We start from the raw sequence: 57,671 nt of genomic DNA, 5'->3' as shown, positions 1-57,671 counted from the left end.
AGCTGTTCATTACGAAGCTTTTTCGCCAACTTTTCTGCCATCCCTCTTCCCCCATCCCACTTTATTTTGTTTAACTAAATTACTCGGTTTAATCCTTATGGTATAGTCATCCAATTATTAGAAATCCAACCAAATAAACCGTCCGTATATAATTTTAAACTATTTAGAATTTTTAATCTATAACTAACGAAATATTTTATATTACGAGAAATTTTATGCATTCGCAAATTATTCAAAAATAATTTTCAACACCTTTTAATAAATTTTACCTTGGTGTAATTGTAGCTGTCGCTTTGCTTTCACTACAAAAATATTTCCTGAAGAAAGATAAATTCGATTTTGAAGAAGAAGCGTGATATGCTCTTGTTATATAAAGGGGAAAAGGAGATTTTAAATGGTTAAAGAATTATTACAGAACCACTCCTCGGTTCGTATTTATGATGGAAATCCGATTTCAAAAGAAATTATAGAAGAATTAATTTCTACTGCACAAATGGCTGCTACTTCCCATTTCGTACAAGCTTATAGTGTAATTTGGGTAACAGATGCAGAGAAAAAAGAAAAATTAGGGTTGCTCTCTGGTAATCCTCGTCAATACGAAACTTCTGGCGGTGCCTTTGTCTTCTGTGTAGATTTCAAGCGTCTGCAATCAGCAGGTAAATTAGAAGGTGTAGATATTGTGGCTGATTCGGCAGAAAACGTACTTGTTGGAGTAGCTGATGTATCATTATTCGCTCAAAACTTTGTCGTTGCTGCGGAATCAATGGGATATGGGATTTGTTACATTGGAGGCGTACGTAATAAACCTGAAGAAATAAGCGAATTATTCAATCTACCTGACTATGTTTTCCCACTTTTCGGCTTAACAATTGGGGTTCCTGCTCGTCGTAATGAAGTAAAACCTCGTTTACCGGTTGCAGCAGTATTACATGAAAATGAATATAATGCAGACAAATACGAAGAGCTTTTACCAGCTTACAACGACACAATGGAAACATACTATAATAATCGCTCATCCAATCGAAAAATTGATAACTGGACAAAGCAAATGACTGATTTTTTAATTGAACAGCGCCGTCCTCACATTAATGAATTTTTAGCAAAAAAAGGTTTCAGTTGGAAATAATTTCATCAGCAAACTGTGTGGAGTTACTATCGTATGATAGTAACTCCACTTTTCATTATCAGCTCTCTACACCTAGTATTTTTGTCCAAATCCATATGTTAAATTTAGGTATAAATTAAACAAAAAGACTCTTTCCTTTTCAAACAATTCCATTAATACTAATAGATGACCGCTATGTGAAAAGGAGTTATGTATAAATGTCCTATGTCAATAAACATCTTGCTCGTACATTAGAACAACAACATAAGCGAAGTGTAAGAGGTTTATTTTTAAAAATTCAAGACTTAAATAATGAGTGTACTTTATTAAGAAAACGCCTTGAACCACATATCGACTTAGTTGTTTATAAAGATGCTATTAATTATGTGAATCAATTCGTTTCCCACACTACCATCCTCAACTTAAAATTTATTACAAATACACAAAATTTAGAGGTCGTGGTGTTACATGCACTTTTATTAGCACATATATTAGAAAACGAAGATTCTTATCCTTTTGAATATGAACATCATTTACTGCAAGGGTACTTTCATGAAATATTTGCGTTAAACGATCATGCGAAAGCACTTTTTACTAATCACCAGGAAAAGATGCTTCACTATATGGAATCTCAGCCAACATAAAAAGAGACGATCTTCGTAGCATAGTACTACTAGATCGTCTTTTTTCTTCATTCAAATTGATTTACTTCTATTGTAATCCTTTAATAATCAATGATCGAACTGGTAAGAACTGCTCTCCTGTATCACCGTATGTGAGAATGACATCATCACCTTCTTGCAAATAAATGGCAAGCGGTTCTGTTTCCGAGCTTACTAAATAGTTTTCACCGTTATTTAGTAAAAACGATACAACTGTATAGTCGCCGAGACGTTCCTTGTAAACGCGAAGCACCTTTCCACTTGCATTTTTCTCTTCCGCATGTGAGCTTCCTTCGACTGTAGTTCCACCACGACTTAAAGCTGTTTTATATAATTTTAATGCCTCTTTAGGAGTCGTTGCATATACGGAAATTTCAGGATTTGCCGCAGATACGATGAAATAATTTTGTAAGAAACCATTTGAATCAAGTACCGCTGTTAGCCAGCTTGCTTCACCGTAAAAGTTATACAACACAGGCATTTCTCCAGACCATTTTTTCTCTATAAATTTCTTCTCGATAATTTGCAAGTTACCTTGTGAATCCATATAAGAAGCGTCTTGATTTCCAGTATAATAGGTTGCTTGACCTGTTCTTGCATTTGTTAAGGAATAGCCAAGCATTGAATCGACACCCTCTTTAGGGCTCGTAAAGTCTGTGAAATAATACATTTCGCCTTTCTCGTTAAAAATTGGGCTAACATTTTCCTCTGTTCCCTCATCAGAAGGCAGTTTTACATCTTTCTTACCAAACTTACTGTTCCAAAATCCATGTACATAATTACCGAAATAACTATTTTGTAAGCTTACCGTCTCTGGAGAAACCGCTCCATCAATAAATTCTGGGACATCCTCCAGCTTAATAACTTCTGATTTTCCTGTTAGCGCATCTACAAGCACAATCCCTTTTACATCGAAGCCATTACGTGCAGAAATAAATTCACCATATGAACGAATGTAGTATGGTTTACCATCATCATCTATTTCAAGTTGTACATCTCCACAAAAAACAAGGAATGGATGTTGTAAACGTATATGACGTTCTAAATTCGAATTTAAATAAGCAGACGGAACATACTTCATTTCCTGCTTAACAAATTTTGGATTATCTGCTGAATCCGTAGCACTCATCATAAAGTAACCAGGAGTCGAACCGCCGTTCATCCATTTAAAGAACCCAGAGAACTCAACTGGTGCAATATAAACATACTCACCATTCACTTTTTGAATCTGTAAGCGTCCTAGCTCATAATAACTCGTATTCGGTACTTGTCCGAACGCTTTTTTCATCTTATTGCGCGCAAATTTAGGAGGAACACTAGCTGGTGTTTGTGTTTCATCGAATGGTTTTATTTCAACCTCTTCCTTCATTTCAGCTGATTTGAATTTTTCATTAGCATTCCATAAAGGAGCTGATAATACATACACTGCAACACCTAAACTAGCTAAAAATAAAACACCCTTTATTTTTCTTTCTATACCACCTGCAAGAAGCGCGCCGCCTAATGTTAATAAAATAATAGCGGGCCAAAAAGCAAGCCAGTTTACATCCATTTTTGTCACATATACTGTTATACCAGTAGCTAAAAACCCTAGTACAAATACACCGATAAAGAAGTATCCAATGACCTTTTTAGATCCGCCATCTTCTCGTTTTTTTGTTATAAGCGGTGTTAATAAAACACTCGCGATTAGCCCAATGACTGCCGAAGCTATTAATAGCTTAGTCATTTTGTTCACCCTCTCTAACCTTACTGTCCACTTATTTACGACTACATACCAAAAAAGTTTCATACATAAGATGAATGGGTACCCTCTTTCATAAAAGAATAAAGGAAATTGTTACATAGATAAAGAATTTCAAAGAAAAGGAGATGAGAAATTTGTCTAAAAAAATTTTAATAACATTTATTATTTTGTTCGGTCTTTATTATGTTTTCTTCCTGTCCCATATTGCAGAAAGCTTGATACTTATCTTTAAAATTATTCCAATGCTTTTAATCATTATCTTAGCCGCTACATCAAAAAATTTAGGCATTAAAAAGTATCAACTACTAATTGTTACCGGACTTGTGTTTTGTATGGTCGGCGATTATACGCTACAGTGGTTTCTAATTGGGCTAACAAGCTTCTTAATCGGGCATATTTTTTATATCCTGGCCTTTTCTTCTACTAATGAACGACAAGTACCGGCTTGGGCGAAGATTGTCTTACTCGTTTACGGAGCAAGTATGGCTGTGTGGATTGCAGGTACAGTATTTTCATCAGGAGAAGTCGTGCTTGGTATCGCTGTAATTGCCTATATTTCCGTCATATTAACGATGGGTTGGACTGCCATTCGAACTGGTTCTACATTTGCAACGATTGGCGCTCTGCTCTTTATTTCATCAGATTCCTATTTAGCTATTAATAAATTTGTTATGCCTTTACCATGTTCACATGAGATTATTATGTTGACATATTACAGTGCCCAAATTCTAATTGCCTTAAGCATTTCTCAATATTCCGAAATCCGAAGTAAAGTGTTACAATAATATCAATTATGACTCGGCATAATTATGTCCGGAGGCTTTAGGCCAACACGATGTTGGTCACTCAGTCGTGTGTTGGTGGTGTTGCTGTCGCTTCGCTTTCGCACAGTTAAATTGCCACAGGTCGTGGCGGTCTTAGACTGAGTTCCTCTATTTCAGTGGATGTTTGCGCGCCCGCTGAAAGAAGTTAAACATACACATTAGGAGGCCATACTTATGAAAGAACAAGTAATTGAGCGTTTAATTCGTTATGCAAAAATTGATACACAATCTGATTTCACAAGCGAAACAACTCCTTCAACACAAAAACAATTTGACTTATTGCATGTACTAAAAGATGAACTTGCTGCAATAGGCTTAACTGACATTACACTAGATGCAAATGGTTATTTATTTGCAACACTCGAAGCAAATACAGATAAAAAAGTGCCTACTATTGGCTTTTTAGCACATGTGGACACTACAACAGATTTTACTGGCACAAACGTTAAACCACAGCGCATTGACAACTATGATGGTGGAGCGATCCAGCTCAATGAAAATCTAGCGATGTCGCCAACTGATTTCCCTGAGCTTAAAAATTATGTAGGTCAAACGTTAATTACAACGGATGGTACTACATTATTAGGTGCTGACGATAAAGCTGGTATCGCAGAAATTATGACGGCTATGGAATACCTAGTAAATAATCCTTCCATTAAACATGGTAAATTGCGTGTAGCGTTTACACCTGACGAAGAAATTGGCCGCGGTCCTCATAAATTTGATGTGGCTGCATTTGGAGCCGACTATGCTTATACAATGGATGGCGGACCACTTGGCGAGCTACAATACGAAAGCTTTAATGCTGCAGGCGTAAAGGTTGTGACAAAAGGTACGAGTGTACACCCTGGTTCTGCGAAAAATAAAATGGTCAATGCGATCACAATGGCGATCGCTTTCCAAAATGAAATGCCTACTGATGAAGTACCGGAAAAAACGGATGGTTATGAAGGCTTTATTCACTTAATGGGCTTTAACGGTGCGATCGAGCATACTGAGCTCTCATATATCGTCCGTGACCATGACCGTCAAAAGTTCGAAGCAAAAAAACAATTAATGCTTGATGCTGCGGCGAAAATTAAAGCCCAATATGGCGAGGATGCTTTAAGCATTACAATGGAAGATCAATACTATAATATGGGCGAAAAAATTGAGCCTGTAAAAGAAATCGTTGACATTGCACGCGTAGCGATGGAAAAGTTAGATATTACGCCAATTACATTACCAATCCGTGGCGGTACTGATGGTTCACAGCTTTCTTACATGGGCTTACCAACACCAAACATTTTTGCGGGTGGCGAAAATATGCACGGTAAATTCGAATATGTATCTGGAGAAACGATGGAGAAAGCTACACAAGTGATTATCGAAATCGTACAGCTCTTTGAACAACAAGGAAAATAATTATGAAGAAGGGTCTACCCCTTCTTCATAATTTTTAAAAAATCAATAACTGAATTTTCAAATTACAAAAAGGGTTTTGAGGTGATTTTAATGAAAGAAATTGCATTAGGCATTTTAGCCTCACTTTTTTTTGCTGTTACATTTATATTAAATCATGCAATGGAAATGCAAGGTGGTAGCTGGCTTTGGAGTGCATCTTTGCGTTATTTCTTCATGCTTCCGTTTTTACTTGTGATCGTCTTCTATCGAAAAGGTTTTTCCAAACTATCAGGTGAAATGAAAGCACAGCCTGTCGCTTGGCTACTTTGGAGCTTTATTGGATTCGTATTGTTCTATGCACCATTGACATTTGCAGCAGCATTCGGTCCAGGTTGGCTCGTTTCTGGAACATGGCAATTGACAATTGTCGCTGGCGTATTACTAGCTCCCCTATTTGTTTCAATAGTAGCTGAGAAAACAGTACGTCAAAAAATACCGCTTATTTCATTACTTATTTCATGTGTCATTTTAGTTGGCATTTTACTTATCCAACTACCACAAGCACAATCTGTTCCGTTTAAAAGTTTAATGCTTGGTATTTTACCTGTTGTCATCGCTGCATTTGCCTACCCTCTTGGTAATCGCAAAATGATGGAAATCTGTGACGGACGCATCGATACATATCAACGAGTTCTCGGCATGACTATCGCCTCGATGCCTGCATGGATAATTCTAGCTATCTATGCATTAGCAACGGTCGGGCTACCTTCCATCAACCAAGTGATGCAATCGTTGCTTGTTGGTATAAGCTCTGGTGTCATCGCCACAACATTATTTTTCATTGCTACGGACCGTGTTCGCGATCATCAAGGCAAGCTTGCAGCAGTCGAAGCAACACAATCCACAGAAATACTCTTTGTCATAATTGGTGAAGTATTATTGCTCGGCATTGCATTCCCAAATCCAATTGCACTCGCAGGCTTAGGTGTCATCATTGTTGGCATGCTGCTACATAGCTACTATACGATGATACTAGGGAAAAAAAGCGCTGTTCATAGCAGCAGCCCTACTCAGTAATATGAAAAATGTACATTACTTAATTTACTTTTAGTAATGTGCATTTTTAAGAGAGCACTATAATTTGCAAATCATTGTTTTAGATGTCCCCACTACTTCATAATCTTTAAAACCTAGTTTTTGATACATATTAATGGCCGTGTCATTTTCGAGGTCTACACTAAGTGAAATGGTATTGTATCCTTCATCCTTTGCTTGTTGAATTATTTTATGCATCAGTAAAGTCCCCACCCTTCTTCCTCTTACTTCTTTTGAAACAGCCATTCCTATTTCAGGCGTGTTGCCATCAATATAACCATAGCCTTTATTATTATCGGCAAACAATCTGTACCAGACTGCTCCAACAGTTTGATTTTCTGTGTCAAAGGCAATCAACACTTTATCTCCCTTTCTCCCCCAACCTTCATGATATTTTCTTATGCCAGGCGAGTTTAGTAAAACTTCTTTTGATGGTTTATTCTCAGGAATATGAATAGATTCATATAACATATCTAGAAAAAACTCAAACTCTTTTTCATTACCTTCGAAGTTTCTAATAGAAAACATAAAATAAACACCCCTTCTCGTTAAGGTATATTATATATTAAATTGTAATTTTTGGTATAATCATTTTGTAGGATCAGCGTCACAGATGAGACCTTGGAGCGAGCAATGCGAGTGAAGCGGCGCCTAGCCGAAACAGAAATCAACCACACGTTATGATAAGGATTTCATTTTTATCGGAACGCTTTGAAGATTTATCGGAACATATTATCATTTTATCGGAATATTATGCCGTTTTATCGGAACAATTGCCGTTTCAAGCAAAAAAAAGACGACTCAATCTCAATGGAGTGAGTCGTCTAGAGATTTTACGTTCCCAAAAAATGAGGGGGGTTTTAGGAGCGTTATCATGAACTAGCAAACTTCTGGAGAAAAGTAGCTAAAGTTCATCCTCTCTACACTGTATTGTAGAGGAGGAATAATCTTTATACGATAATGATAATCATTATCAATTACAAAGTCAACATTAATCTGAAAATTTTTTAAGTTTTTTTTATGCCTTCTTCAGCGAGCGACGATATTGCCATTGCTTTAGCTGAAAATGAAAGAAACAACCTATACAAAAGCCTGCAATTGCTATCGATGAAGCTATAGCGACCATTCCCGTAAAGAGATAGCCAACCACCTGCCATTTAAGCAAGTAACCTAAAATTCCTCCTGCTAAACAAAAGCTAGCAATACTAGAATTAAATTTTTGCTGCTGCGCATCCTCTGGTATATATGTAGATAGCGCATTTTTTAGAAACAGCTTCCCTACCCGAATAATAGGATTGTAATTGCATAAAACACCAAGTAAATTTGCTACTAATGGAATTGCTAAAATCCAAGCGACCCACGTTAGAATGACACTTAACAAAATCGTCCATTGATTAGGTCGAACGAGAGGCGAATTGCATGAGGCTGTGACATTTTAAAACCAACCTTTCAGATACGTTTAATACATTTTACTATATTGCATACCATTTGTGAAGCAAAAATGATTAATTTATAATTGAAGTAGCAGAAGAATGAAAGAAAAGGTGATGACAATGCCAGCATTAACGATGGATCAAGTTCGACAATTGAATTCCTATAGCATTTATACAACAGAACCAAAGCGGACATTATTTACATTAGCTGATATACATAAGGACTTTTACCATCCTGACTTTTTAAACCTTATGATGGGAATTACGGAGGCAGCAACGGAAACAGCCGCTATTTCGCACTTTGCACGCCGCTACGGTATGTTTTTCGCTATGCAACTTTACATGCTTGCTGCCTATGACGAGGTATGGAATGGAAAACCTATCGAGCTCCGCTTTGATGCAGCAAAAGAAGTCGACAGTTTTACAGTCGCAATGTTTGTTAACCCTAACGATTGGCGCTATGTCGAGGAGGAAGAACGTCAAACCGTTATTGAGAAGATTCTATATGATGGGCATGTTATCGTTCAACAGCTCCGTAAAGTAACATCTATTTCCCCTCTTACTATTTGGGAGAATTTCTTTGGATATCTACTTTGGCACTATCATGTATTGCTTTCTAATCCTGGTCTAGCTGATCAAGCGATGGAAGATATTGAAGCTTTAGAGGACCCTAAAACATGGGCTCGCTTCTCCAACAAATCTTGGTGGGCACAATATACAGGAGGTCAAAGCCCCACTAATTTAGTGAACGTTCCCGTACGGAAATCATGCTGTTTTTCTAAAGACATACCTGGTTTAATGGCTTGTGGCTTTTGCCCGATGAAATAAAAATCTCCTAAACAAAAAAGCCTTACCTCTTACAATAAGTAAAAGGTAAGGCTTTTTGCTGGTATTTATTTTTCATAAACGACGAACCAATTATTTTGATCCTCATACATAGAAGTACCTATATAACCCTGTTCCAAAAGCTGTTGCTGACCAACTGTATCATCCATTGAAATCGTCTTCTTTTCTGTAAAGGTTGATAGCTCTTGACGCAAGTCTTTATAGAAAATATATCGTAGCTTATCTACATACTTAATCTTTAATCCCTTTACGACTAGCCCTTGAAAAAATTTATCTTTCAAGCTAGGGATATTATATGGCTTTACTGTGGAGCATACATAATCATATTTCTCTAAATCGATATGGCCCATGACAACTTGGGCTAATGTTTTTTGTAATCCATAGCCACGATATGTTGGTGAGACATTCGATATTTCTTGATATAAAACTTTATGAAATTCAACCTCGGCAATCCCACAATCATAGCCAAGGTGTTCGCCATCAACAGGTGGATTCAATAATGCACGAAAGGCAATTAACTCATCTCCTACGTAAGCACCTATCATCATGCCATTGCCGCTTAAAATATAGTCAAATTCCTCAGTGCTTAATGGTTGTAAAACACTTTGGTCCGCTAATGATTGATAAACCACAAGCTGTAAGTTTTCAATCTCTTGCAAATGCCGAAGATTTAATGTTGTCACAAAAAACGGCGTTTCTCCAAGCATGCCTTCGTAAATTTTTTCCATTCCGCCGCCTCCTTAGGCTGTTACAATTGTTGAGAACTTACATAATTCTTTAAGGATTTCTTCATCTACGTCTACACCTAATCCTGGGTTTTCATTTAAACAAATAAATGGCACATCATAGTGTAAGTTTCCAACATCCTTAGAAAATTTTAATGGACCTGTTAATTCTACACTTGTCATTATTTTTTTAGAGAATGCTACATGGAAACCGGCTGCTGAACCAACCGATGATTCTACCATTGAACCGATTTGACATTCAATGCCTGCCATTTCAGCCATCACTGCTAGTTTCATAGCAGGATAAATTCCACCGCACTTCATTAATTTAATATTGACTTTATCTGCTGCACGCTTTGCAATAATTTCACGCATTTCACGTACACCGTGAAGCCCTTCATCAATCATTAATGGTACATCTGTTTTCGACTTCACTTCTACCATACCATCAATATCTTCACTATCTACTGGCTGCTCTAACCAATCGATATTTAGATCCTTTAATGCACGTAAACCTTGTAAAGTAGTTGACGCATTGCCCCATCCTTGGTTTACATCTACTCGAATGGCGATGTCTTCACCAATACGTTCACGCACCGCTTTAATACGAGCAACATCACGGGCTACCTCTGTTCCTACCTTCATTTTAAATGATCGATAGCCCATCTCTACACGGTTAACCGCCTCTTCTGCCATCGCTTCAGGTGTTCCAATGCTCAGTACATGTGTAATCGGGAATTTCTCATGATAACGCCCACCTAGTAGTTGATACACCGGAACTTGTAACGCTTTCCCTGCAATATCGAAACAAGCAATGTCAATCGCTGCTTTCGCTGCTGGTACATCCTTCACAACTTTATTCAATTTATCGTGAAGCTTTTCAAAGGCCATTGGATTTTCTCCAATGATTGCAGGAGCAAGCTGGTTCTTTAATACAGCATATGTGCTCTCCCACGTCTCCCCTGTTACGTGCTCATCTGGTACAGCTTCACCGTAGCCCACAATTCCTGTGTCTGTCGTCACCTTCAAAATAATAGAAGGCATTGTATCATATGTAGCATAGCTGATGATAAATGGATCAATAAGTGGTAAATGAATTGCAAAAATTTCTACTTGTTGGATTTTCATTTTTATCAATCTCCTGTATAATTTAATTGTCGCTAATACGTCGCTAATTGTTGAAAAAATATAGAATAGAAAAGGAGCGTTGCTTATGTCTACTAAAATAGCGGTTATCTGCTCTAAAGCATTTATGAAGCGTATAAACAGTATCGCACAAAACATAGAAAATATTCAAATAGATTTTTATCTTTACAATCAACCTACAGAGGTACCCGTTTTGTTAAAGGAAATGAAGCCCTGTGATGCACTCTTATTTGGAGGAACGCTACCCTATTTACATGCCCAATCTGCTTTGTCAGAACTTCCTATACCTTGGAATTATATAAAACAAGATGAGGCGGCAATTTCTACAACTTTACTGTCCCTGATAGCAAATCATGCAGTACCTTTGAATAGAATTTCCATTGATGTTATGAATCCAGCTATTGTAGAAAATGTTCTAACAGAAATAGAGTATTATGGTTCAAAACCATATATCCAACCTATTTCTATCACGAAATCCACCCACTCTATATTACAGCATCATATAGCTTTATGGGAGGCTAACAGCATTGATTTTGTCATAACAAGTATCCATAGTGTGTTCGATGAATTACAAGCTCTTCAAATACCTGCAATGCGCATGTTAGATGCAACTAACTCCATTGTACAATGCTTAGAGGAAACGAAATCCCAATCACTTCTTATAAAATCCGAATCTGTAAAAGCCGTTGTCGGGCTATTAGAAGCTCCTAAAGATAAACTTATAGACTATAACATGTTAAGACAAATCACAGCAGCTACACATTCAACTTATAAAGAAATTTCACCGTACTCTTTTGAGCTATATACGACAGCTGGGCATTTGCAAAGGGCACTCGAAAAAAAGAATTTACAGAGCTTATTACAACAAACCGATCAGCCATTTAAGCTAGCATTTGGTTATGGTCATTCAATATTTGAAGCAACTCAAAATGCTAAGAATGCATTAACATTTGCTAAACCTTATGAAATTTATATGCTAGATGAACATAAAAATTTGCTAGGACCATTCCCTAAATCAGAAGTAAGACTAGCTTTAAAAACTGATGATCCCTACGTTTTACAAATGGCAAAGCAAACAAGCTTAAGTCCATTAAATATTTCCAAGATCATTCATTTTAGCCGAGAGCGACAATCAGCTCAATTTACATCTCATAATCTTGCAGAATACTTACAAGTTACACGCCGCACAACAGAGCGTATTATTAAAAAATTAGTGGATAACGGCTATGCTAAAGTAGTTGGTGAAGAAATGACTCACCAACAAGGCCGCCCACGTACAATTTATGAATTGAACTTTGCTATTTATTAAAAAAGTCTCGCAGATACTTTTGGCATCTGCGAGACTACAGTTAGCTAGTAGATGGGATCATATAGATTTAGTCCACTACCGCCAAATTTTTTATATTATTTCAAATTATTATTTTCAAATTCAAAATCAACATCCTTAAGATTAACTATTTTTGTTTTTTTAATGATTTTATAGCCCAACCATAAAGAAAGGAAGAATGGGATTCCTAAATATGCTGCAATAACACTACCCCAATCTATTTCTTCAGCCATAAACGCTTGGAAATTTTGTGCAATGATTACAATTAGTCCACATGCTATTGCAAAAATCGGTCCAATCGGGAACCATTTTGCTCTATAAGGCAAATCGTCCAACGAATACCCTTGTGCAATATAAGCTTTACGGAATCGATAGTGACTGACAGAGATTCCTAACCAGAAGATAAACCCTGTTATACCTATTGCATTCATTAACCAAATATAAACTACCCCATCCCCAAAAAAGGAAGCTAAAAAGGCAAGCATACCGACTGCACATGTTAATATCATACCCGCAACAGGAACACCACGTTTGTTCAACTTTCCAAAAATTTTTGGAGCCTGGCCTTCTTTAGCCATAGAGTATAGCATACGTGTTGAAGCATACAAACTTGAATTCCCTGCTGATAAAACTGCTGATAAAATAACAGCATTCATTAATGAAGCAGCAAATGCAAATCCAGCTTTTTCAAATACCATGGTAAATGGACTGACCATTACATTTTCACTTTGTAAATTTGGATGTGTATACGGTATGATAAGCCCAATAACTAAAATTGCAAATACGTAGAAAAGAAGAATTCTCCAAAACACACTTTTAATAGCTGTAGGTACATTTTTCGCTGGATTCTCGCTTTCTCCAGCAGCTACCCCAACAATTTCTGTACCTTGGAATGAAAACCCTGCTGCAATAAAGACAATAAAAACACCTAAAATTCCACCTGAAAAAGGTGCATCATCTACAGTAAAATTTTTGAATCCTACTGCTTCCCCACCCATTATACCGAAAATCATTAGTAAGCCGACTATAATAAAAATTACAATTGCACTTACTTTAATTAATGACAGCCAATATTCTCCTTCACCGTATCCTTTAACGGATAGAAAATTTAATAGGAAAATAAGAGCTAAAAATGAACCGCTCCATACTATAGATGAGCTGTTTGGAAACCAAAATTTCATAATCATTGTAGAAGCAGATAACTCAGCTGCAATCGTCATTGCCCAATTAAACCAGTAGGTCCAACCAATTGCAAATCCAAAAGCTGGATCAACAAATTTTGTACCATAAGTACTAAATGCACCACTTGTAGGCATAAATGCTGCTAGTTCTCCTAAACTTGTCATCACAAAGAAAATCATAGCTCCAACTAAAGTATATGCTAGTAATGCACCGCCTGGACCTGCGGTACTGATTGCTGCACCGCTACTAAGGAACAATCCTGTACCAATTGCTCCACCAATCGAGATCATTGTTAAATGTCGAGATTTCAAACCCTTTTTTAAACCGTGTTCTTCTTGATGAATAATAATGGGTGAATCTTCATGAGATATACTATTTTCTTTTTTTAAGACCATTTTTTTATCCTTTCTAAAAACACTTAATGTTGCCAATTAAAAGAAAACTAAATCTAGTTTTTCTTTACCTAGCTGTTGTTATATATCAAAATTAAATGTCTTCGTTAAAATAATAATGATAAAATCTCTTTTTAATAAACCCTTGCGATAACAGCATAATTGTTACTTAGAACCATGCTGGAGAAATTAATTTTAGCCTTAATAAATCATTGTTACGCCGACTCTATTACCGATCCATGCTCCGATAGTTAATCCTACTAAAATAATAATGACAATGGCAGGTAAAGCTAGCGTATACCCTTTTTACATCATTTCCTCAAATTCCATCCATTTAAGTCCATGCATTTTAGCAACAATTGCTGCTACAGTTGTTCAACCAATAAATGAAACGTGAGGACTTTGCCCTAATACTACTACCGTAATAAGCATAGTTATAATCATAATTCCATAAATTAGAAAGTGCCCAACTAGCACTCTCCTTTTTTATCATTCCATCCCCTTTTTTGCACCTATCCCCTTTTCAACTTTTCTAAGACGCAAATATTTTTTTATGTTTTTTAGCATAATATTCGAAAAATTAAAAGTCAACGCAAAAATTTTATGCTTCTCGAGCTATTTCGACTATTTTTGCGCAATAAAACGCTTTCAAATAGCGATTATAGACGATACGAAATATTCATATATTTCGATAAAAAACAAAATAAAAAGGAAATATATCAAAAAAATTTTGCACTTTTGATATAGCTCCCTCTCGCTATCGTTATTCATATTCAGGTTTTTTTTCTAGCACACAAGCAAGTACCTTTGCAGCATCAATTAGTGCATTTCGTTCAAAAGTCATTTTTGGATGATGTAATCCTGGAGTTAAGTCGGCACCAATCCCAATCATTGTTGCTTTTAATTCAGGTTTTTTAACTGTGTAAAAATGAAAATCGTCACTTCCAGGCGTTGTTATTTCCCCTGCTAGATGCGTTTCTCCAAGCGTTTCAATAATTGCGTCTTTAGCCATACTTGCGGCAACTGAAGAAACCTCTGCGCCAGGTGTGAAATCTAACCATTCCCATTCCATATCAATCTCAAACTGTTGCTTGATCGATATTAAGCCAAACTCAATACGACTACGAAGCACTTCTAGTTGGTTATTCCGTTGCGCGCGAATATCCATAGAGAAGCTCGCAGTACCTGGAATAATATTCGTACTACCACCATCTGCAACAATCTTCGTTAACTTTGCCGAATGAGGCTCGAAAGGTGATAAATGTATGCTATTGAGCATTTGTTGTACGGCCATAATAACATCGATTGCATTTTTACCTTGATGAGGTCTAGCACCATGGGCATCAGTACCTCGTATTGTTCCTTCTAAAAAATATGCCGCACCATGATGGATAGCAGGTGACACCTTGCCAAGTGGTAGCTCTTCAATTGGTCTTAAATGAACACCAAACAAATGCGATACGCCTTCAACTGCTCCGCGTTCAAAGGCTGCACAAGCTCCATTCCCAAGTTCTTCAGCAGGCTGGAAAATAAAACGAACGCGATGTTGCAATGGTCGATCTTTCAGCAGTAATAAAGCACCAAGCACCATTGTGATATTTGCATCATGCCCACACGAATGGTTCGCTTGCCATTTCCCATCCACTTCTTGCCACAAAGCATCTATATCTGCACGTACAGCAACAATTCCATCACCTGTACCAATTTCCGCAATTAGCCCTGGAACATCCCCTAACAATCGATAGGATACGTTTAACTCATCTAAAATCGACGCTATTTTTTTAGTAGTTTCATATTCCTTCCAACTCACTTCGGGGTATTTATGAAAATGATCAAACCATTGATAAATTTTCTCTTCTAACATTACAGCATTTGACATAACTACACCTCTATACGCATTGTTGTTTCCCATTATACAGCAAACTATTTCGTAAAAAAAAGAGGCTAATGACCATAACGTGTGGGTTGATTTCCGTTCCAACTGGGCGCTTTCCTGAGAGCGTTCGGTGAGCCACTTCGCTTCGCTGCGTCTCGGGCCAACACGGTGTTGGTCGAAGGCATTATCACAGGACGTGATGGTTTTAGCCTTCTTCCTCTATTGCTGATCTCCAAGAAATCGCCCAGTCGGAACGAAGGTCAACTTTTATATGGGTACAAATATCACTTTCAATTTTTCTGAAAAAAAAAAAAAACGAAGGACTGTGTTAAAAGTTATTTCTACCTTTAGCACAGTCCTTCAAATATTTATTATAAACTTGTAAAAAAACCTTCTGGATATTCATCATAATGCACCATCGATAGTTGCTCCTCATTTTTTTCCTCTTCCATATTAAGCTCCAGTTCCTGATCCATTAAATATGTTTCAAATTTTGAGTTAAACAAATTTTTCATTTAATCATCCCTCCTTTTTATTTAATTGAATTTTCTGATAAAAGAATTATACAATGACCTTTGTAAAAAAACAATAAACGATGCTCCTTATGCATAAAAAGTATAAAAACCATCTACTTTTTAGATTGAATTCGGAGTTAATCAGAAAAAGAGATGTATCATTTCGATACATCTCCCTTCTTGGTAAGACTTATAAAAAAGTGTTCTTTATACATTGCACGCTTCCATCGCCTCGTAAACATGCAAAGTACTTACTAACCTAGAACATGAGTAAGCCCTTTTTACCTATTACTTAAGCTATAGCGCTCGTTTTACTTTTTTGATCGCCATCACCGTTACCTTTATGTTGCGTTACATATTGAATAACAAACATAACAATAAAGATTGCCAAACCAGCCCAATCCGAGAATTTTTCTGGATAGATAAGTAGTAAACCAGCTGCAATGGCAATAATGCGCTCAAACCAAAGCAATTTGCGATACCAGAAACCGATTACTCCCGCACCTATCGCTACCATTCCTGTAATGGCCGTGATTACTACCCATATAATTTCAGGTATAGTTGTATCAATCATTAGTAATGCCGGTGAAAATACAATCATATACGGAATAATAAATGCTGCAATCGCAAGCTTCGCTGAGTTTACACCTGTTTTAATTGGGTCTCCACCAGAGATTCCCGAAGCCGCAAAAGCTGCAAGTGCAACAGGCGGGGTTATATCGGCAATAATACCAAAGTAGAATACAAAGAAGTGTGCCGATAATAACACAACTACTGGTACTAACTCCTGTGGTGTATTCGGTGATAATAATGCTACGATCGCAGGAGCAGCAATTGTTGATGTAATTACATAGTTCGCTGTTGTCGGAGCTCCCATCCCAAGAATTAGGGAAGCAATCATCACAAAAATTAGCGTTAAAATAATACTACCACCAGCTAATTCCACTAAACTATTAGCTAAACTTAAGCCTAGACCCGTTTTCACAACAACACCTACGATAATACCCGCACAAGCTGTTGCCGCTACAACACCAAGTGCTGTACGAGCCCCTTCAACTAATGCATCAATAATATCCATTGGTTTTAAACGTGTTTCCTTATTAAACATAGCAACGCCAATAGAAATAAGAATACCGTAAAGCGCTGCATGCATGACTGGTGTACCTGTTAACATTAAAACGATGATAGAGATTATCGGTAATAGAAGGTAAATTTTCTTAAATACCTCTCGACGATTTGGCATTTGATCATCACGTAAGCCTTTTAAACCTACACGTTTCGCTTCGAAGTGAGTCATAATCCAAATACCTGTAAAATAAAGCAATGCAGGTATCGCCGCCGCCTTCGCAATATCCCAATACGTTATTCCACGACCGATAAATTCAACCATTAAAAACGCTGCCGCACCCATAATCGGAGGCATTAACTGCCCACCCGTAGATGCCGCTGCCTCAACCGCACCTGCAAACTCTTTACGGTACCCAAGCTTTTTCATCATTGGAATCGTATATGATCCAGATGTTACAACATTCGCTACAGAGCTTCCTGAAATCGTACCTTGAAGTGCACTAGAAAAAACTGCCACTTTTGCAGGACCACCAATTAATTTACCCGCAAGAGATACCGCTAAATCATTAAAGTATTGGCCAACACCTGTTTTGACAAGGAATGCTCCAAAAAGCAAAAATACAAAAATAAATGTGGCTGAAACACTAATTGGTGTTCCAAAAATCCCATCTGTCGTAAAATACATGAGATTAACAATACTCTCAATATCTTGCCCTCTGTGCGCCATAAAATCCGGGAAATATGGTCCGAAATAGGCATATATTAAGAAACATATAGCAATGATGGTAATCGGTATACCTACTGCACGACGGGCTGCTTCAAGCACCAACACGACAGCTATAAGACCTACAATAAAATCTGTTTGCGTAATAGTACCGTTACTATTAACAAGCTCTGTATAATTCATTGTCCAATACGAACCTACAACAATGGATAATACCGCTAAAATATAATCGAACCACGCTATTTTATTCTTTGCTGCTTTTTTTCGAGCAGGGAATAGCAAGAAAATTAGGGTCAAACCAAAACCTAAATGTATCGTACGCTGAATTTGCGCTGGGAATTGGCCTTTAATTGCCGTGTAAAGCTGGAACAATGAAAACGCTAGTAATCCAAAGAAAATGACATGCTTCATAATGCCCGATACCGTTCGGACATTGGATTCAATATCATATTTCTCAAGTATCGCTTGTTGCTCTTCAGCTGATATTTGTTCGAATTCTTCTTTTTTTACTTCGTCGTTCGATGTATGCTGTGTCGTCATTTCATCCTTACTCCTTTCCATTGTTCATAAAGCGATAAACGCTTCACCTCAAATAAATAGGATTTTCCCCTTTGTAAGCCTTTTTTTAAATCGTATTCATAATTCTCGTAAGCTAATACAAGGTCTAAATCCAAATCGCCAATATAGATCGTAAAATTTTCAATGACTTCATTGTCAAACTGCAAAAAATATTTACCATTGCGTTCTGTTAATGTTTGATCTTTTTCTGCATAGCTTGGCATGCCGATTGCTAAACTTTCATACTCCATCCCTAACATTTGAATACGTGTTCCATCTATGCATTTATAATGTTCGAGTACATCCGTTTTATGGATAGAGTGAGTATATCTAATTTCAAATGTATCCTCAGTTGTCAGTGGTATATAATGCACTATCGGATCATTTATACGTGTTTCCGTAAATGCGAGTACCTTTTGAAGAGGAAGAAAAATGACTAGACTAAAGCAAATACATAAAAAAGCTAAAACAATGATTAATGTTCTCTTTCGCACTGCATCTGTTCCCCCACATCAATTATGCCCTGGCATAATTCAGTGACATCCGCCGGAGTTTAGACCAACAAATGTTTTTTGCGCGAAAGCGTAGTGCTAACGCAGCGTCAGCAGCATGATGTTGGTCACTCAGTCGTTGTTGCTGTCGCTTCGCTTTCGCACAGAAAAAAACCTTGTTGCTTGCTGTCGCTTCGCTTTCGCACAGAAAAAAACCTTGTTGCTGTCGCTTCGCTTTCGCACAGTTAAATTGCCGCAGGACGAGGCGTTCTTAGACTGAGTTCCTTTATTTCAGCGAATGTCTTTTGTACCAAAAGCGAAGCGACAGGTACAGGTGTTTGAATACCCGCTGAAAGAAGTTAAAGCTATTCGCCATTACTCACGACTTATACTTAATGGAAGAAAAGAGACTCGAATCTTTACGCAATCCGAGCCTCTTCGTATTAAGAAAATAACTTTTTACTCACTATAAGCTCTAGTTTGGTAAAATCCAAACCCAAATGTTCCGTTATTTCTTTTCATCGAAGTATTTTTGAGCACCTGGGTGAACATCAATACTAATACCCTCTAAACCTGTCTTCGCTTTGATAAACTGCCCTTTAGCATGGGAAATTTTACCCGAGTTATCATAAATAGCTTTCGTCATCGAATAAACAACATCTTCCGGAAGATCTTTTTTCACCGCTAGCATCGCCAGTACTGAAACTGTTTCAGTATCATTTGCAATACCATACGTACCTTTCGTTACTGTATCTTTTGCATAGTAAGGATATTTAGCGATTAACTCATCTGCTTTGCCAGCATCCATACCGATAATATTCACTTTAGTTGTTGCATTTAATGCCTCAACAGCACCTGTTGGCGTACCCGCAGTAATAAACGCTGCATCAATTTGGCCTGATTGAAGACCGTCAGTAGACTCACCGAAATCAAGGTTTTGCGCTTTGATATCATCCATTGTTAAACCATGAATTTCAAGTAATTGTTCAGCATTTGCGTAAGTTCCAGAACCTGGCGCACCTACAGAAACCTTTTTCCCTTTTAAATCAGCGTATGATTTAATGCCTGATGCTTCAGTCGTTACTAATTGTACTGTTTCTGGATAAAGTGCACCTAAAGCAGCAATTGAATCGATTTTTTTGCCATCAAACATAAATTTCCCTTCAGTAGCGTAGTAAGCAATATCCGATTGAACAAATGCAATTTCACCTTTACCATCTTGCAAAGCCGTCATGTTGGCAGCCGATGCTTGAGATACTTCAGCAGTTGTTTTAATGCCTGTTTCTTTAGAAATGAAATCAGCAAACGTTCCACCTAATGCATAGTAAGTACCTTGCGTTCCCCCTGTTAATAAGTTCAGAAATTTAGGCTTGTCAGATGATGCCGAATCTCCTTTATTCGAGTCCTTTGAACCTGTTCCGCTATCAGAACTACATGCAGCTAAAATCAGTAGCGCAAAAGCACTTAATAGCATTAATAACCTGAATTGTTTTTTCTTCATAGTAACCTTCCCCCTTTGGTTAAAAATAAGAATCTATTTAAAATTATCAAATTTAGTATAATAATGTCAATCTATTTATTGTAAATTCAGTCTTTTATAATTATACTATTTTTCTTAAATACCTATTATTCCCGGAGTTTATTAATAACTCACTCACACTGATTTTATCTACACTAAACTATTAAATTCTTTTTTACGAAAACTTTTTCAGTTTCCGTATGTATAAAAAATGTATGGTTTATGATCAAAATGACCGTTTAATTCTTCTTTTATAAGAGGAATACTCATCATCATCACGTGGGGTTGATTTCCGTTCCGGCTTACCATTCTTTTTTAATGAATCAAAATATTGTCGACTTTTACCCCCAAAACAAAAATACTGTATCTAAAGTGCTTTACTTCAGATACAGTCGGTTCATTTCCCTTATTGAATAATGCCACAAGCAATTCTAGCACCAGAATTACCGGAAGGATCTGTTTTATAATCATCCTCAGATTCATGAATGATTAATGTAGTACCTCCATCACGTAACAATGAATTGGCCGCATTTTTTTCTAATGTTTGCCCTTCAGCTAAGAAATTCATATCCACTTTACCATCTTCTCCAACTTCTAAATTTGGAAGATCCCCTAAATGGTATCCCTTAGGATTAAGCTTCCCATGCTCTTTATGCGTCGGATTAAAATGCGGACCTGCTGATTCAAATGTTGGTGGTTCACACTTCCCAACTGCATGGATATGAATGCCGTGAGTTCCGGGTGGCAATCCTGATAGCGCGAGTGTCACCTTAACCCCATTATCCTCTTCCTCAAAATATGCATTGCCATAGCTTTCATTATTTTTACCAATTACTTTCGCAGTTGCAGTTGGTCCTGAACTTGCGTTAACTGCCACTTTTTGCTCCTTCTTTTCAAAGAAGCTACAACCACCGACAAATACTAATAAAGAAATAATTATTAAGCTCATTCTTTTCATAAAAATACCTCCTCTATTTCAGATGGTTGCCAACATTCCTTCCACTTATGCAATTTTGCTGAGAATTTTGTGAATTATTGGTACAAAGTAAACTTGTACACTAGGCTTTTAATCCATGTTGATTCTTAAAAAAATGCAAAATAAAAGGATATCTCTAACCTACGAAGATACCCTCTAACTTACATTAATTTAAAATTTTTACAGTTACATGTTTGACGCCCCACTGACGAGCTTGTCCCTCAGTAGGAATAAATACATCAATTTTATTACCTTTTATCGCTCCGCCAGTATCTGCCGCGATTGCTTCTCCGTAACCTTCAACCCAAACTCTTGTACCAAGAGGAATTACACGCGGATCTACAGCAATTACCTTTAAGTTCGGATTCGATCTGATATCTGTTCCGTTCGCTGTCACCCCCGAACATCCTTCACAATACGCTGTATAGGCAGTTGCTCGCATTGTTAACGTTTTGCCCGTATTCGTTGGAGCACTCACTGTGTTTGTGCTTGATGTCGTTACTTTCTTTTTACTTGGTGTCGTTGCTACCTTTGTAGTTTTGCTTTCGGCAGTTTTAGGTTTTGCCGCTGATGCTTTGATAGCTAATGTTTCACCTACATAAATTAAATCAGATGAAAGGTTATTCCATTCCTTTAATTCTTGCACTGACACTCCGTTTACACGAGCAATTGAAAATAATGTATCCCCGGCCTCAACGAAATGCTGATCTTTCAACGAACTATCAATTTCCGGCTCTACTACTTTTAAATTTTGCTCTGGATAAAACCATGTCGAGTCTGTCTCATCCAGTGGCTCAAAATCTCCTAAAGATAAATTGTAAATTTTCGAGATTCCCCATAACATATCGAATGGCCTAAAAGAAATTGTGTCCTTAGCAAATGATGGACTAGCACATACACCTAATCCCAAGATCAATGTTACAGCTAAAGCTAAAGCTTGTTTTTTCATATTTTAAAACCTCCATATTTTAATATTTTGCAATCTGCTGCTAGCACACTAGAGTTAGGCTTTTTTATGCAAACAATGCTAGAGAATGCAATTAATAACTCAGGACTAATGAACCTGATATTACGAATTATTACTATAAAGGAGGAAAAATATACAATATCGATTATATTTTTGGTAAATTGAACAATTTTACGAAGAAAATCGCAACACTATTTGCAATTTTTATATATTGGAAAATTAGTGTTTTTAACCGATAATATGGTAAAGGGAGGTTAGGATGGAAGTTAATACAATAATGTCTTCTCAGATTATGGAGCTACAAAAAAAACTGTACAAATGAGTGTTATGCAATATGCACTCAATCTAAATACTGCAGCTGCTACCGAATTATTAAAAGATCTACCACAGCAGCAAGTAGCTTATACATCCACATAAGGGGTCAGTCATTGATATTTCAATTTAATCTACTTCACTACTTATCAATTATGCCTTGTCATAATTGTAGCTTTCGCTGCAGAAAACATTTGCTGAAAGAAGTTAAAATTAATATTCGAAAGTTGGTGCCCTTTTTTGATTAGAGTGATAGTAATGGATGATGAGCCATTAGCTCTTATAAACTTGGAGAAAAAGTTAAAGGAATTTAATTCAATAGAGGTCATTAAATCTTTTACAACTACAAAAGATTTGCTGGCAGAGGGACCGAGCTTGGATTTTCAAGTAGCATTTTTAGATGTTGAAATGCCTGACATGAACGGTTTAGAGATTGCACGTCTATTAAAAGAATGGAATAAGAATATTTTTATTGTATTTGTCACTGCATATCGGGACTATGCTGTCCAAGCATTTGAAATTCACTCCATTGACTATTTACTAAAACCTATTTCAAAGGCTCGTCTAGAAACAACTATTAACAGAATCCAAGAGCTCCTTCACCTAGAAAATAAATCAACTCCTATTCAAATACGAAATAAACCCGCGCTTACAATACAATGCTTTGGAGGGTTCGTTGTTTTACACAATAACAAAGTCGTCCATTGGAGAACGCTTAAAACAAAAGAATTATTTGCCTTTCTTTTTTCTAACCTAAATAGCCAAGTACCTCGCGATTCAATCATCGATGCTTTATGGGCAAATACAGAATTTAAAAAGGCAAGGGTACAGTTACATACAACTGTTTCCTATCTACGCACTACTCTTTCAGCATTGGGCTATTCAGAAGTTATACAGTATACAAATGGCTGCTATATTTTGCAACTAGAGGCGTTTCAATGTGATGTCCATGACTTAGAGCATATTTTAAATGCTAAAGCAGAGACTGGAAAGCTTGATGTAGAGATGGCTGAGTCACTAATACAAAACTACCAAGGTGAATATATGGCCTCATTAGATTATCCCTGGATTACTAGTAAAGCAAATTTTATGAACAACAAATTTACTCTTTTACTGCATGATTTAGTAGAGCATTATACAGCAATACATGATGTTAAAAAACGAGAGCAAATTTTACTTTTAACGATAGAACATAATCCATATTCCGATAAAACCATACAACAGCTAATAAAGCACTATTTGGAAGTGGATAATCGAGCAAGTGCAGTAAAGGTTTACAATACTTTTAAGAGTACCTTGTTAGCGGATCTCAATATTTTACCAAAGCAAGAAACAACTGAGCTATTTAACACTATATCTGTCGAAAATTTTAAACTATAAAAGGCATCGAGAAGATTACTCTCGATGCCTCTTATCTATGTATTCATTTCACCAAGATCGACCGTCTTACTACCATAGCATGGGGTTGATTCCCTTTCCGGCTAGGCGCTTTGTTGCTGCCGCTTCGCTTTCGCACAGAAAAAACATTTGTTGCTTTCGCTACAGAAAACATTTGTTGCTGTCGCTTCGCTTTCGCTACAGAAAACATTTGTGCTGTCGTTTCGCTTGCACAGAGCAAAGTTCCTGGGGGCGTCCGATGAGCCGCTTCACTCGCGTTGCTCGCTCTAGGGTCTCAGACCAACACGAAGTTGGTCACAGGACTTGATGGTTTTAGCCTTCGTTCCTCTATTGCTAATTGTGAAAGATTTATTTGATAATTTTTTCAGATAATTCTTCAACGACACAGATACAGTTCCTCCCTGACTGCTTCGCCTTATATAGTGCCTGATCAGCTATTGTAATGATCTGATTAGCCGTTTTAATATTAGCTGTAAATGAAGTAATGCCGGCAGACATTGTAACAGGTCTTCCACATGCAGTATCTAACACGGCCTGCTTAATGCGTAAATTCTCCGCTACTTCTAAAGCTACGTCTATTGTCGTGGATGGCAATATCACCAAAAACTCTTCCCCACCATATCGAAAGCACATCCCTTGTCTCTCTATGTTTTCCTGCATATGACCTGCGAAAGCTTTTAAAACTTCATCCCCTACAGTATGACCATAAGTATCATTTATACTTTTAAAGTCATCTAAATCTATTAAAACTATTGAGTGTGGCACTTTATTGATAATTAACTCATTTAAAATTTGATCCATTCTTCTACGGTTGGGAATTCCTGTTAATGCGTCTATGTTCAGTTGGTTAGTTAAATCAAATATTCTGTTTCCCGAACTAATAACCATGTTTTGCACTACTTTTTTTAATGAATGTGCTTCGTAATACCAGCCATTAATTTCTTCAAGTTTCTGTACTTCTTCTCTCTCTACACTAATAAAAAGCTGTTTTAAAGGTCGTGCAATTTTGAAAGCAAGCCATACAACTAATACAAGTACTGCGACTAACCATAATAGTAAAGGCATGAGTATACTTTTTATGAATGCGCTAAAAGAAACTACTCTTTCATCAAGTAACTTGTCAACCACTTGCACCATATAAGGTTCGATTGATTGATCTCGATTTGGTTCCCTCAGTTTCTCTTGTACGTAGCTCTCCGTGATTATTGAAACTTCCTTCACGTAATTTTCCTGCATGACAATTTTATTTTGCATAAGGATGTCGTTAAAATTTTGATAACCACTCCAAATACTAACACTAGAAGTCGCCAGTACTATCATTACCGTCATACTAACAATAACAAACGATAACTTTAACTTGAATTTACCCACAATAGATCATTTCTCCCATTGAGATTTTATTCCTTCATCATACGTCACGCCTCTTAAAAAAAACTTAAAAACGAATTACTATTTGCAAAAATATGTATTAAAATGTGCATCCCACTCTAGAAAGGAGATAGGACACTCGCCTCCCCCCTTTCAAAATCCCGCCATACCAACACCCCCTTTTCACTCGGTCATATTTTTATGAAAATATTGCTTTATAATTAATCGATAAAAAGATTTTTTGTTGATATGATGTGACACTCATTTTAGTTGGGTGTAGCGGAGAAAACGGCTCTCGCTTGCCCACAAGTAGCCTGCAGCGGAAATCAGCTTCCCCAATACTTTCTGATTGGTCTAAAAGTATCACTTATCGATTATGCCTCGGCACGAAGTTATGGCGTTGGGATTGATCTAGGTCTACGTAATACAAGTTTACGTCTAAAAGGATTGACGGACAGAGATGACAAATTAAAAGCATATTAAACGAAGGAACAACTGTCACCTTCCATATTCAAAAAAATAGTTGCTTACTATTAACAGAGCCATCACCTTCTCAATTGAGTTTTTGGTGGCTCTTCTCTATAATTTCAAGTTACAATTATTATATTGATGTAGATATTTTAAGACGTTTCCAAAAATAGGGGCAATATTTTTAAAGGTACACTATGTAGATAAGTGGATTGGAGTGGAGACTGGGCGACTCCTCGGGGATTAGCGTCACAGATGAGACCCTGGAGCGAGCGCAGTGAGTGAAGCGGCTCATCGGACGCCCCCAGGAAGCTCTGCGCGAAAGCGAAGCGGCAGCAACAAATGTTTTTTCTGTGCGAAAGCGAAGCGGCAGCAACAAATGTTTTTTCTGTGCGAAAGCGAAGCGGCAGCAACAAAGCGCCCAGTCGGAACGGGAATCATCCCTACGTTATGGTGATGAGCTATATTTATGGATTTTTAAAAATTAGGGTACATTAATAGTATGTTATTAAAGAAAGGTCGATACTATGTACAAAATATACATAATAGAAGATGATCCCAATATTTTAAAGATTATTGTGGAGCATTTATCAAAATATCAATTTGAATGTTATACCGTTCAACAATTTAATCATATAGTAGAGGAATTTCAAGCTATTCAACCTCATCTCGTTGTAATGGACATTAACCTCCCAACCTATGATGGGTACTTTTGGTCGCGCAAAATCCGTCAGCTATCCAAATGCCCGATTATCATTGTATCTGCTCGCGTGAATGATATCGATCAAGTGCATGGGATTGAAAATGGTGCGGATGATTTTATCACTAAGCCCTTTTCACTAGATGTGCTTATGGCAAAAGTGAATGGGCTTATTCGTCGTACATACGGAGAATATGCTTCCTCCGAAACTAATTCAATATCCATTACTAATACAACGTTAAATTCAAATACCGTTCGACTTTACACTGAGAAACACGAGAGCTTGTTAACGTTAAAAGAGATGCAGCTTAGCAAATTATTATTTGAAGCTTATCCTAATGTTGTTCCTCGTCAAAAATTGTTAAGTGCCATTTGGGATGATGAATCCTTCGTTGAAGAAAACACTTTATCTGTTAATATTGGCCGATTACGCAAAAAATTCGAGGCTATCCAATCTAGACTAGAAATTAAAACAATTCGTGGACTTGGTTATCAATTAGTGGAGGCAGAAGAATGAAGCTGTTCTTTCGAGATCATGTAAGTGTCATCATTCTTTATTGTGTAAGTTTTCTATTATTACCTTGGATCATTCATTCATTAGATGATTTATCTTCACACTATTTTTATTTTATCTTTCTCGTTAGCTTCCTATTTACCATTTGGCTGATTGGCCGTTATTATCGCAGAAAAAAACTTTATGCTCATTTACAGAACAACACATTCACAAGCGATGACCTCCATCTGTATGAACCACAGGCTATGATTGAGCAAGCCTACAGTGAAAAACTACGACAAATGCAATATTTATACTTAACACAGCAGCAACATTTAGAGAGGCAAGAAAAAGAAAAACAGCTTGTTCTTTCACATTTTGTCCATCAAATGAAAACGCCATTGTCGGTTATTCAACTGATTATCCAATCTAACGCAAATAGCCCTTCCGAGCATTTGCAAACAATTAATCTAGAATGCGATAAGCTGACGTTTACTCTTAATCAGCTACTAACTTATGAACGTACGTCCAATCTTGTGGCTGATTTAAAAATAGAAGCACTCTCATTAAAAGAACTTATTAAGGAAGTTGTGAACGATTTAAAGGATTATTTCATTGCCAAAGAAGTTTTTCCAAAAGTGACGCTTGTTGAAAACACTATTATTTATTCAGATCGAAAATGGTTAAAAATTGTGCTTTATCAAATCATCAATAACGCCATTAAGTACGGCGAGACGGAAAGCTCTATTCAAATTATTTATGACGAAGCTACTTTACGAATTCAAAACTATGGAGATTCAATTCCGGAGAGTGAAATTTCACGTGTCTTTGATTTATTTTATACAGGTGTGAAAGGAAGAACGAGCGGTGAGGCAACAGGTATAGGCTTGTATTTAGTAAAAAAGATTTTAACCGAATTAGAACACCCTTTTACTTTACAGTCCCATGAGTGCGTCACTACCTTCTCCATAAATTTTTCAAATAGCGTAAAAAAATCATGATTGTAAGTTCGTAATATGACAACTTTGTCATATTGACGTCATTTATCCGAATAGGTAAAATGCTGCTCCTTCTTTATACTTAAGCTATTCAATCGAAGTAAGGGAGTTGTTCAAAGATGGGAAAATCAATCCTACAAGTGACCAATCTGCAAAAAGAATATATCGGAGAAATCACATATAAGGCATTGAATGGCATAGATTTCCAACTCAGTGAGAACGAATTCGTAGCCGTCATGGGGCCATCAGGAAGTGGGAAAACTACATTTTTAAATAGCATATCAACAATCGATCGCCCTACTGTTGGTGAAATTCTTATAAATGGTAGAAACCCATATTCATTAGATGATGAAGAGCTTGCAAAGTTCCGTCGTTCAGAATTAGGCTTTGTATTTCAAGATTTTAATCTTGTACACACATTAACGGTGAAAGAAAATATTTTATTACCGTTAACTTTAGATAGTTTACCAGCCGATAAAATGCAGCACCAACTTAAACATGTATCTCAATTTCTCGGAATTGAAGAGCTTCTGTCAAAACGAATTTACGAAATTTCTGGTGGGCAAAAACAACGTGTAGCTATTGCTCGTGCGGTTATTCACGAACCGAGTTTATTGTTGGCGGATGAGCCTACAGGAAATCTCGATTCAAAAGCAGTAAATGATGTTATGACCTTATTTAGTTCTATTCATACAGAACTGAAAACTTCCATTTTAATGGTGACACATGATCCTTATGTAGCAAGTTTCGCAAATCGTATTATATTCATTAAGGATGGTAAATTATATAACGAAATTCATCTTGGTCATAATCGCAAACAATTTTACCAGGAAATCATGGACACACTTGCTTTTTTAGGTGGTGGACAGCATGAGCTTTAATCATATCGTTATTCAAAATATTTTACGTGATAAATGGACTTACGTTTCGTATTTCCTTAGCAGTATGTTCTCTATCATTATTTTCTTTCTATTTTCAGTCATAGTATTTCATCCAAGTCTTACAAATTTAGATCCCGACTCAACACTCGGCCTTGCATTAATGTTAGCAAGTTTGGTCGTCTATTTGTTTTCGTTTATTTATATTGCCTATTCCATCATGGCCTTTTTAAAGAAGAAAACAAAAACACTAGGTATTTTTATGATTACTGGTGCATCCATGAAACAAATTCGTACGCTCGTTTTTCGTGAAAATATTCTTATCGGTGTATTGGCGATTATTACAGCAGTCATTCTTGGGCTTGTCATTTCGCCTCTCTTCTTAATGGGTGCCAAAGTTGTTTTAAATGCAGAAACTTTCGGTATGTATGTCCCTATTAAAGCAATCATGTTAACTTTTGGTTTATTCCTTGTATTATTCATTGTTATTTCAAAAGTAATGACAAGATTTATTAATAAAGAAGCTTCCATTCAACTATTAAAAAGTGATGTTGTCATCGAGAAGTCGATAACACCACATTATCTTTTATTATTCATAAGTATTATGATTTCCATTGGTTTAGGTTATTTTTTAAATACAGATTATGATATTGGCGGTAGTCTTTTCTATGTAGCTTTTTTCGTGAGTGTTCTTTGTACAATATATTTAATCATCTCACAAGGAATGCGCTTCCTGCTAAAGGCTTTTGAGAGATCGTCAGCTTATATGAAACAAACAAATATGCTACTTGCTTCTAATCTGAATGCAAAAATGAAATCACATGCAAATATGCTATTTTTAATCACTATTTTATTAAGCGGTGTATTTTTATGTACAAGCATTTTATTTAGTTCTTACTACAATGTTGAAAAGGATAGCGAGGCAAATTATCCATACAGTTTTCAGTATATTGCCGCTCCTAAGGCTAGTCCAAGTAAAGTAGAAGCTGATATTGAAAATATTGAAAAACAATTATCCACAGTGGATTCACAAAATTATTTTATTGAATTTAAATCGAATGAAGAACGTAGTATTGGCTATATGTCAATTTCCGATTATAACTTGTTACACAATGAAAAGGTTAGCTTACGTGCAAATGAATTTATAGCAGTTGCCGGCAATCGTAAAACATTTCCAATTACTAATGTAAGTGATGACAACTATCTAAAGCAATTTAAGCTTGTATCTGTAAATGAAAAAAATCTATTAACAACAGGTTTCCAACAAACGTATTTTATTGTGCCTGATGAAGTTTATAACAACATCAAATACCCTGTCTATAAAACCTATTTATTTGAGTTAGACAATTGGACGGCACATACAGCGTTAGCAAAAAAAATTATAGAGGATTTCCCACATATATATGATGAACGTTATGTAACTTCAAAAATCGAATTGTATGTCGCAGAGATGTTCACAAAAAGTGTTGTGTTCTTTATCGGCTCTATGTTGAGCTTGATTTTCTTAAGTGCAGCTATGAGCATACTCTACTTCTATTTACAAACGACACTTCTTCAGGAAAAAGAAAAGTATGCAGGTATACGAAAACTTGGGCTATCTAAAAAAGAGTTATTCACTGTTGTTTCTAAAGAGTTGGCAATCCTTATATTTGTACCATTCGCGATAGCTATTACGATGTTATGCGCTACATTATTTGCCATGCGAACAATGGTTTCAGCAGCATTTTTACAAGTTTCAATGATGAGCTCTTTATGCTTCTTTGCCCTGTTCTTCGTTAGTTTTATATTTATTCGCAAAAGCTATTTCAAACGTTTGCTTAGCAATTGATGAAAAAAATCCGCACTCCTCTCAGGGTGCGGATTTTCATAGTGTTGAAAAACAAAATTAAAGATGATCTTTGAGAATGTTGTGGCGCATTGAATGAGGGTGAGTTCCGTTCCAGGTTACTCCTTTGGGATAAGCATCACAGATGAGACCCTGCAGCAACAATGTTTTATCTGTGCGAAAGCGAGGCGACAGCTCAAAGGCCCAGTCGGAACGGACACGTTATGGTGATGAGCCAGCTTCTTACCAAAGTACAGGCTTTGCTACCATTAGCCATAACATAATTAGCAATAATAAAATGTACATCCATGCTTTGCGATGTAACAATGAAGCAAATTTTTGCTGGTCATAGGCAGGTGTATTAAATGTCTGTAAAGTCGGTTTGAACGCTCTTGCTAAAAAAACAATAGAGGCCAACATCACAAGAAATGTAAGAACAATCCACGAGGTACTCCAATGATAACCCGCATGCCACATTAATAAAATACCAGATGCAACAAGAACATGCCCCGAATGCTTGACGATCGTAATTGCTCCTTTAAAAGCCTCAATATATGGTGACATTTCAATATGAGATGCTGTACGCATTTTCTTAACAATTGTTAAAACAACGAACAAAGGCCCAATCGAAAGCATGGCACTTAAAATATGTATGTAAAGAAGAAGTGTATAAATCGAAATCATGGTGCAAACTCCTTTTTATCTTTTTTCAGCAAATGTTTTATGTAGCGAAAGTAAAGCGACAGCTACAATTATTTTATGTAGCGAAAGCGAAGCGGCAGCTACAAATGTTTTATGTAACGTAAGTGAAACGGCAAATGTCTCCCACCTATATAAGTGGTGAGATAAATGCGGGTATAATTTATTCAGTTCCCCTCATTATAGCACCAACAAAAGCGTGCTTTATCGTCAATTGTGAATCCTTTGTAAACGTAAAATGAATCATTGTTAAGTTGTTTGAAATTTGCACAAAGAGGGTATGGATTATAGTAACATGCACATATAGACCAAAAAGGAGTGATTTTTATAGGAATTCATCAATTTTTTACAAGCCTTAACGATCTAGAGCGTATTATTCGTTGCCCTGGTCGCTTCAAATTTGAAGAGCACAATGTGGCTGCCCACTCTTGGAAGGTATCGCAGTATGCGATGTTCTTCGCCACACTTGAAGAAATGAACGGAGCTACAATTAATTGGAAATCATTATATGAAAAAACCATTAACCACGACTTTGCTGAAGTATTTATCGGCGATATTAAAACACCGGTAAAGCATGCTAGCCCAGAGCTTAAACAAATGCTTGCACATGTGGAAGAAAAAATGATGGAGAAATTTATTATTGATGAAATTCCACAAGAGTTTCAGGCTGTCTTCTTTGAGCGTATGAAAGAAGGTAAGGATAAAACTATAGAGGGTCGCCTACTTGAATTTGCTGATAAGCTTGACCAATTCTACGAGGCCTTTGCTGAGTTAAAACGTGGAAACACAGATAAAGAATTTGTGCATATGTATCAATCAGCCCTTTCCAAGATTTTAACTATTCCCCTTGAAGCGTCAGTTCACTATTTCCGTACTGAGATTCTAAAGGATGCTGTGAAGGAAAAAACACATATTGATATTCAAGCTTTGACCAATGAAGTATTAACATCAAATTAATAGGGTGCATGTAAGTTTTCCGAACGAATTAACTCACGGAAGGCTTTTTTTATTTTCTCAAAAAAGTCGTATAATGGAAGGAGATCGATTGGAGGGAAGCTTTTGTCACAGAATTGTTCAATTGTAGAGGATTTATTACCTTTGTATAAAAAACAAGTGCTCCAAGCAACTACTGTAGAATTCGTCGAACAACATTTAACTACTTGTGAGCATTGTCAGCAGCTCGCTACTTCAAAGCAATCACTGGGCTATCATTTATTAATGAAAAGAACGATAACGCTTTTCCATCTTGTTTTTATCGTACTATCCTTTATGTTTGCTATTAACTCTTCCTTACTTGGCAATCAAACAAGCTTTGCTATATCTTACGCCATTTTCGGCTGTCTTACTTATTTCTTTTACAAAAATATTTGGATTGTTTTTGCCATTAGCTCGGTACCTGTTTTCGTATGGGCTATTATTAACAATATCAATAATTCACTCTATGCCACCCACTACTCCTTAATGGAAATTGGTACGCTGTTAATTGGAGCTAGCTTCATAGCCATTTTACATACTATTTTTGCACTATTCGGTGCTGCTTTTGCAATTCTATTTCGTAGATTTACAAAATAACACCAGTAGAAAGAAGTTGTCTCAATGCAACTGAGACAACTTCTTTTATCACCAATTATACCCATTCATAAGTTCAACATCCCCTAGCATTTCATTAGATATACCTTCTAGATCTTGAAGCATCCCTAGTTGCTTTGTCGGCCCTATTACAACAGCGCCATACATCCACCGGAGACTTTATTTTTATTCGGTCGGTGTTTAGACACATACTGAATAAAAATAAAAAAGAGTCGATTTTGAATAGCTTCCAAACCTAGTTGGAATGCCTCATTTCACGACTCTTTTTTCAGTAATTATGCCTTTTTTACAAACTCTGACTTTAATTTCATTGCACCAAAGCTATCGATTTTACAATCAATATTGTGATCGCCTTCAACGAGACGAATGCTTTTCACCTTTGTCCCAATTTTTAGCGTCGAAGAACTACCTTTAACCTTTAAATCCTTAATAATTGTAACAGAATCGCCGTCTGCAAGTAGATTGCCATGAGCATCCTTTACGATTAACGTATCTGTATCCTGTTCCGTGACATCAGTGCTCCACTCATGCGCACATTCTGGACATACAAAGTTTATTCCGTCCTCATATGTGTATTCAGAATTACATTTTGGACAATTTGGATAAGCTGCCATTTCTGCTTCCTCCTCTGACTTTATTGCTAGGTAAACCCTATATATTCTCCTATCTTTACATACTTAGCCCTATTAAGTAAAGAATGTTCGTATTTTTTGTTCGTATTTGTGAAAAATATTTGAATCTGTTAAATGCTTTTGGGGATATTTCATTCTGGATATTCATGAATTGGGACACTCGCCCATTGACTTTTTTGTACAAACCATCTTACTTGCAAGTTTGTTTAACATGCCTTATTATATCCTTAAAGGCTGCATTGTTCGTATAATATTAAGTTTTAACCTTTAAGCTGTAAAAGGGAGTTTTATTATTGGAGTTGGAATGACGAGCCTCACACTAAGGTGCATGAGGATAAGCAGGAAAGCTTCTGCGAACACCCACTTTGAGGAGTGGTGGTTTAAAACTTTCTATAATAACTACGGCATACGCGGCTTTTTAATTTAATTATATAGCCACAAGGCTTTGAAGCATTTCTCTCATAGTGAAAACTATGGGAGATTTTTTGTTTGGGCAATAACTTTGGGAGAAAGTTGGGAGAGATAAGTTTTCTAAAGTTTTCATTCTATGGTTTAGGATCTATCATGGTACCACAAAAGCTAGAACATCAACCAAATCAACAAAGGTAAAATAAAATACATTAGTCAAGAAAAACAATATTTATTACTTCTATTCGTTAATATTAAGTATCTTGTAATAAGCAAAAATGATGGTGGAGATACCAATCCCAAAAAGGATACTTCCAGCAGCTAAGAAATTATTTGTATAACCCTCAATTACAATTAGGTATTGAGAAGTGTCCATCCCACCTTGTGTAACTATCCGATATTCAGCAAGTGATAATCCAATATCAACACTGAAAAATAGCAATATGAAACCAATTGCAGTTATTACAGAACCTAAAGAAACTAAACCTTTTAATTTATTTTTTGTCATTACTCTTCCTCCTATCTATTCTTTCACTAAACTCCCCCGTTTGTACAAGAAGAAAAAAGATGCTCCGCTGCAACACCTTGTTTAACTCTTGCACCCGTTACTTTAAAAAAATCTAAAGTGTCCCCTTAAATTTCTCTGGTTTTTCTACATAACTTTCAATTATAAGTCCACATTCAGTACAAATAATATATTCAACATCATACCCAAAGCTTAACTTATTAGATGGATACATAACTGAATAACTACTATGTTGATGACCTTTTCCCAATTCTTTTCCACCACATTTAGGACATTCTGTTACTTTCGTAGTATGTTTCATTTGTAAACCTCCACTTTGGTTTTATATAAATATTATTACGGTGTTCCTTATGTAATTATGAATGAACAATAATTTGCTTTCATCTTGTTCAACTAAGCTGCATCGTTAGTTGAAGAATGACAGTCATTTAGAAAACAACAGCTAAAAATTAAAGCTCTTTAAATTTATTTGTACTTCTCCCAAATAATTCTCCCAGCTTTTTTCTGTAGGAGATTTTTGGGAGAGTAAATAAAATATCTCATTAAAAATTGTGTGATTCAAATAACTTATATAATAAAAACCTTCTAAATCTGGTCTAAATCCTTTGATTTTTATCATTTTCACAGCAAACTTCTTCTTTGAGGGGTGGTGGTTTAAAACTTTCTATACTAACTACGGCATACGCGGCTTTTTAATTTTAATCATATAGCCACAAGGCTTTGAAGTACCTCCCTCATAAGTAAAAACTATGGGGGATTTTTTGTAGTGGGGAAAAAAAGAGAAGTTGTTGGGAGAATTGATATTCTACCGTTTTTCTCTCATTCAAGAAAAAGCAAATCCATTATAAAGCACATTTGCTTTTTTCATTTTATTAGAATTCATCATTAAGTAATCTTGCATTGTCATTATACTTGCTACTTTAGATAACACTTCACCGATTGCTTCGTAGTTCCTAACCCATCACCCTTTTTTCTTTTTCATTTGATCCTTCTACCCTGTATTACACTTAAACTCCCTATAATAAGAATATTTTCTTCATGATAAAAAAGATTATAAAACCTACCTAATAAACAGCAATGAATAACGATCTGGTTAACTATGGTTGGCACTTATTTCAAGTGGAGAAAAACATAAAAGAATGATAGACTTTTGAATGGAAATGTAGTTAATTATTACTACATAAAAGAAAGGTGATTGATAAATATGCAACAACAAACTTCTGAAAAAAACTATATAGTAATGATTTTACTATGTTTCTTTTTAGGTGGCCTAGGAATACATCGCTTCTACGTAGGTAAAATTGGTACTGGTATTTTAATGATTATAACTCTTGGTGGACTAGGTATTTGGTCATTGATCGATTTAATTATGATTATTGTCGGCAAATTCAAAGATAAAGAAGGAAAAGAAATAAAACCTTCTTAACAATAGAAAGGCGTTAGTTAACTACGGTTAGCTGGCGCTTTTTTGAATAGAGACATGTTGTTTATGTCAAGGAGGGTTGATATGTGCCCTATGTGTATTCTGTGGCCCCTGTTTGCCTTTACTTGGAATGAAGTTTGTGGGTACGCTACCATTACAAGCACATATCTATTTCACCTTGCAACTCCAGTTCTAAATAGCGTTTCCTTAATTCAATTTGTTCAGTGAACCCTCTTATCCTTATATTAGCGCCTGTTTTCTTTTTTCATACCATTCCTGTAATATATAAGACTTCCACGTTTCCATTAATGTCGATATTACGTTATTGCTCCCAAAAGTTTAAAAAAGATAGCTAATATCGGTTATGTACTTTTTGTTCATTTAATCAGTTTTTTTGTATATAAGTTAATCAGTCTTAAGGCTGAGAAGTGACACCGCCTAAAGTTTGTTTCCAGCAAAAAGGAAAAGTGTTACAATTAAAAAACATTAACCGGAGCATTAAGATTCATCACCAAAAGTCGGGATTACGCGCATTGCTTTTAGAATGCTCATTGATCTACGTTCCAACTGGGTGATTCCTCCGTGACCAACATCCTGTTTCTCCAAAGTGGCACATTGGACACCTCACCCAAAAGGAGATTAAATCTAAGTTAGGGTAGTGAACTATAAACAATTACGAATTGAAGAAGGTGTTTATATTTGAGTATGAAAATATGGTGGGCTTTAAACATTGTATGGCTATTCATTTTTGCTGCTGGGGCCATATTTATTGGCGTAAGAGAAGTTGATTTTGCAGGGGTAGCTCAAACTCCGGAAGTTAGAATGGTCTCATTCATTATTTTGGGTATTTTATTTTTATTTGTTGTACTATTTCAACTAATGCTACTCATCTTTATTCATTTTGTTCGAAAAGGTACAACCAATACTTCAACAAAAAGACTATCTTAATCAAGATGGGCTTTGTCGTTTTCTAGGTCACTTTAATAAAGTGGCTTTTTTATTTGTACTAATGTAAATCCCCTTCTACTCTTCACCTAAACTGTACCTTAGCCATCTATGAAGTGTAAAATCCACGTATTGTGGTCATAAAAAAACTGCACTCCAATAGATAGAGTGCAGTCAGCTGCTTCTTTTTTTCTAAATTAAATAACGAAACCAACAATTGTAGCCGTTAAGATACTAACAAGTGTAGCTCCATACAACAACTTTAAGCCAAAACGAGCAACTACATTCCCTTGCTTTTCATTCAAACCTTTTACTGCGCCGGCAATAATACCGATAGATGAAAAGTTTGCAAAGGATACAAGAAAGACAGAAATAATAGCCAATGTATGCGCACTCATAGACTTAGCTACTTCTCCAAGGCTAATCATTGCAACAAATTCATTCGTTACTAATTTTGTTGCCATAATTCCTCCAGCAGTAATAGCATCTGCCCAAGGTATACCCATTAAGAAAGCAATTGGTGCAAAGATATAACCTAAAATTTCTTGGAAAGATATACCGAAAATCATATCAAATAGTGAATTGATTAAATCCATTAAAGCTACGAAACCGATCAGCATAGCGCCAACAATGATGGCTACTTTAAATCCATCCATGATATATTCTCCAAGCATTTGGAAGAACGATTGCTTTTGTTCATCTATCTTTAAAATATCTTCGCCTGCTTCTACTGTATACGGATTAATGATTGAAACAATAATAAAACCGCCAAACAAGTTCAAGACAATCGCCGTTACAACATATTTCGGTTCAATCATCGTCATATATGCTCCAACAACTGACATAGAAACAGTCGACATTGCTGATGCGCATAATGTATACATTCGCTGTGGACTAATCTTATCTAATTGTTTTTTAACAGTAATGAATACTTCAGATTGACCTACCATTGCAGAAGCAACAGCATTATAGGATTCCAATTTCCCCATTCCACTTACTTTACTTAAAAGTAAACCTATCCCTTTCATGATGAGAGGAAGAATTTTAAAATGCTGTAAGATCCCTATCAATACAGATATAAAAACAATAGGTAATAACACATTTAGGAAGAAGGAATACTCTCCTTCATTCGCTAAACCACCAAAAACAAAAGTTATGCCCGTACTTGCGTAAGCCAATAAATGATCAAATACTTTTGTAAATCCTTTGATTAGAACATAACCAACCTTTGTATTTAGCAGTATAGCTGCAAATACAAATTGGATGATAAGCATAATAATTATGTTTTTATATTTTATTTCTTTTTTGTTTTTACTCATTAACAGAGCTAAACCAAAAACAAGTAACAATCCACAAATGGATATTAAGTATCTCATGAGTTCCTCCATAAATATATTGATAATTTTTGTGCGTTTGATATCCGAAACTACAAACCCTTCTTTCACTCATTATGTTCCATTATTGAAACTTGAATAACAGCTATAGATCTTATAACTGAAAATATGTAGTTAGTCAGACGTCAGACAAATCACTTCACTATACATTGTTTTCACTAGCAATTCAATAGTTAAAAGAAAAAAAACTCGCGAAAAGTGTATACGCTTACAAAATTATCGTTAAAAAGACCATCATATATATGATGGTCTCTGCATGCTACAAATTTTTGTAATCTTTATTTAAATTTTACTGATTTTAATGAACTTATAAGCATCCATCGCTGTCCTTAAATCTGTCGAATTATTTTACACGAAAATACCAATCATCCATAACCTAAGTGACCATTATACCACCCATCACCTATGGGGATTTTTAATAATTATTCATTAGCATTTCAATTTCTTTATAAAATTTAATGCTTGTTGTGTAGATTCAATAAGAGATACATCACCTTTAATTCCCCTTAACTTTAATGCTTCTTTAAAGCAATTTTCTGCCTCAGCAATTTCCCCTAATTCTAACAAACACTTACCTTTATGTTGTATGGCGAAGTCCAAATATAACAAATTATTTTTTGCCTTACATTTATCTAAAACTTCGTTGAAGATCCCTAATGCTTTCATTGGATTACCGTTATATTTTATTGCCTCTCCAAGACGTATTAATGACACGGTTTCTCGATTGCTGTTATTCTGATTGCTAGCAATAGTAACGCATTCAGTTAAAATGTTAACAGCTTTTTGTGGTTCCCCGTAAATTCTATATAAATTCCCCAGCGTCCCCATTAGAAAATATTCCTCATCTTCATTCGAAATATTCGCCAGTAAATTTTCAGCAATATCTATTATTTCTTTTAATCTACAAGGATTAGAAGTTTTTTCGCGAAGATACTCATTGCTATCAAAATAAATTATTTCGTTTATTGTCAAAAGACAGTTTTTAAACTCCGGAAAATTCATTTTATCAATACCTCCAATTTATTAAAGAATTAAAGCAGTGGCGTAGGGCGAATTTTGATTTTATGACGTACGAAATAAATATCGTTTTTTTCTTTATATACTTTTACCAGAATCAAACTTAAAATGTAAATATAAGGTTCATCACCAAAAGTTATGGATGACTTTTGTTTAAACGTCCACTATGTAAAAAGTTGATTGGAGTGGAGACTGGGCGACTCCTTGGGGATCAGAATAGAGGAACGAAGGCTAAAAGCATCACATCCTGTGATAACGCCTTCGTGACCAACATCGTGTTGGCCCGAGAACCTGCAGCGCAGCGGATGTTTTCTGTGCGAAAGCGTAGTGTTAACGTAGCGGCAGCAAATGTTTTGACTGTGCGAAAGCGTAGCGACAGCAACAACAAAAGCGGCTCATCGGACGCCCCCAGGAAGCTTTGCTCTGTGCGAAAGCGTAGTGCTAACGTAGCGGCATCAACAAAGCGCCCAGTCGGAACGGAAATCAACCACACGTTTTGGTGATGATCCAAATATAAAGTTTCGTTACCAAAAGTTATAAAATAGGCACTTCCTGGGGTTAGTGTCACAGATGAGACTCTGCAGCGCAGTGAGGCGGCCACGTTATTGTGATGAATTCATTTTTATAGGAATACTTTTAAGATTTAACGGAACAATTTCAGTTTTAAATTAGCCAAACTGAAATTAGCGTAACTTTTGAAACGCGATTACATAAGAATCAGTAAGGAGTATTTTAAATGAAAATAAAGAAGAGTATGTTGTTTTTTATATCACCACTATTTCTTTTAGCTTCTTGTAGTGATGATGATCCAGTTATTAAAAAAGATGAGAAAATGTATGCATCATCAATACAACAAAAGGAAATATATGAAATTAAACAACCTGCAAAATCTAATGTTTCAAGAGGGTTGATACTTAGTAATATGAACAATTCATTAAATGTCAGTGAAATTGAAAAAGGATTAATGGATTTATCAGTCAATTACTTTCCTACAAAGAAGTTTTATATGCAGGAAGGTCAATATTTAGATGGTAAAATTATAAATAAATGGTTAGATAGAAAATCAAAAGAAGGTTTTGGATTAAACCCACCTATTAAAAAAAGTACTGGAGATGTTTTAGAGGATGAGAAAAATAATCCTAAAATATTATCTCATGTCTTAGAACAAAATTTCGTTAACAAAGAAAGTGGAAAAGTAGAAGGAATGTCTTTAGCCATATCCTTAAATGAATTTTATGACATTAGAGTACATGATGATAAAGGCTTAACTTATACAGATCAAGTTAAAGTCGATACGAACGAAGATAAGGTTAATGACGTAGAAAAATACGGTAAGGAAATAGCAGGAACTATAATAAAAAATATAAGAAATAATAATAAAGTACCCAATGTGCCTATTTATTTAACTTTATATCAAGAATCCAATAAAAACGATATCATTCCAGGAATATTTTTAGCTCAAACATTTATTCCTGAAGGCGAGGATAAAATAGATAAATGGGCTGGGATAGATATAAAAAATTATACATTCCCTTCAGATTCACTTTATAGTTTAGACAAAGATACTTATAGTAAATTATTAATTTTCAAAGAAGATATCCAAGAAGGCTTTAAACATATAAATCCTAAAATAGTTGGTAAACTTCGATATGAAAACGGGAATTTAACCGAGTTAAAAATAGAAGTTAATGCGCCTTTAATAAATGATACTGAATTGATAGGTCTTTTACAGTTAATTAGCACCAAATTGAATACTATTTTATTTGATTATATTCCTATTTCTATTCGTATTATAGATCAAAATCAAGATATCGGGATTGTCCTCTGGGATCCAACTGAAAAACAGATTTATGCAGCTCCATTATAATTTAATTTCTTTCAACGGGTGTACAAAAATCCGCTGAAATAGAGGAACTCAATCTAAAAACGCCACATCCTGTGGCAATTTTTCTGTGCGAAAGCGAAGCGACAGCAACAATTTACTGAGTGAACTTCTTGTTGCTGCTATATTAGCACTACGCTTTCGCGCAAAAAACTTCTGCAAGCCTGAGCCAAAGCCGATTCCTGAAGCTATTTTGTAGGGGCATAATTTGTTTTTTTTATTACCTTCCTTCTTTTTGTATAATTCACCTCCATTTTGCGCATATATGGTAGTAACAAGGGAGGTTATTACATTGAAGAAATTATTTTATTTGTTTTTACTAACCACACTACTATTATCCGCTTGCGGGAAAAATACCGCTCCAAAGGAAGTTGCAGTCGACAAAAATACTTCCGTTGAAGATATAGTAGGAGCTATCGTTAAAAACAAATTCACTGTTGAAGAAAAGAATGGTATCGTTTCAATCTCTATACAGGACAATGATGTGAAAAAAGGTATGAAAAATCAAATGCTGAAGGATTCCACTAAAATATTTGCAGAGCTATCTAAGCTTCAAAATGTTAAAACTCCAGCTATTAGTTGGTATGCCCCATTAACAGGATCTAAAGGGGGCAAATCTATGACTGAGCTTTTAAATATTTACTTTAGTGAAGAAGATTTTAAAAAGACTAATTGGGCAAACTATACTCAGTTAAATATCGAATCCATTGCTACTCATTATCACCAAGATGCTTCTTTAGGACAATAGAATATTCAAACACCAAGATACCCCTCTGCGTATAACAAAGGGGTATCTTTTTACTATTTACTTATTGCTTCAGAAAATTTTTTCACATGATGCCCTTTTCCATCTTTCGATATCAAATGCTGTATCCATATACCACAAAGGGTATGGAAATGTAGGCTCATACCGATTTAAATACCCTCTGTGTTCATCAATACGAGACGCCAGCCATCGGGATCTTCAATCGTAACACCTTTTTCGGCCCAATATGGATTTTCTGGCTCTACCTCAGGGTAACCCATTTGCGATAAGCGTTCAGCAATAAGCTGTATAGTTGAACGCTTTGGAATATATAATACGAGCAAATTATCCTTTGTTGGTGCTGGGCAAGGACTTCCTTCAGTATGCTCTATAAATTCTAAATGATAGCTAGCATTCGGAAGACCAACCATGATACCGGTGTAGCCTCGATGTCCTGAAAAAGAGCCGATTTTTTCTAACCCTACGCCTTCACAATAAAATTCTTCAATTTCCTTTAATTTATCAGTTGGCCGTGCAACGCGTACCTGTGCTACCTGTAATTCATCTGACCATTGTTGTCTCATAGTTATTTTTCTCCTTTTCAATCATTGTATAATTGCAAAATAGAGCTAGAGAACCGCCAATAGTCTGAAAAATAACAATCAACCTTCACGTCTTCAGAAATACTCATGATATTGGTTGAACTACCCGCGAAGAGGCAATATTGCTGAAGTGATTGACTCTCCTAATGAAAAATAACCAGCTCTATGAAAGAACTGGTTACATTCAATCACTTTCCCCCGCATTACCGGCAGTAATTCGTATCGAAAGAGAAGCGTCAGGTACACCCTCAAGATTAATCGGAAGCAAAATAGTTATGAGAGGTTACCTGCCCGGAAACGCTCGATTGGTGAAGATTAATAATCAGCTGGGTTGAAGAAAATCCCCACTGGTTAAAGTTTCACTTTACCCTATTATGGCGACATTAAAGGAAGCAGCTGTCTTCTCTTTTACTTCCTCTAAAGTAACACCCTCTGCTAATTCGATAAGCTGCATCCCTTCATCGGTAAAATCGAAAACAGCCATATCTGTAACTAATCTATGCACAACGCCCTTTCCTGTTAACGGTAGCTCACATTGTTTTTTTATTTTTGACTCACCGTTTTTATTGACATGCTCCATTACAACGACTACTCTTTTTGCCCCGACTACAAGGTCCATGGCGCCTCCCATACCTTTTACCATTTTCCCTGGGATCATCCAGTTCGCAAGGTCACCCGTTTCAGATACTTCCATGCCACCTAAAATAGCAAGATCAATATGACCGCCACGAATCATGGCAAATGATTCGGCGCTATCGAAGAAGGAAGCGCCAGGAACAGCTGTTACCGTTTCTTTACCTGCATTAATTAAATCAGGATCGACTGCGTCTTCTACTGGGTATGGACCAATGCCAAGAAGACCGTTTTCTGATTGTAAAAGAACGTCATAATCAGACGGAATTGCATTGGCCACTAGCGTTGGGATACCAATACCTAAATTGACGTTCATGCCGTTTTGTATTTCTTTTACCGCTCTATTTACGATTTTTTGTCTTGTATCAGCCATCACGCATCCCCCTTTTTCACCGTCAAACGCTCGATACGCTTCTCATAATTACCACCTAGTAAAATGCGTTGCACGAATACACCCGGAGTATGAATATGATCCGGATCTAACTCTCCTACTTCAACAATTTCCTCTACTTCTGCAATCGTAATTCTTCCTGCCATTGCAGCTAGAGGATTAAAGTTACGCGATGTTTTTCTGAAAACTAAATTTCCTAGCTTGTCTGCCTTCCATGCTTTGACAAGGGCAAAATCTGCAACAATACCTTTTTCTAAAATATATTCCTTGCCATCAAAAACTTTTACATCTTTTCCCTCAGCAATAGGTGTTCCAACACCAGTAGCCGTGTAAAAGCCCGGAATTCCAGCTCCGCCAGCTCGCATACGTTCTGCCAACGTACCTTGTGGTGTCAATTCTACTTCAAGCTCCCCGCTTAAAAACTGCTGTTCAAAAATTTTATTTTCACCTACATAGGATGCAATCATTTTTTTGATTTGTTTATTTGCCAATAAAAGCCCTAAACCCCAATCATCCACACCACAGTTATTGCTTACAACTGTTAAGTCCTTCGTTCCCCTTTGGACTAGTGCCGCAATTGATTTTTCAGGGATACCACATAGCCCAAAGCCCCCTACAGCTAATGTATCCCCATCTTTAATATCAGCGACGGCTTCCTCAAACGAATCCCACACTTTCCCCTTCCCCATATCGAAACCTCCTAAAATTGCTCAGTTATTAAGAAAAATTCTACCTCAATACTATTTTATAAGTAAAGGAATAAATTAGAATATTATTTATTCTAAAAATGCATAAATCAATTATCAGAACGTATTGTATTGAGTAGCTGCTTTAAGGCAAAAGATTGATATGTATTCTTTTTCGTAATAACACCTAAACGCCATGGCATGTCAAAATTAAGTAACGGAATAATTTTGACATTTTTATTCGTGTGCTTTGCGGCTATTGAATATGGTAAAAGTGTCACCCCTAAATTCGAGGAAACTAGTTCCACTATTAAATCCCATTGCGAGCTTTTATAGCCGATTATTGGTGTAAATCCTGCGCTTTTACATGATTTTATAACATAATCATGCAGTGTGAATTCCTCTGTGAAGATAATGAATGATTCATTTTTTAAATCTTGTAATAGAATATGCTCTTGCTGAGCCAATGGATGGGACTCATTAATAAAGACAAAAAATTGGTCCTCCACAAATGATTGGATGGTAAATTTCCTTTCGTCTGTAGGTATGACGACAATCCCCATATCAACATCGCCATTTTCTACTAATGTTCCGATCATTTTAGCTCCACGTTCCACAAGCTCTAAATGCACCTTTGGATATTGCTTATGAAACTTTCGCGCGATTTCAGGAAAAAATAGTGTACCAATTAATGGTGGTATCCCTAATTTAATCGTACCTGTTTCGATGTTCGATAAATCATCCAATAATATATGTAAATCGTGTACAGAACGTATTATTTTTTGTCCTTGTTTATAGACGATACTACCTGCGTCTGTTAACTCTATATTGCGTGTAGATCGGTTTAATAACTCCACATGAAGAGCATTCTCCAACTTTCTAATGCTTTTGCTTAATGAAGGTTGTGATACAAATGATTCATTAGCTGCCTTTGTAAAGCTCCTATGTTCAACGACAGTCATAAATGCTTGTAAATCTCGCAACTCCATATACATACCCCCATTTATTCTAATTTGTTATAAAAAATATTCCCAAAACCCCTATGTAGTAATAAATTCTCCTCATTTTCTACTAATCCTTCTTCTTAAAAATAAGTAGATCAATACAATAGCACTAAGGCTTTGTTATGATTTCAATAGTATTTAATTAAGCAATAACAACCGCGACTTTATTTCTACATTACGTTCAGTTTATCGTACTTAATACAGATTTTATCTCCCTTAATTCATATTTCTATGTACAATTAGCAATACGGGATGGCAGAAAAGGAAGGGGTAATTCTAACATGAAAACGTTAACAAGAATTTCAAATGCTATTATGGAAAAATATTTACCTGATCCATATATATTTGTCACTATACTCACAGTATTGACGTTATTATTAGGGGTTACATTAACAGATTCTTCTCCGCTCGATATGGTGATCTATTGGGGAGATGATTTTTGGAAACTATTAGAGTTTACAATGCAAATGGTGATTGTCTTGGCTGCAGGTCACATTTTGGCGAATAGCCCAGTCTTTAAAAAGGGATTAGCAGCCATTGCAAGTAAAATAAAAACACCAGGTATGGCAATTATCATTATTACATTCGTATCACTATTAGCGTGCTGGATTAACTGGGGATTCGGACTTGTCATTGGTGCCCTTTTCGCAAAGGAAATTGCTCGTCATGTTAAAAAGGTAGATTATCGCTTATTAATTGCTAGTGCCTACTCAGGCTTTGTAATTTGGCATGGGGGATTAGCAGGCTCAATTCCGTTATCCATTGCAACTGAAGGTCATAAGTTCGCTGACATTATGGGGATCATACCAACAAATGTTACACTTTTTTCAACATATAACTTATTTATAGTCATCGTTATCGTCTTCACTTTACCATTGTTTAATCGTTGGATGATGCCAAAGGAAGAAGATACGGTTGTAGTTAACCCTGCTTTATTAGTTGAAGAAAAAGCAGAGTTACCTAAGCCCGAAAACAACTTTGCCAGCCGCTCTGAACGTAGTTATATTTTAACGATTTTACTTGCTATTATCGGACTTGTTTATTTAGTACATCATTTTATGACGAAAGGCTTTGTTCTTGATTTAAATGTGATTAATACAATTTTTATTGTATTAGGGATCATTTTCCACGGGACACCACAGCGTTTCCTTGCTGCTGCACAAGATGCCATTAAAACAACAACAGGCATCGTTTTTCAATTCCCCTTTTATGCAGGGATTATGGGCATGATGACCGCTTCTGGTTTAGCTGCCGTATTCTCAGAATGGTTCGTTAATATTTCCAATGAACATACATTCTATTTGTTTACATTTTTCTCAGCGGGACTTGTTAACTTCTTTATACCGTCAGGCGGTGGACAATGGGCAGTACAAGCTCCTATTATGTTAGATGCTGCAACCACTTTAAGTGCCGACTACGCTAAAACTGCTATGGCAATCGCGTGGGGTGATGCTTGGACGAATATGATTCAACCGTTCTGGGCACTACCAGCCCTTGCAATCGCTGGCTTAAAAGCTAGGGATATAATGGGTTTCTGTTTATTCGTTTTAATCTTTACAGGCATTATTATTAGCATCGGCTTCCTTTTCTTCTAACTAAATATAGAGTTTTAAACTTCACTGGATGTTTATCCGTGAAGTTTTTTATTTACCCTCCGGGCGTAATCCACTATACACTCGTTAGTTCAAGATGCTGTTAAGAGGTAATGTTGCACCAATTAACTCTGATTCACAACAAAATGAAGAAAGAAGTGTATCGATCAACTTAAGAACCATTCAAATGTATTAACTGCAAACACGAAGCTAATGCAGACTTAAATGCAACCAGCAACATTGCTATGGACGACATCGAAGAAATCATTAAAAATCAAATTGAAGTACAAAAACAACAAGCCAGCAAGACGATGACCAAAAAGCTGCTCTTTAAATAAACGACTTTGGATATCGGTTAACTGGCTAGCACATTCAATGTTCTCCATAAAAAAAAGCGCTAGGTAACCGCAGTTAACCAACGCCTCATTCATTATTGTTAAGAAGGTTTTATTTCCAGTCCTTCTTGATCTTTGAATTTGCCGACAATAATCATAATTAAATCGATCAATGTCCAGATACCTAGTCCACCCAAAGTTATAATCATTAAAATACCAGTACCAATTTTACCTGCGTAGAAGCGATGTATTCCTAGACTGCCTAAAAAGAAACATAGTAAAATCATTGCTATATAGTTTTTTTCCGAAGTTTGTTGTTGCATTTTATCAATCTCCTTTCTTTTATTATGTAAAGAATTTACTCAATTTCCATCCAAAAGTCTACCATTCTTTTACGTTTTTCTCAACACCTTAATCTATCTTTTATGGCTAAAAAAATAGTTGATCAGCCCCTTATGCATTGCTGTTTATTATGTAGATCATATGTGATTTTGCCGATACAATCATAAACAATTTGATTAATGCCCAGATACCCAAGCAATCTAAAGTTATAATCATTATTATCTTTCCAGCGTAGTGGTGAGCTCCGAAGTAACCTAGAAAGAAGCAAAGTAACATCGTTAGTTACTATATAACTTCTATCTGATGTGTAATCCATTTTTCAATCGCATTAGTTATACATAAGAATGGATTTTCTCATGAGAACTTCTTGTTCCCTCATAGCACTTCACCCATAAAAAATATTTAACGCTCGGTCTAAAGACCTCACTACGCCTCCTAATTTCCAATATACAAGAAAAGAGGATATATGCTCTTATATTGAACATAATATCCTCTTATTAGTTTAGTCTATTTAACATTAGTGGGCTTTCTCGAATGCTAGCTTAATGCCAAACCCAATTAGTACTGCACCTGTCAATCCTTCGATAACCGTTTTCGTCGTTGGCTTTTTCATAAATGCGCTAATTTTATCCAACAAGTAAACATAAAACACAAACCAAAATCCCGTTAATACAGTATAAATAAGCCCCATTATAAGAAATGGCATAAATGTACCGCTTTTACCATCTACAAACTGAGGTAAAAATGTTAGAAAAAATACAGCCACCTTTGGGTTTGTAACGTTCGTTAAGAAGCCTTGTTTAAAGCATGATTGCTCTGAATATTTATGTTCAATTTGGGTTTCGTCTTGTACAACTGGAGACTGTGTACGTATTAATCGTAATGCCCATAAAGTTTTAATACCTAAATAGCATAAATAAACCGCGCCGACGTATTTTAAAATGGTAAATACATATGCTGACTTTACAATAATCGCCGAAAGTCCAATAACCGCTGCAAAAGTATGGATCAATAATCCACAGCACGAACCGAGTAAAGTTTGTAAACCTCCCTTTCTGCTTACGGTAAGTGTATTTTTTGTTGCAATGGCGGTATCCGGACCAGGCAAAATAATTAATAAAATGCACATTAATAAAAACACAGATATGTTCACCACTTTAATGACCTCCCTATTAGTCAGAAAATTATAAAAATAATTTTAACATAAATAAGGATTCACAAAAAGACACAATGAAAATTTATCCAATGTATTTATAATTGACATATAACCTTAAGGTGTTATATATTTGCAACACCTTAAGGTTATATTTTTGCGAAGGAGTTCATTTTAAATGACAGAAAAACTAGAGAATATTGTTAAAACAGTTACACTCAATGCACCGATTGAAAAAGTATGGGAAACAGTAACGGATGCTGAAAAGATTGCTTCTTGGCTTATGCCAAATGATTTTAAGCCTGTTGAAGGTCATGAGTTTACGATACAATCACCGTTTGGTCCTTCACCATGTCGAGTAGAACAAGTAGATGCTCCACATTTTGTTCGTTTTGCATGGGATACAGATGGATGGTTTGTCACTTTTGAACTGAAAGAAATTGGTGAGCAAACTGAATTTACATTAACACATGGTGGCTGGAAAGAAGCTTCACATATCATTCCTAAAGCTAACATGCCTGCTGAATCCATTCGTACAACAATGGAGGGCGGCTGGACAATGCTTGTCGGCAAAAAATTAAAAGAAGTTGTGGAATCACAATGACACAACTTGCTGTAAAGTATGATGTTTTTCAAGCAATCGCTGATCCAACAAGACGTCATGTCCTACAGCTACTTGCCGCAAGTGATAAACCGATCTCACTTATTTCTGAGAATTTTTCTATAAGCCGAACTGCTGTTGTAAAGCATTTGAAAATTTTAGAGCAAGCTGAGCTAGTGTCTGCTCAGAAAAAGGGACGAGAAAAAATATACACATTACATGCCGAAAAACTAAAAGAAATTGAAGACTGGCTTCAGTACTTTGATTTATTTTGGGATAATAAATTGGCACAATTACAAAGTATTTTTGAAGAAAATTAAATGTAAAGGAGCTGTCCCTACTATTAGACAGCTCCTCGTTTAATAAAGATAAAATAAACCACCATTAATAATTTCTATTTTAATTTTTGTATCGTATTGTTCCTCTAACGCCTTCTTTTCGATGTCATAGCATTCTGGCTTCTCTTCTTCTTCCTCATAAAAATAATCAAGTACACGTTGATCATGCTGCCATCGTTTTTTTGCTTCGGTAGCCCATGAATGGTCATCCCGTTCAATAATCTGTTCAATAGTAGCATGTAATCTTTCGAGTGCTCTAAGAGGCTTAATGATATATTGAACATGAAAAGCATTGTCTGCTGGGACAGTGTCAAATTCAGATGTACAAATCGTCTCTTGAAAATCCTCTTTTATGATCCCGGTTAACAAGTTTATGCCAAATGAATAAAGTGTTTCTTTCGTTCGATCGCAGCAATACGACACTTTAAAGTTGACACCTAGCCAAGGAGTTAGGATAACTTGCCCTATTTCATTATCCACCTTTTCAAAAAGCTGAACATAAGCTCCTAGCTCCCTTGTTGCTTGAAAAAGCTGGTTCATTCTTGGAGAACCAAAATGAATAGCTTCTCCATAAAGGTTCCCTGCTGATGCTGTTTGATTTGTAATGAAAGTTACTTGAGCTGGATTTGCCTCACTGTTTGTAGCTTCTACGTATTGCCAATAAAAAGGGCGATTCATTATTTTTTTATCAATATCAACCGTTAATTGTACAGTAAGATAATGCTGATCTTCTCCTAATATAGGGCAATTAGTTTCATTAAAAAATTGGCGTAAATAACTATGAACTTGCTGTGGATACATGGTCCTTCTCCCTTACACTAAACAGATTCTTTAAAGTTAGATAGAATCGCATCTAAATCGCCTACTACCTTTTCGAACACATCAATTTTCGTATGAAGCAATGCTAATATGTTCTCTTCAATCGTATTGACAATAGCCAGATTATAAATATGAACATCATGCTCTTGCCCTAATCGATGGACGCGCCCTATTCGTTGCTCTAGCTTCATAGGATTCCAGGGCAGATCATAGTTAATGACATGATGACAAAATTGAAGGTTAATCCCTTCGCCGCCTGCCTCTGTCGCTATTAGAACCTGTGCCCTTTCCTTAAAAAGATGCTTCATATAATCACGTTTACTTTTATTATATTTACCGTTGAATAGGACACTCGTTATACCGTTAGAATGTAAATACCACTGCAAGTAAATTTGCGTAGCTCTATACTCTGTAAATATAATTACTTTGTCTTTGGCCTGTTCGACTATTTCAAGGGTCTTTTTCGCCTTTGAATTCACTTCTAAAGCCATTAATTTTGCTAGTATTCCTTCAATTTCTTGTGGCTGTGCATTGTCTTCAAGCATTTTAGTTAATGTTAAACCTGTTGCTTCCTTGCTACTACACATTTCCTTTTGCAATGTAATCATTGAAAATGAGCCTGTATTTTGAAGCGTTCCAAGCAGATTATAAACTTCCTCTTCTTCCTTCGTGAATTCGATCGGAATAATTTGAACACGGCGATTTGTCCATTCAATACCCGTGTCTTCTCTCCTATTCCTCACCATCACCTGATTCACTAATTCCTTTAAAAAATCATCATGCTCTAAATCATGCTTACTTGCCGAAAATGCAGCTTGAAATGTATCATAATTGCCAAGATGACCAGGCTTAAGTAAGGAAATAAGATAAAATAATTCAAAGACATCGTTTTGAATCGGTGTAGCCGTTAATAATAAACAGAACTTTTTCTTTAAGCTTTGGACGAATTCATAAATTTGTGTTTTATGATTTTTTAATTTATGAGCCTCGTCGATAATTATCATGTCGTAACCCTGCTCATAAATTCGCTCTTTGTGAGGACTCTTCTTTGCCGTATCCATACTCATAATAAGGACATCATGGCGCTCAATCTGAACATTTTTCTTATAAGCTACTGCCGGAATGTGAAACTTTATATTTAATTCTTCAACCCACTGATTAACAAGAGATGCTGGCGTTAATATTAATGCTTTTTTAACAAGGCCACGAATCAAATATTCCTTTAAAACTAAACCTGCTTCAATCGTTTTACCTAGACCTACTTCGTCAGCTAAAATCGCTTTACCATTCATACGTTCAATGACTGTCTCTGCTGCTTCCAACTGATGCTTAAGCGGCTTTAAATTTGGTAAATACTTCGTTGCCTGTAAACCTGTGAAATCAGGAATTAGCTTCATTTTCACAATGTCATAATTCATCTTGTACAATGTCCAACTATCCCATTTTCCATGTTCATTCAGTTTATTGATAAAGCCTTCTTCCCATTCGGACGACCTTTCTATTTTCATGATCATCACCTCATACCATTATTTCTAAAGTTTAGGTTGTCCAAAAAAGAAAAAGCTATGTTAAACTTTTGCGAAAGAAAAACTTCTGATGAATTTTTCCATCAGTTCAATCAATAAAGCTTAGAACTTTTATCAATTTTATGCGTTTCAAAAGTGGATGCTATGACCTCTGTTATCGCTTTCGCAAAGGTAAAACATTGCTGAAGATATATTCTTAGCGAAGTAGTTAATTGTAGTGGAGGCTGGGTGATTCCTTGGGGATCAGCGTCAAAGATGGAACCTTACAGCGAAGCGGCAGCAGGAACGAAAATCACCCCAACGTTTTGCACTGCGCAAAAGTCCTACTCCTTTTTTAGCAAATTCATAATATATTGCCTTAATTTCGTACAATTTAAAAGGATAATGGTATTAAGATAGTCTTTTTATTTACTTCCTTTTTACATACAATTAAAGAAGTATCACTTTTCCAAAAAATAACGTTAAAAACGAGATTATGCCCTAATTTAATAGGGCTTACATATACCGAGGAGGTTACTATGAAAATTCTTGAAGCATTGACATTGACAATGCCTTACATTCATTCAGCTATGAAAGGCGAGTCCATGATTGGATTAGTAGATAAAGAGAGTGAGAGTATTATTGCTTATTTACCTGGGAAACGGATAGATTCTGGGTATAAAATTGGACAAAAAATTCTCCCAGGTGATGTAATTTTACATCTCCCACTTAAAGGCAAAAGTACTGATGCACCTGTACCAAAAGAATTTTATGGTGTGGAATTTAACGCATTTTCTTTTCCAGTTCGTGAAAATGGACAAATCGTAGGCGCGCTAGCCTTTGGAATACCTATTGATCATTCTCTACAAATGGAGAAATATATTGTTACTATGAATGATATTATCCAAAATCTACAGGATAAAGTACATACAATCGCCTCTCATTCGGAGGAGCTAGCTGCAACTAGCGAGGAAATTAATAAGCAGACACAATTTGCTTTAGAGGATGCTGAAAAAACAAATGGTATTACGGATTTGATAAAAAATATTTCTCGTCAAACCAATTTACTCGGATTAAATGCATCAATTGAGGCAGCACGTGCAGGTCAACATGGTGCCGGTTTTCATATAGTTGCACAAGAAGTTCGCAAGCTGTCTACTGAAACAACTACTGCTACTGATAACATTGAAACCTCACTTCGAAGCATCAATTATAATCTTGAAAATTTAAAGCAAAACATGACTCAAATAAATGGTGCCACAAACGAACAGGCACAACTTGTTCAGGACTTTAGTGAAATCATTGATGAGCTTAATACTCTTAGTATGGAAATGAAGGGTTTTATGTCTAACGCAATGAAATAAAGGCATATCAACAGAAAAATCCGGCTCGCTTTCTGTGGTCAATTTAGAACCACATAAGTCTGCGCGGATTTTTTACTTTTAGGCACTGCTCGGAATAATTACCGAAACAACAAAAACTATGCCAAAAACTTGACAAAATATACCAAATGATGGTCCGTCACCAAAAGTTGTGGATGACTTTTGTTAAAACGTCTACTATGTAAATAGTTGATTGGAGTGGAGACCGGGCGACTCCTCGGGGATCAGCGATAGAGGAACGAAGACTAAAAGCATCACATCCTGTGATAACGCCTTCGTGACCAACATCGTGTTGGCCCGAGACCCTGCAGCGCAGCGGATGTTTTCTGTGCGAAAGCGTAGTGTTAACGTAGCGGCAGCACCATATGTTTTCTGTAGCGAAAGCGAAGCGGCAGCTACAAATGTTTTGACTGTGCGAAAGCGTAGCGACAGCAACACCAAAAGCGGCTCATAGGGCGCCCCCAGGAAAGCGCCCAGTCGGAACGGAAATCAACCGCACGTTTTGGTGATGAACCCTGTATGATTACTTTTTGGTACACTATTGAAAAAAGCAAAAATGAGGTCAACATGACAAGGAAAATACTCATTCTACATGAAATTTATGGCGTCAACGATTTTATAAAAATGCAAGCTGAAGCATACAGTAATGCTAACACTACTGTTGAGTGCATTTCTTTATATTCAGACGATAGAACATTTCAATATGAACAAGAACAGGAAGCCTATGAATATTTCATAAATGAGGTTGGCTTTGATGCTCCTCTCGATAAACTAACCGAAAAAATATTGGAAGCTAGGACACATTTTGATGAAGTACTGTTAATCGGATTTAGTGTAGGTGCAACATTAAGCTTGGAGACTATCAACGCTACCATTACAAGGTATCGTTTGCGTTTATGGTTCACGCATTCGTCAATGCTTAGATACAATGCCCTCCTGTCCGACACTCGTTATTTTACCAAGCCATGAGAAAAGTTTTAATGTCCATGAATTAAAAGAAACACTCGATCAATTTCCATTTGTTCATACGAGACAATATATAGGTCAGCACGGTTTTATGGACTCCAATAACGGAAACTATCACTATAGAAGTTTTTTACAGTCACAAACTGAAATCTCGCAATTTTTGCAATCAAATGAAGTCAAGGAGGACTAAGTAATGAACCAAATTGAAAGCATAATTATTGACCCTTATATAGAAGGAGGAAATGTAATTTATCCAAACTTTCACCTTTCTATGCGGCCTGGTATTATTATCGGCATCCATACGGATGTGTCAAAAATACATACATTAATACAATGGTTTTCGAAGCAAAGTAATACGTATACACATTTTCGTGAAAATGCCTTGTATGAGCGACTGACGGTCCGAGAATATATTAACTTTTGCTTAAAGCTTTTCAATGCTTCTTCTGAAAAGATGGAGGATCTATTAAAATTATTCGCTTTGATGGAGCAAAAAAGCATTAAAATCAGCAAGCTTTCGAATGGAGAAAAGCAACGTTTAAAATTGATTCATACATATCTCAATCAGGCACAGATACATGTTTTAGAAGAGCCATTCCAAAACCTAGATGAGTTTTCCAAGCAAAACGTCATTCAGTTATTGGATGCACTTCAAAAAAAGAATAAAACAGTCATTTTATTATCTAACAATCTTGAGGATTTAATTATTTCGAGTACAGAAGTACATAGACTGGATATCACGGGCATACATGCATTAGACGTTAAAGAGGATGGAACAGAACCAACTCCCCCCTCTCAAGAAAACGTACCGATTCGACTTGATAAAATCCCTACAAAGAAAAATGATAAGATCATTTTATTTAATCCCCCTGAAATCGATTATATCGAAAGTGTTGAGGGTATTGTTTCACTATATGTTGCAGGTGAAGCCTATCCATGCACATTATCATTAAATGATCTTGAGCAAAAATTGACACCGTTCGGCTTCTTTAGAAGTCATCGCTCTTATATCGTTAACTTACAAAAGGTACGGGAAATCATTACGTGGACTCGCAATAGCTATAGCCTAGCTTTAAACAGCAATGAAAAGACCGTAGTACCTTTGTCGAAAAACAAACTCGCAGATTTAAAGGAAATACTCGGAATTTAGTAGATTTCCCAGGAAATAAACGACTCCTGTCAGCTGCAATATTTCTCCACTAAAGGTCATTTCACTGCCTTTCACCTGTAATTTAATGTTGAGACCCTTATTGTCCCTTATAGTGTAGATATCAACAACAACACAGGGAGGTTTTCAAATGAACGCAGTAATCGATGTTCAGCATTTGAAAAAAACATTTAATAAGGAAACAGCATTACAGGATGTTTCATTTTCCATTCAAAAAGGGGAAATATTCGGCTTTCTTGGACCTAGCGGATCCGGAAAAACTACTACTATAAAAATATTAACAGCACAAACTGAAAAAACTGCTGGCGACGTTTTATTGTTTGGCCGCCCAGCAAATGAGATGAAACAAAGTAACAATCGTAAACGCTTCGGTATTTTAACAGATAATAGCGGACTATATACGCGACTTTCAATCGAGGAGAATTTATTACTATTCAGTAATTTATACCAATTACCTAAATCAGCCATAAAAGAAGCGTTGGATTTTGTTAACTTATACGGTGATCGTAAAAAGAAGATTAGTCAGCTTTCTAAAGGAATGATGCAACGTGTAACGCTTGCACGTGCTATCATGCATAAACCCGAATTATTATTTTTAGACGAGCCAACTTCTGCTCTCGATCCTGTTAATACACAGCATATTTATAATGGCTTGCGCAAATTAAACGAGATGGGTACGACAATATTTTTAACAACACATGATATGAGTGAAGCCGAAATACTTTGTGATCGTGTAGCCTTCTTACATAAAGGTAAAATTCGAGCAATTGGTGCGCCAAAGGATTTGAAAAAAGAGTTTGGCGATGAATCTATTACAGTGGAATTAACAAATGGTGCTTGTGAAATCATTCAAAATGGAGAACAAGATGCTGAAAAACTGTTTCATTGGATGCAATCTAACGAAGTTTCTCGGATATATACGAACGAGCCAACACTAGGAAATATTTTTATGCAAATAACAGGGAGTGATTTAGTATGAACATTTCAATGTCACGTATTCAGGCTATTTTTATGAAGGATTACAAGGAATTTTCACGTAACTATGCGGTATCCATTATGGTACTTATGCCACTTGTTTTGGCATTCTTTTTAAAATCAAGTTCAACTGCTATAGCTTTTTATTTCCTTTTAATTAATATGGCATTTTCTATGGTGACTACCTATGTACAATGCAGTCTAATTGCAGAGGAGAAAGAAAAAAATACGCTTCGTAGTCTCATGCTTTCCCCTGCTTCAATTGGCGATATTTTAATTGGTAAAAGCTTGTTTGTCTTTATCATTACGATAGTAATGGTGGCATTGACTATTTTCATTGTGGGCTATACCCCAGCTAATCCTTTCATCTTAGCTATCGCTTTAATACTTTCGACTGTGTTTTATATTGCAATAGGAACATTATGTGGATTATTCGCCAAAACGATTATGGAAGGATCTCTTATCATTCTACCCGTTGTCCTTATTTTCTCATTCGGTCCTCTTGCACTAGCTATGTCTTCTACTAATCCGATTTTAAAGATAGCCGAGTGGTTACCAAGTTCTCAATTGGTACTATTAGCTGAAGCCTTAGAAGGATCATACACAACAATGGATGTCATTATTCCAATAGCTTCAATCATCGTTTGGTCACTAGTAATTTGGATTGTAGCAGGATTTATTTATAAAAAAAGAATGGTCGACTAATTTTTATTAAAAGTCAAGAGTTAGAGTAATACCTTAATTTATAACATTATAAAGAGGTATTTTTAAGCTGAACTAATTCCAACAATTTAGTTCCGCTTTTATTTATGACGGATTGTAATATTAAGTGCAACACCCAGAAGTCAATATAAAGGAAGCCCATAACGACCTCGTGTAGAATGTAGTTACCACACCAACATTCAAACGGAGGAATC

Annotated in this window: 54 protein-coding genes, 1 other RNA gene and 2 pseudogenes (1 of these 57 running past the window's edge); 27 read left to right on the top strand and 30 right to left on the bottom strand. The window is 36.1% G+C overall.

Annotation, left to right across the window (positions count from 1 at the left end; genetic code table 11):
* On the bottom strand, positions 1 to 41 hold the 5' portion of the coding sequence (locus C7Y47_RS16105) for a succinate CoA transferase (protein WP_142509703.1). It extends 1,480 nt beyond the left edge of the window; only the first 41 of its 1,521 coding nucleotides appear in the window; the start codon lies at positions 39 to 41; its stop codon lies beyond the left edge, outside the window.
* 353 nt (positions 42 to 394) lie between these two features.
* On the opposite strand from C7Y47_RS16105, the gene chrR reads away from it, so the two are divergent.
* Together chrR and C7Y47_RS16095 are read left to right on the top strand one after the other, a co-directional pair.
* On the top strand, positions 395 to 1,126 hold the full coding sequence (gene chrR / locus C7Y47_RS16100) for a class II chromate reductase ChrR (protein WP_142509702.1): 732 nt from the start codon (positions 395 to 397) through the stop codon (positions 1,124 to 1,126).
* 197 nt (positions 1,127 to 1,323) lie between these two features.
* Positions 1,324 to 1,749, top strand: coding sequence for a hypothetical protein (locus C7Y47_RS16095; RefSeq protein WP_142509701.1), 426 nt, complete (start codon positions 1,324 to 1,326; stop codon positions 1,747 to 1,749).
* A 67-nt stretch (positions 1,750 to 1,816) separates the two neighbouring features.
* Here C7Y47_RS16095 and C7Y47_RS16090 read toward each other — a convergent pair whose 3' ends face one another.
* On the bottom strand, positions 1,817 to 3,496 hold the full coding sequence (locus C7Y47_RS16090; RefSeq protein WP_142509700.1) for a hypothetical protein: 1,680 nt from the start codon (positions 3,494 to 3,496) through the stop codon (positions 1,817 to 1,819).
* A gap of 152 nt (positions 3,497 to 3,648) precedes the next feature.
* Here C7Y47_RS16090 and C7Y47_RS16085 point away from each other — a divergent pair, with 152 nt between their 5' ends.
* From C7Y47_RS16085 to C7Y47_RS16075, 3 genes are all read left to right on the top strand, one after another.
* Positions 3,649 to 4,299 carry a lysoplasmalogenase gene (locus C7Y47_RS16085; protein ID WP_142509699.1) on the top strand — a complete coding sequence of 217 codons (651 nt, stop codon included), beginning with the start codon at positions 3,649 to 3,651 and terminating at the stop codon, positions 4,297 to 4,299.
* A gap of 213 nt (positions 4,300 to 4,512) precedes the next feature.
* Complete coding sequence (gene pepT, locus C7Y47_RS16080; RefSeq protein ID WP_142509698.1) at positions 4,513 to 5,742, top strand: peptidase T; 1,230 nt, start codon at positions 4,513 to 4,515, stop codon at positions 5,740 to 5,742.
* A gap of 90 nt (positions 5,743 to 5,832) precedes the next feature.
* Positions 5,833 to 6,798, top strand: coding sequence for a DMT family transporter (locus C7Y47_RS16075; protein WP_142509697.1), 966 nt, complete (start codon positions 5,833 to 5,835; stop codon positions 6,796 to 6,798).
* 57 nt (positions 6,799 to 6,855) lie between these two features.
* On the opposite strand, the gene C7Y47_RS16070 is transcribed toward C7Y47_RS16075, so the two are convergent.
* Together C7Y47_RS16070 and C7Y47_RS16065 are read right to left on the bottom strand one after the other, a co-directional pair.
* Positions 6,856 to 7,344, bottom strand: a complete 489-nt coding sequence (locus C7Y47_RS16070) for a GNAT family N-acetyltransferase (protein WP_142509696.1) — start codon at positions 7,342 to 7,344, stop codon at positions 6,856 to 6,858.
* Between the two features lie 490 nt (positions 7,345 to 7,834).
* Positions 7,835 to 8,227, bottom strand: a pseudogene (locus C7Y47_RS16065) (DUF4395 domain-containing protein); the annotation flags it as partial.
* A 142-nt stretch (positions 8,228 to 8,369) separates the two neighbouring features.
* Between C7Y47_RS16065 and C7Y47_RS16060 the strand changes: the two are divergent.
* Complete coding sequence (locus C7Y47_RS16060) at positions 8,370 to 9,077, top strand: Fe-S oxidoreductase (RefSeq protein ID WP_142509728.1); 708 nt, start codon at positions 8,370 to 8,372, stop codon at positions 9,075 to 9,077.
* 65 nt (positions 9,078 to 9,142) lie between these two features.
* Here C7Y47_RS16060 and C7Y47_RS16055 read toward each other — a convergent pair whose 3' ends face one another.
* Both C7Y47_RS16055 and C7Y47_RS16050 read right to left on the bottom strand, forming a co-directional pair.
* Positions 9,143 to 9,823, bottom strand: a complete 681-nt coding sequence (locus C7Y47_RS16055; RefSeq protein ID WP_142509694.1) for a GNAT family N-acetyltransferase — start codon at positions 9,821 to 9,823, stop codon at positions 9,143 to 9,145.
* Between the two features lie 12 nt (positions 9,824 to 9,835).
* Positions 9,836 to 10,948 carry a mandelate racemase/muconate lactonizing enzyme family protein gene (locus tag C7Y47_RS16050; RefSeq protein WP_142509693.1) on the bottom strand — a complete coding sequence of 371 codons (1,113 nt, stop codon included), beginning with the start codon at positions 10,946 to 10,948 and terminating at the stop codon, positions 9,836 to 9,838.
* Positions 10,949 to 11,033: 85 nt separating this feature from the next.
* Between C7Y47_RS16050 and C7Y47_RS16045 the strand changes: the two genes are divergently transcribed.
* The gene (locus C7Y47_RS16045) at positions 11,034 to 12,275 is read left to right on the top strand and encodes a hypothetical protein (RefSeq protein ID WP_142509692.1); all 1,242 of its coding nucleotides are present in this window, start codon (positions 11,034 to 11,036) and stop codon (positions 12,273 to 12,275) included.
* A 95-nt stretch (positions 12,276 to 12,370) separates the two neighbouring features.
* Here the strand turns inward: C7Y47_RS16045 and C7Y47_RS16040 are convergent, their stop codons facing one another.
* From C7Y47_RS16040 to C7Y47_RS16005, 9 genes and pseudogenes are all read right to left on the bottom strand, one after another.
* Positions 12,371 to 13,765, bottom strand: a complete 1,395-nt coding sequence (locus C7Y47_RS16040) for an amino acid permease (protein ID WP_255505222.1) — start codon at positions 13,763 to 13,765, stop codon at positions 12,371 to 12,373.
* Between the two features lie 306 nt (positions 13,766 to 14,071).
* Positions 14,072 to 14,434 (bottom strand): annotated as a pseudogene (locus tag C7Y47_RS25740) (Na+/H+ antiporter NhaC); the annotation flags it as partial.
* 196 nt (positions 14,435 to 14,630) lie between these two features.
* Positions 14,631 to 15,746 carry an amidohydrolase gene (locus C7Y47_RS16030; protein ID WP_142509690.1) on the bottom strand — a complete coding sequence of 372 codons (1,116 nt, stop codon included), beginning with the start codon at positions 15,744 to 15,746 and terminating at the stop codon, positions 14,631 to 14,633.
* 368 nt (positions 15,747 to 16,114) lie between these two features.
* Positions 16,115 to 16,258, bottom strand: a complete 144-nt coding sequence (locus C7Y47_RS25000) for a hypothetical protein (RefSeq protein ID WP_185903508.1) — start codon at positions 16,256 to 16,258, stop codon at positions 16,115 to 16,117.
* 292 nt (positions 16,259 to 16,550) lie between these two features.
* On the bottom strand, positions 16,551 to 18,590 hold the full coding sequence (locus tag C7Y47_RS16025) for a TRAP transporter permease (RefSeq protein WP_142509689.1): 2,040 nt from the start codon (positions 18,588 to 18,590) through the stop codon (positions 16,551 to 16,553).
* Complete coding sequence (locus tag C7Y47_RS16020; RefSeq protein WP_142509688.1) at positions 18,587 to 19,102, bottom strand: DUF1850 domain-containing protein; 516 nt, start codon at positions 19,100 to 19,102, stop codon at positions 18,587 to 18,589. Before C7Y47_RS16020 ends, C7Y47_RS16025 begins: the two co-directional genes overlap by 4 nt.
* 505 nt (positions 19,103 to 19,607) lie before the next feature.
* On the bottom strand, positions 19,608 to 20,600 hold the full coding sequence (locus C7Y47_RS16015) for a TAXI family TRAP transporter solute-binding subunit (protein ID WP_142509687.1): 993 nt from the start codon (positions 20,598 to 20,600) through the stop codon (positions 19,608 to 19,610).
* A 424-nt stretch (positions 20,601 to 21,024) separates the two neighbouring features.
* Entirely contained in the window at positions 21,025 to 21,576 is a 552-nt protein-coding gene (locus C7Y47_RS16010) for a superoxide dismutase family protein (protein ID WP_142509686.1), read from the bottom strand.
* Positions 21,577 to 21,760: 184 nt separating this feature from the next.
* Complete coding sequence (locus tag C7Y47_RS16005) at positions 21,761 to 22,543, bottom strand: 3D domain-containing protein (RefSeq protein ID WP_142509685.1); 783 nt, start codon at positions 22,541 to 22,543, stop codon at positions 21,761 to 21,763.
* Positions 22,544 to 23,131: 588 nt separating this feature from the next.
* Between C7Y47_RS16005 and C7Y47_RS15995 the strand changes: the two genes are divergently transcribed.
* A complete protein-coding gene (locus C7Y47_RS15995; RefSeq protein ID WP_255505215.1) occupies positions 23,132 to 24,253 on the top strand; it encodes a response regulator in 1,122 nt (373 codons plus the stop codon).
* Between the two features lie 366 nt (positions 24,254 to 24,619).
* Here C7Y47_RS15995 and C7Y47_RS15990 read toward each other — a convergent pair whose 3' ends face one another.
* Positions 24,620 to 25,642, bottom strand: a complete 1,023-nt coding sequence (locus tag C7Y47_RS15990) for a GGDEF domain-containing protein (protein ID WP_142509683.1) — start codon at positions 25,640 to 25,642, stop codon at positions 24,620 to 24,622.
* Between the two features lie 992 nt (positions 25,643 to 26,634).
* Between C7Y47_RS15990 and C7Y47_RS15980 the strand changes: the two genes are divergently transcribed.
* The 4 genes from C7Y47_RS15980 to C7Y47_RS15965 all read left to right on the top strand — a co-directional run bounded on the left by C7Y47_RS15980 (position 26,635) and on the right by C7Y47_RS15965 (position 31,004).
* Positions 26,635 to 27,324 (top strand): response regulator transcription factor, encoded by a 690-nt coding sequence (locus tag C7Y47_RS15980; RefSeq protein WP_142509681.1) that lies wholly within the window; start codon positions 26,635 to 26,637, stop codon positions 27,322 to 27,324.
* Positions 27,321 to 28,301: a sensor histidine kinase gene (locus tag C7Y47_RS15975; RefSeq protein ID WP_142509680.1), complete on the top strand. Its 981-nt coding sequence runs from the start codon at positions 27,321 to 27,323 to the stop codon at positions 28,299 to 28,301. The genes C7Y47_RS15980 and C7Y47_RS15975 overlap by 4 nt, the downstream gene beginning before the upstream one ends.
* A gap of 116 nt (positions 28,302 to 28,417) precedes the next feature.
* A complete protein-coding gene (locus C7Y47_RS15970) occupies positions 28,418 to 29,179 on the top strand; it encodes an ABC transporter ATP-binding protein (protein WP_142509679.1) in 762 nt (253 codons plus the stop codon).
* Positions 29,169 to 31,004 carry an FtsX-like permease family protein gene (locus C7Y47_RS15965; protein ID WP_142509678.1) on the top strand — a complete coding sequence of 612 codons (1,836 nt, stop codon included), beginning with the start codon at positions 29,169 to 29,171 and terminating at the stop codon, positions 31,002 to 31,004. Before C7Y47_RS15970 ends, C7Y47_RS15965 begins: the two co-directional genes overlap by 11 nt.
* A 240-nt stretch (positions 31,005 to 31,244) precedes the next feature.
* Here C7Y47_RS15965 and C7Y47_RS15960 read toward each other — a convergent pair whose 3' ends face one another.
* Positions 31,245 to 31,685 carry a hypothetical protein gene (locus C7Y47_RS15960; RefSeq protein WP_142509677.1) on the bottom strand — a complete coding sequence of 147 codons (441 nt, stop codon included), beginning with the start codon at positions 31,683 to 31,685 and terminating at the stop codon, positions 31,245 to 31,247.
* Positions 31,686 to 32,018: 333 nt separating this feature from the next.
* Here C7Y47_RS15960 and C7Y47_RS15955 point away from each other — a divergent pair, with 333 nt between their 5' ends.
* Entirely contained in the window at positions 32,019 to 32,657 is a 639-nt protein-coding gene (locus C7Y47_RS15955) for a YfbR-like 5'-deoxynucleotidase (RefSeq protein ID WP_132363732.1), read from the top strand.
* Between the two features lie 102 nt (positions 32,658 to 32,759).
* Positions 32,760 to 33,272 carry a zf-HC2 domain-containing protein gene (locus tag C7Y47_RS15950; protein ID WP_142509676.1) on the top strand — a complete coding sequence of 171 codons (513 nt, stop codon included), beginning with the start codon at positions 32,760 to 32,762 and terminating at the stop codon, positions 33,270 to 33,272.
* A gap of 293 nt (positions 33,273 to 33,565) precedes the next feature.
* On the opposite strand, the gene C7Y47_RS15945 is transcribed toward C7Y47_RS15950, so the two are convergent.
* On the bottom strand, positions 33,566 to 33,904 hold the full coding sequence (locus C7Y47_RS15945; RefSeq protein WP_142509675.1) for a zinc ribbon domain-containing protein YjdM: 339 nt from the start codon (positions 33,902 to 33,904) through the stop codon (positions 33,566 to 33,568).
* Positions 33,905 to 34,150: 246 nt separating this feature from the next.
* On the opposite strand from C7Y47_RS15945, the gene ssrS reads away from it, so the two are divergent.
* Positions 34,151 to 34,343: non-coding RNA, 6S RNA (gene ssrS / locus C7Y47_RS15940), on the top strand.
* Between the two features lie 228 nt (positions 34,344 to 34,571).
* On the opposite strand, the gene C7Y47_RS15935 is transcribed toward ssrS, so the two are convergent.
* Together C7Y47_RS15935 and C7Y47_RS15930 are read right to left on the bottom strand one after the other, a co-directional pair.
* A complete protein-coding gene (locus C7Y47_RS15935; protein ID WP_142509674.1) occupies positions 34,572 to 34,838 on the bottom strand; it encodes a hypothetical protein in 267 nt (88 codons plus the stop codon).
* A 112-nt stretch (positions 34,839 to 34,950) separates the two neighbouring features.
* A complete protein-coding gene (locus C7Y47_RS15930; RefSeq protein ID WP_142509673.1) occupies positions 34,951 to 35,157 on the bottom strand; it encodes a transcription initiation factor TFIIIB in 207 nt (68 codons plus the stop codon).
* Positions 35,158 to 36,060: 903 nt separating this feature from the next.
* On the opposite strand from C7Y47_RS15930, the gene C7Y47_RS15925 reads away from it, so the two are divergent.
* The gene (locus C7Y47_RS15925; RefSeq protein ID WP_142509672.1) at positions 36,061 to 36,282 is read left to right on the top strand and encodes a TM2 domain-containing protein; all 222 of its coding nucleotides are present in this window, start codon (positions 36,061 to 36,063) and stop codon (positions 36,280 to 36,282) included.
* Positions 36,283 to 36,984: 702 nt separating this feature from the next.
* On the top strand, positions 36,985 to 37,227 hold the full coding sequence (locus C7Y47_RS15920; RefSeq protein WP_255505221.1) for a DUF3923 family protein: 243 nt from the start codon (positions 36,985 to 36,987) through the stop codon (positions 37,225 to 37,227).
* Positions 37,228 to 37,421: 194 nt separating this feature from the next.
* Here the strand turns inward: C7Y47_RS15920 and C7Y47_RS15915 are convergent, their stop codons facing one another.
* Complete coding sequence (locus C7Y47_RS15915; RefSeq protein ID WP_142509670.1) at positions 37,422 to 38,600, bottom strand: NupC/NupG family nucleoside CNT transporter; 1,179 nt, start codon at positions 38,598 to 38,600, stop codon at positions 37,422 to 37,424.
* 447 nt (positions 38,601 to 39,047) lie between these two features.
* Complete coding sequence (locus tag C7Y47_RS15910; RefSeq protein WP_142509669.1) at positions 39,048 to 39,620, bottom strand: tetratricopeptide repeat protein; 573 nt, start codon at positions 39,618 to 39,620, stop codon at positions 39,048 to 39,050.
* Between the two features lie 751 nt (positions 39,621 to 40,371).
* Between C7Y47_RS15910 and C7Y47_RS15905 the strand changes: the two genes are divergently transcribed.
* Both C7Y47_RS15905 and C7Y47_RS15900 read left to right on the top strand, forming a co-directional pair.
* Positions 40,372 to 41,502: a CamS family sex pheromone protein gene (locus C7Y47_RS15905; RefSeq protein WP_142509668.1), complete on the top strand. Its 1,131-nt coding sequence runs from the start codon at positions 40,372 to 40,374 to the stop codon at positions 41,500 to 41,502.
* Between the two features lie 307 nt (positions 41,503 to 41,809).
* On the top strand, positions 41,810 to 42,265 hold the full coding sequence (locus tag C7Y47_RS15900) for a hypothetical protein (protein WP_142509667.1): 456 nt from the start codon (positions 41,810 to 41,812) through the stop codon (positions 42,263 to 42,265).
* Positions 42,266 to 42,432: 167 nt separating this feature from the next.
* On the opposite strand, the gene C7Y47_RS15895 is transcribed toward C7Y47_RS15900, so the two are convergent.
* The 4 genes from C7Y47_RS15895 to C7Y47_RS15880 form a co-directional block, all read right to left on the bottom strand.
* Positions 42,433 to 42,846, bottom strand: coding sequence for a VOC family protein (locus C7Y47_RS15895; protein ID WP_142509666.1), 414 nt, complete (start codon positions 42,844 to 42,846; stop codon positions 42,433 to 42,435).
* 382 nt (positions 42,847 to 43,228) lie between these two features.
* On the bottom strand, positions 43,229 to 43,870 hold the full coding sequence (locus C7Y47_RS15890) for a 3-oxoacid CoA-transferase subunit B (RefSeq protein WP_142509665.1): 642 nt from the start codon (positions 43,868 to 43,870) through the stop codon (positions 43,229 to 43,231).
* On the bottom strand, positions 43,870 to 44,577 hold the full coding sequence (locus C7Y47_RS15885; RefSeq protein WP_142509664.1) for a CoA transferase subunit A: 708 nt from the start codon (positions 44,575 to 44,577) through the stop codon (positions 43,870 to 43,872). Before C7Y47_RS15885 ends, C7Y47_RS15890 begins: the two co-directional genes overlap by 1 nt.
* A 107-nt stretch (positions 44,578 to 44,684) precedes the next feature.
* Complete coding sequence (locus tag C7Y47_RS15880) at positions 44,685 to 45,563, bottom strand: LysR family transcriptional regulator (protein WP_142509663.1); 879 nt, start codon at positions 45,561 to 45,563, stop codon at positions 44,685 to 44,687.
* Between the two features lie 296 nt (positions 45,564 to 45,859).
* Here C7Y47_RS15880 and C7Y47_RS15875 point away from each other — a divergent pair, with 296 nt between their 5' ends.
* Positions 45,860 to 47,173 (top strand): short-chain fatty acid transporter, encoded by a 1,314-nt coding sequence (locus tag C7Y47_RS15875; RefSeq protein WP_142509662.1) that lies wholly within the window; start codon positions 45,860 to 45,862, stop codon positions 47,171 to 47,173.
* Positions 47,174 to 47,606: 433 nt separating this feature from the next.
* On the opposite strand, the gene C7Y47_RS15870 is transcribed toward C7Y47_RS15875, so the two are convergent.
* Positions 47,607 to 47,828: a TM2 domain-containing protein gene (locus C7Y47_RS15870; RefSeq protein ID WP_132363765.1), complete on the bottom strand. Its 222-nt coding sequence runs from the start codon at positions 47,826 to 47,828 to the stop codon at positions 47,607 to 47,609.
* Between the two features lie 536 nt (positions 47,829 to 48,364).
* Positions 48,365 to 49,003 (bottom strand): LysE family translocator, encoded by a 639-nt coding sequence (locus C7Y47_RS15860; RefSeq protein WP_142509660.1) that lies wholly within the window; start codon positions 49,001 to 49,003, stop codon positions 48,365 to 48,367.
* 175 nt (positions 49,004 to 49,178) lie between these two features.
* Here C7Y47_RS15860 and C7Y47_RS15855 point away from each other — a divergent pair, with 175 nt between their 5' ends.
* Together C7Y47_RS15855 and C7Y47_RS15850 are read left to right on the top strand one after the other, a co-directional pair.
* Positions 49,179 to 49,604: an SRPBCC family protein gene (locus tag C7Y47_RS15855; protein WP_142509659.1), complete on the top strand. Its 426-nt coding sequence runs from the start codon at positions 49,179 to 49,181 to the stop codon at positions 49,602 to 49,604.
* Positions 49,601 to 49,921 (top strand): ArsR/SmtB family transcription factor, encoded by a 321-nt coding sequence (locus C7Y47_RS15850; protein WP_132363771.1) that lies wholly within the window; start codon positions 49,601 to 49,603, stop codon positions 49,919 to 49,921. The genes C7Y47_RS15855 and C7Y47_RS15850 overlap by 4 nt, the downstream gene beginning before the upstream one ends.
* Positions 49,922 to 49,960: 39 nt before the next feature.
* Here C7Y47_RS15850 and C7Y47_RS15845 read toward each other — a convergent pair whose 3' ends face one another.
* Positions 49,961 to 50,740, bottom strand: a complete 780-nt coding sequence (locus C7Y47_RS15845; RefSeq protein WP_132363773.1) for a YqhG family protein — start codon at positions 50,738 to 50,740, stop codon at positions 49,961 to 49,963.
* Between the two features lie 17 nt (positions 50,741 to 50,757).
* Positions 50,758 to 52,272, bottom strand: a complete 1,515-nt coding sequence (locus C7Y47_RS15840) for a DEAD/DEAH box helicase (RefSeq protein WP_142509658.1) — start codon at positions 52,270 to 52,272, stop codon at positions 50,758 to 50,760.
* A 530-nt stretch (positions 52,273 to 52,802) separates the two neighbouring features.
* Here C7Y47_RS15840 and C7Y47_RS25985 point away from each other — a divergent pair.
* From C7Y47_RS25985 to C7Y47_RS15815, 5 genes are all read left to right on the top strand, one after another.
* Positions 52,803 to 53,627: a methyl-accepting chemotaxis protein gene (locus tag C7Y47_RS25985; protein WP_142509657.1), complete on the top strand. Its 825-nt coding sequence runs from the start codon at positions 52,803 to 52,805 to the stop codon at positions 53,625 to 53,627.
* Between the two features lie 585 nt (positions 53,628 to 54,212).
* Positions 54,213 to 54,614, top strand: a complete 402-nt coding sequence (locus C7Y47_RS15830; RefSeq protein ID WP_255505214.1) for a hypothetical protein — start codon at positions 54,213 to 54,215, stop codon at positions 54,612 to 54,614.
* Positions 54,615 to 54,804: 190 nt separating this feature from the next.
* Positions 54,805 to 55,761 carry a LytTR family transcriptional regulator DNA-binding domain-containing protein gene (locus C7Y47_RS15825; protein WP_142509656.1) on the top strand — a complete coding sequence of 319 codons (957 nt, stop codon included), beginning with the start codon at positions 54,805 to 54,807 and terminating at the stop codon, positions 55,759 to 55,761.
* A gap of 148 nt (positions 55,762 to 55,909) precedes the next feature.
* Complete coding sequence (locus C7Y47_RS15820; protein ID WP_142509655.1) at positions 55,910 to 56,758, top strand: ABC transporter ATP-binding protein; 849 nt, start codon at positions 55,910 to 55,912, stop codon at positions 56,756 to 56,758.
* Complete coding sequence (locus tag C7Y47_RS15815) at positions 56,755 to 57,459, top strand: ABC transporter permease (RefSeq protein ID WP_142509654.1); 705 nt, start codon at positions 56,755 to 56,757, stop codon at positions 57,457 to 57,459. Before C7Y47_RS15820 ends, C7Y47_RS15815 begins: the two co-directional genes overlap by 4 nt.
* Positions 57,460 to 57,671: the final 212 nt, after the last annotated feature.

It is taken from the genome of Lysinibacillus sphaericus, from assembly GCF_006864135.1.
Taxonomy (GTDB): Bacteria; Bacillota; Bacilli; order Bacillales_A; family Planococcaceae; genus Lysinibacillus.
The sequence above is the reverse complement of the archived record's forward strand: the minus strand, read 5'-3'. Positions and strand labels throughout refer to the sequence as shown.

Bases quoted from the DNA above. Each gene is read 5' to 3' on its own strand.
- chrR (WP_142509702.1), top strand. From the start codon at position 395: ATGGTTAAAGAATTATTACAGAACCACTCCTCGGTTCGTATTTATGAT.
- C7Y47_RS16095 (WP_142509701.1), top strand. From the start codon at position 1,324: ATGTCCTATGTCAATAAACATCTTGCTCGTACATTAGAACAACAACAT.
- C7Y47_RS16090 (WP_142509700.1), bottom strand. From the start codon at position 3,496: ATGACTAAGCTATTAATAGCTTCGGCAGTCATTGGGCTAATCGCGAGT.
- pepT (WP_142509698.1), top strand. From the start codon at position 4,513: ATGAAAGAACAAGTAATTGAGCGTTTAATTCGTTATGCAAAAATTGAT.
- C7Y47_RS16075 (WP_142509697.1), top strand. From the start codon at position 5,833: ATGAAAGAAATTGCATTAGGCATTTTAGCCTCACTTTTTTTTGCTGTT.
- C7Y47_RS16070 (WP_142509696.1), bottom strand. From the start codon at position 7,344: ATGTTTTCTATTAGAAACTTCGAAGGTAATGAAAAAGAGTTTGAGTTT.
- C7Y47_RS16060 (WP_142509728.1), top strand. From the start codon at position 8,370: ATGCCAGCATTAACGATGGATCAAGTTCGACAATTGAATTCCTATAGC.
- C7Y47_RS16055 (WP_142509694.1), bottom strand. From the start codon at position 9,823: ATGGAAAAAATTTACGAAGGCATGCTTGGAGAAACGCCGTTTTTTGTG.
- C7Y47_RS16050 (WP_142509693.1), bottom strand. From the start codon at position 10,948: ATGAAAATCCAACAAGTAGAAATTTTTGCAATTCATTTACCACTTATT.
- C7Y47_RS16045 (WP_142509692.1), top strand. From the start codon at position 11,034: ATGTCTACTAAAATAGCGGTTATCTGCTCTAAAGCATTTATGAAGCGT.
- C7Y47_RS16040 (WP_255505222.1), bottom strand. From the start codon at position 13,765: ATGATCTCGATTGGTGGAGCAATTGGTACAGGATTGTTCCTTAGTAGC.
- C7Y47_RS16030 (WP_142509690.1), bottom strand. From the start codon at position 15,746: ATGTCAAATGCTGTAATGTTAGAAGAGAAAATTTATCAATGGTTTGAT.
- C7Y47_RS25000 (WP_185903508.1), bottom strand. From the start codon at position 16,258: ATGAAAAATTTGTTTAACTCAAAATTTGAAACATATTTAATGGATCAG.
- C7Y47_RS16025 (WP_142509689.1), bottom strand. From the start codon at position 18,590: ATGACGACACAGCATACATCGAACGACGAAGTAAAAAAAGAAGAATTC.
- C7Y47_RS16015 (WP_142509687.1), bottom strand. From the start codon at position 20,600: ATGAAGAAAAAACAATTCAGGTTATTAATGCTATTAAGTGCTTTTGCG.
- C7Y47_RS16010 (WP_142509686.1), bottom strand. From the start codon at position 21,576: ATGAAAAGAATGAGCTTAATAATTATTTCTTTATTAGTATTTGTCGGT.
- C7Y47_RS16005 (WP_142509685.1), bottom strand. From the start codon at position 22,543: ATGAAAAAACAAGCTTTAGCTTTAGCTGTAACATTGATCTTGGGATTA.
- C7Y47_RS15995 (WP_255505215.1), top strand. From the start codon at position 23,132: ATGGATGATGAGCCATTAGCTCTTATAAACTTGGAGAAAAAGTTAAAG.
- C7Y47_RS15980 (WP_142509681.1), top strand. From the start codon at position 26,635: ATGTACAAAATATACATAATAGAAGATGATCCCAATATTTTAAAGATT.
- C7Y47_RS15975 (WP_142509680.1), top strand. From the start codon at position 27,321: ATGAAGCTGTTCTTTCGAGATCATGTAAGTGTCATCATTCTTTATTGT.
- C7Y47_RS15970 (WP_142509679.1), top strand. From the start codon at position 28,418: ATGGGAAAATCAATCCTACAAGTGACCAATCTGCAAAAAGAATATATC.
- C7Y47_RS15965 (WP_142509678.1), top strand. From the start codon at position 29,169: ATGAGCTTTAATCATATCGTTATTCAAAATATTTTACGTGATAAATGG.
- C7Y47_RS15960 (WP_142509677.1), bottom strand. From the start codon at position 31,685: ATGATTTCGATTTATACACTTCTTCTTTACATACATATTTTAAGTGCC.
- C7Y47_RS15945 (WP_142509675.1), bottom strand. From the start codon at position 33,904: ATGGCAGCTTATCCAAATTGTCCAAAATGTAATTCTGAATACACATAT.
- C7Y47_RS15935 (WP_142509674.1), bottom strand. From the start codon at position 34,838: ATGACAAAAAATAAATTAAAAGGTTTAGTTTCTTTAGGTTCTGTAATA.
- C7Y47_RS15930 (WP_142509673.1), bottom strand. From the start codon at position 35,157: ATGAAACATACTACGAAAGTAACAGAATGTCCTAAATGTGGTGGAAAA.
- C7Y47_RS15925 (WP_142509672.1), top strand. From the start codon at position 36,061: ATGCAACAACAAACTTCTGAAAAAAACTATATAGTAATGATTTTACTA.
- C7Y47_RS15920 (WP_255505221.1), top strand. From the start codon at position 36,985: ATGAAAATATGGTGGGCTTTAAACATTGTATGGCTATTCATTTTTGCT.
- C7Y47_RS15915 (WP_142509670.1), bottom strand. From the start codon at position 38,600: ATGAGATACTTAATATCCATTTGTGGATTGTTACTTGTTTTTGGTTTA.
- C7Y47_RS15910 (WP_142509669.1), bottom strand. From the start codon at position 39,620: ATGAATTTTCCGGAGTTTAAAAACTGTCTTTTGACAATAAACGAAATA.
- C7Y47_RS15905 (WP_142509668.1), top strand. From the start codon at position 40,372: ATGAAAATAAAGAAGAGTATGTTGTTTTTTATATCACCACTATTTCTT.
- C7Y47_RS15895 (WP_142509666.1), bottom strand. From the start codon at position 42,846: ATGAGACAACAATGGTCAGATGAATTACAGGTAGCACAGGTACGCGTT.
- C7Y47_RS15890 (WP_142509665.1), bottom strand. From the start codon at position 43,870: ATGGCTGATACAAGACAAAAAATCGTAAATAGAGCGGTAAAAGAAATA.
- C7Y47_RS15885 (WP_142509664.1), bottom strand. From the start codon at position 44,577: ATGGGGAAGGGGAAAGTGTGGGATTCGTTTGAGGAAGCCGTCGCTGAT.
- C7Y47_RS15880 (WP_142509663.1), bottom strand. From the start codon at position 45,563: ATGGAGTTGCGAGATTTACAAGCATTTATGACTGTCGTTGAACATAGG.
- C7Y47_RS15875 (WP_142509662.1), top strand. From the start codon at position 45,860: ATGAAAACGTTAACAAGAATTTCAAATGCTATTATGGAAAAATATTTA.
- C7Y47_RS15870 (WP_132363765.1), bottom strand. From the start codon at position 47,828: ATGCAACAACAAACTTCGGAAAAAAACTATATAGCAATGATTTTACTA.
- C7Y47_RS15855 (WP_142509659.1), top strand. From the start codon at position 49,179: ATGACAGAAAAACTAGAGAATATTGTTAAAACAGTTACACTCAATGCA.
- C7Y47_RS15850 (WP_132363771.1), top strand. From the start codon at position 49,601: ATGACACAACTTGCTGTAAAGTATGATGTTTTTCAAGCAATCGCTGAT.
- C7Y47_RS15845 (WP_132363773.1), bottom strand. From the start codon at position 50,740: ATGTATCCACAGCAAGTTCATAGTTATTTACGCCAATTTTTTAATGAA.
- C7Y47_RS15840 (WP_142509658.1), bottom strand. From the start codon at position 52,272: ATGATCATGAAAATAGAAAGGTCGTCCGAATGGGAAGAAGGCTTTATC.
- C7Y47_RS25985 (WP_142509657.1), top strand. From the start codon at position 52,803: ATGAAAATTCTTGAAGCATTGACATTGACAATGCCTTACATTCATTCA.
- C7Y47_RS15830 (WP_255505214.1), top strand. From the start codon at position 54,213: ATGACAAGGAAAATACTCATTCTACATGAAATTTATGGCGTCAACGAT.
- C7Y47_RS15825 (WP_142509656.1), top strand. From the start codon at position 54,805: ATGAACCAAATTGAAAGCATAATTATTGACCCTTATATAGAAGGAGGA.
- C7Y47_RS15820 (WP_142509655.1), top strand. From the start codon at position 55,910: ATGAACGCAGTAATCGATGTTCAGCATTTGAAAAAAACATTTAATAAG.
- C7Y47_RS15815 (WP_142509654.1), top strand. From the start codon at position 56,755: ATGAACATTTCAATGTCACGTATTCAGGCTATTTTTATGAAGGATTAC.